Source organism: Curtobacterium sp. MMLR14_006 (genome assembly GCF_001864985.1).
Lineage (GTDB): Bacteria > Actinomycetota > Actinomycetes > Actinomycetales > Microbacteriaceae > Curtobacterium.
The window spans coordinates 55,928-113,598 of the sequence record NZ_MJGU01000021.1; the positions used below are offsets into that span (position 1 = coordinate 55,928).

Below are 57,671 nucleotides of genomic sequence, written 5' to 3' on the forward strand. Positions count from 1 at the left end.
GTCAGCGCCTGGTCCGGCTACCAGGGCACGAAGGCGAAGACCGACGAGGTCACCTTCCGGCCGTACTCGGACATGAACACCGCCTACACCGACGTCCTCGCCGGCAACGCGGACGTGCTGTTCCTGCCGACCGACAAGATGACGAGCGCCGACGCCGACTTCGGCGACCGGCTGCACTCGTTCGACGCCCCCGGCATCGACTACCTCGGCTTCCCGCTCTGGGACGACCGGTACGCCGACCCCGACGTCCGCCGCGCGATCTCGATGTCCATCGACCGCGACGAGGTGAACGACGCCATCTACGGCGGCCTGTACGAACCCGCCACCGCGCTCACCCCGCCGAACATGTCCGGCACGCAGGAGGGCATCTGCGGCGAGGCGTGCGAGTTCGACCCGGCGGCGGCCAAGCAGCTCCTGGCCGACGCCGGCGGGTTCGAGGGCTCGATCACGCTCGTGTACCCGGGCGGCAACGGCCTCGACTCGCTGTACGAGGCCTACGCGAACCAGATCCGGCAGAACCTCGGCGTCGACACCGAGGCGAAGGCCACCACCGACTGGGCGTCGTACTACTCGCAGCTCACCGACAAGGAGATCGAGGGCCCGCACTTCGGCCACTGGGGTGCCCTGTACGCCAGCCAGCAGAACACCCTCCGGGCGCTGTTCACCACCGCCGGCGGGTGCGCGCCCTGCACCGGGTACTACCAGTCCGACCAGGTCGACGAGCTCCTGGCGAAGGCGGACTCCGCCGGCTCCCAGGACGAGGCGAACGACTACTACGCCCAGACCCAGGAGGCCGTCCTGGCCGACTTCCCGGTCGTGCCGACCTTCTTCGACAAGTACTCGTACGTCGTCAGCGAGAAGATCGCGTCGCTGCCCGCCGTCGACGGCAGCCCGGTCGTCCCGCAGATCACCGTGCAGTAGGGACCGGCACCACCACATGGACCAGCGCACCGTCCTCCGCCTCGCGACCTCGGTCCCCGACCGCGACGGCTTCCCCCTCGTCGACGACCTGCACGCCCGGTTCGCCGCGCTCGCCGCGGCCCACCCGGACCGGGTCACGGTCACCCGCATCGGCACCAGCCGGCTCGGCGAACCGCTCCACAGCTACCGGATCGGGTCCGGGTCGCACGCCGCCGTCGTCGTCGGCGGCGTGCACCCGAACGAACCGATCGGCTCGTGGACAGCGCTGCACCTCGCCGAGACGATGGCCACCGACACCGCGACGGCCGACGCGCTCGACACCACCTGGCACGTCGTCCCGACCATCGACCCGGACGGCATGCGGCTCAACGAGGCGTGGTTCCACGACCCGCACGACCGGGTCCGGTACGCCCGGGGCTTCTACCGGCCCGCGCCCGACAGCCAGGTGGAGTGGACGTTCCCGAACAGCCACGGGTCGGTGTACTTCGACCAGGTGCTCCCAGAGACGCTCGCGTTCATGCGGCTCATCGACGACACCGAGCCCGAGCTGCTCGTGAGCCTGCACAACGGTGAGATGGGCGGCGTCTACTACTACCTGTCCGAGGACCTGCCCGACGTCATCGACACCCTGCACGCGGTCCCGGCCGCGCTCGGGCTGCCGCTCGACACCGGGGAGCCGGAGTCGCCGTACCTGCGCGCGTTCGCCCCCGCGGTGTTCGCGATGGAGGGCGTCGAGGCCGCGTACGACTACCTCGAGGGGCTCGGCATCGACCCCGGCGAGCACATCCACGGCGCCTCGAGCGCGGCGTGGGCGATGCGCCACGGGGCCCTGTGCCTGGTGGCGGAACTGCCGTACTGGAGCCACCCGGACGCCGACGACCAGACCCCGACGTCCGAGCCGTACGCCCACCTGCTCCGCCGGTGCGCCGACGCCCTCGGCGCCTCGGGCGCGGAGCTGCAGGAGGTCCTCGACGCCGCGACGCCGATGCTCACGATCGAGACGCCGTTCCTCGAGGGTTCCCGCGCGTTCATCCCGATGATCGGCGGGATGACCGACACCGACCGTGCCCGTGCCGACCGCGAGCCGGCGGAGCGGATGGCCACGGTCGCGGAGCGCTTCGGCTGCGAGGACCTGGTCCGCTGCTTCCGCCTGCGCTACGGCGGCATGCTGCTCCGCGCGCTCGAGGCCGAGACCGTCGCCGGCACCGCCCCTGCGCCGCTGCGGCGGCTCCGCGACCGCCTGGCGGAGCGCTACGCGGTCTGGCAGGCGGACGAGGCGACCGGCGCCGAACCGATCCCGATCAGCAAGCTGGTGGGGGTGCAGTACGGGGCGATCCTCGCCTGCGCGGCGCACGTGGCGGACCCGACCCGCGCCTCCCGACCGCAGCTGGTCACCACGGGACGGACGGGAGGCGCGTGATGCGCCCGGCGCTCGCCGTCGGCCGTCGGTTCGGCGGCCTGGTCGTGGTGTTCCTCGGGGTGACGTTCCTCATCTACGCGATGACCTTCGCGCTGCCGGGCGACCCGATCCGGGCGCTCGGCGGCGACCGACCGCTCAGCGACGCGGTCGTCCGCGCGCTCCGGGCCGAGTACCACCTCGACCAGCCGCTCTGGGAGCAGTACCTGCGGTACATCGGCGGGCTGTTCCGCGGCGACTTCGGCACCGACTTCAGCGGTGAGTCCGTCGGCGAGCAGATGGCCTCGCGGTGGCCGGTGACGGTCACGCTCGCGCTCACCGCGTGGGCGCTCGAGATCGTGCTCGGCATCGGACTCGGCGTGCTCTCCGCGCTGCGCCGCGGCACGGTCCTCGACAAGACCGTGCTCGTCGGCACGATCGTCGTCGGCGCGGTGCCGGTCTTCGTGCTCGGGGTCGCCCTGCAACTCGTGTTCTCGGTGCGGCTGCACTGGTTCCCGGTCGCCGGTGCGACCGCCGGGTGGCCCACCGCCTACGTGCTGCCGGCCCTCGTCATCGCCCTGTTCGGGCTGGCGGCGGTGTCGCGGCTGACCCGCACCTCGGTGATCGAGACGCTCGACGCCGACCACGTGCGCACCGTGCGGGCGAAGGGGCTGACCCCTGGTCGGATCGTCGGCGTGCACGTCATGCGGAACTCGCTCATCCCGACCGCCACCTACCTGGCGACCGACCTCGGCTACCTGATGGGCGGCACCGTCGTCATCGAGGGCATCTTCAACCTGCCCGGCGTCGGGAACCTGCTGTTCCAGGGCATCCGCTCGCACGAGGGCGCCGTCGTCGTCGGGATCTCGACCGCCCTCATCCTGGTGTTCCTCGTCACGAGCGTGCTCGTCGACCTACTGCACGCCGCCCTCGACCCCCGTGTCCGGACCGGAGCCGCCCGATGACCACCGCAGCCCTCAGCGCCACCGTCGAACCCGTCGTCGCCGGTCGCCGGCGCCCCCTGCTCGCCGTCGTCCGCACCCCCGGGTTCTGGCTGCCCGCCGGCGTCCTCGCGGTGGTGCTCCTCGTCGCCGCGTTCCCGCAGCTGCTCGCGGGGCTGTTCGGCCACGGCGACCCCCGCGCGTGCGACCTCGGCCGGAGCGGCGACGCCCCGACCGACGGCCACCCGTTCGGCTTCGACCTGCAGGGCTGCGACGTCTACGCCAACGTCGTGCACGGCACGCGGTCCTCGGTCGCCGTCGCCGTGCTCACCACGGTGCTCGCCGGAGTCGTCGCGGTCGTCGTCGGGACGGTCGCGGGCATGGTCGGCGGCTGGGTGGACGCCGCCCTCGCCCGGCTCACCGACGTGTTCCTCGGCTTCCCCTTCCTGCTCGGCGCCGTCGTGGTGCTCAACAGCGTGGGGGAGCGGTCGGTGCTGACGGTGTCGCTCGTGCTCGCCCTGTTCGGGTGGCCGACGATGGCCCGGCTCGTGCGGTCGAGCGTCCGCAGCGTCCGGAACGCCGAGTTCGTGCTCGCCGCCCGCACGATGGGGCTGTCCACCTGGCGGATCACGACCCGGTACGTGCTGCCCTCGTCGGTCTCGCCGCTCCTCGTGCTCGCGACCATCACCGTCGGCGGGGTCATCGTGTCCGAATCGACGCTCACCTACCTCGGCATCGGGCTCGAGCGGCCGGCGGTCTCCTGGGGGCTGCAGCTGTCCGCCGCCACCTCGCAGTTCCTCCGCGCCCCGCACATGCTCGTCGCGCCCGCGGCGTTCCTCGCCGTGACCGTGCTCGCCGTCATCGCCCTCGGCGACACCCTGCGCGCCGCGCTCGACCCACGCCGACGCTGACCCGCCGCGCGCGGCACCCGACCCGCGACGGTGTCGCGCGCGGCACTCGACCCGCATCGGTGTGGCGCGCAAGACTCGACGTACCGCTCTCGAAAGGACCACCGTGACCGACACCCTCGCCGCATACCGCACGACCCTGCCCTACGTCCACGACTGGGTGTCGTACAAGGTCTGGCAACTGCGCGTGCCCGGCGTGCAGGTCGCCGTCGGGTACGGCGGCGAGGTCCTGTTCGACGAGGCGTGGGGCCACGCCGACGTCGAGGCCGGGCGTCGCCTGACCACCACGGACCTGTTCCGCATCGCCTCGCACTCGAAGACCTTCACCGCGACGGCGCTGCTGCAGCTCGCCGAGCGCGGCGCCCTGCGCCTCGACGACACGGTCGGCACCCACCTGCCCGCACTCGTCGAGGGCGGTTCCCCGATCGCCGACGCGACCATCCGCGAGCTCATGGAGATGGGCGCCGGCGTCATCCGCGACGGCCACGACGGCGACTACTGGTCGCTCCTGCGGCCGTTCCCCGACGAGCAGGAGCTCCTCGCGCTCGTCCTCGACCGCGGCCAGAAGGTGCCGACGGGTTCGTCGTTCAACTACTCGAACCTCGGCTACTCGCTGCTCGGGCTCGTCATCGCGGCGGTCTCCGGCCGGTCGTACAACGACTTCGTCCGCGAGTCGATCACCGAGCCGCTCGGCCTGCGGAACACCGGTCCGGACTGGGACCCGACCCGTGCCGACGACTTCGTGGTCGGGTACACCGGCTTCCACACCGCGCGGCACCGGCAGCGCATCGACCACGTCGACACCCGGGCGATGGCTGCCGCGACCGGCTTCCACGGCACCGCGTCCGACCTGGTCCGGTACTTCTCCCAGCACGTCATCGGCCAGGGCACCCTGCTCGACGACCACTCGAAGCGCCTGGCGCAGCGCAAGGCCTGGAGCGCCACCGACGACCCGGCCGCCCGCGGCTACGGCGCCGGCTTCATCGTCGACCGCATCAACGGGCGTGAGGTCCGCGGCCACTCCGGCGGCTTCCCCGGCCACATCACGCAGTCGATGTTCGACCCCGCCTCCGGCCTCGTCGTGTCCGTGCTGACGAGCGCCGCCGCGGGGCCGGCGACGCTCATCGCGACCGCGATCATCGAGATGCTCGACGCCGCGGCCGACGCCGACGCACCCGGCACGCCCGTGCCCGACGACGTCGACACCGCTGCCTACACCGGACGCTTCGCGAACCCGTGGGGCGTCACCGACGTCGCCCGGATCGGCGACCGGCTCGTCCTGGTGGACCCGTCCGCACCGTCGCCGCTCGAGACCCCGACCCGGCTCGAGGTCGTCGACGCCGACACCCTCCGGATGACCCACGGCAACCGCTTCGGGTCGGTGGACGAGGACGTCACCTACGACCGTGCGGCCGACGGCACCGTCCGCTCGATCCGCGGCGGCGGCGGCATGTCCGAGGAACCGTGGACGATCCCGGTCGAGTCGCCCGAGGTGGCCGCAGGGCTCGCGTCGTGACCGGCCCGGGGGCGTCCACGGGGGAGACCGGCGGCGCCGACGACCGGCTGCTCGAGCCGGAACGGCAGGCCTTCGTCGAGGAGTTCGCCCTGATGCTCAACGACGCCGCGGGCATGCCCCTCACCGACGCCCGGGTGCTCGGCTACCTGCTGGTGACCCGCGCGCCGCACTCGTCCTCCGCCGACCTGCAGGCGGCCCTCGGCGCGAGCTCCGGGTCGATCTCGATGGCGACGCGACGGCTCGTCGAGACCGGGTTCGTGAAGCGCCACACCGTCCCCGGCGAGCGCAGCCACTACTTCCGCGCCGAGGCGGACGTCTGGGGCTCCTGGCTCGCGGGGGAGCGCAAGTACCTGGACCGGCAGCGCGACGTCATCGGCCGGGGGCTCGCGATCGTCGAGTCCGCCGGGCGCACCGCCGCGGGGGACGTGGACGCCGAGGTGCGCGAACGCCTGCTGAACGGCCGCGACTACATGCAGTGGCTGCAGGGCTACCACCACGAGATGCTCCAGGAGTGGGAGGCGTTCAAGGCCGCCCGCGACGACACCGACCGATCGGAGACCCCATGACCGACGTCCTGCACGTCGACCACCTCACCGTCACCTTCGACGTGGACGGCACCGAGGTGCGCGCGGTCGACGACGCCTCGTTCACGGTCGGTCGCGGCGAGGTCGTCGCCGTCGTCGGGGAGTCCGGGTCGGGCAAGAGCATGACGGCGATGACCGCGATGGGCATCGCCCCGGAGGGTGCCCGCGCCACCGGCAGCGTCCGCCTCGGCGACCTCGAGGTCGTCGGCGCCGACGAACGGGCCATGCGCGGGGTCCGCGGCCGCAGCGTCTCGATGGTCTTCCAGGACCCGTCGGCGGCGCTCGACCCGGTCTTCACCATCGGCTTCCAGATCGCCGAGTCCGTCCGCCGCGCCGACCCGGGTCTGGACCGTGCCGCCGTCCGCGCGCGCTCGGTCGAGCTGCTGCGCGCCGTCGAGGTGCCGGATCCGGAGCGTCGACTGCGGCAGTACCCGCACGAGCTCTCCGGCGGTCAGGCGCAGCGGGTGATGATCGCGATGGCGCTCGCCGCCGACCCGGACCTGCTCATCGCCGACGAGCCCACCACGGCGCTCGACGTCACGGTGCAGGCCGAGGTGCTCGACGTCATCCGCGCGCTCCGGGAGCGCACCGGCACCGCGGTCCTGCTCATCACCCACGACATGGGCGTCGTCGCCGACATCGCCGACCGGGTGGTCGTCATGCGCCGTGGTCGCGTCGTCGAGACGGGCACGGTGGGCGCCGTCTTCGCCGCGCCGACCGCCGAGTACACGCGCGACCTGCTCGCCGCGGTCCCGCGCATGGGCACCGGGTCCGGTGGGGAGGCCCGGCTCGGCCCCGCCGCGACGCCCCCGTCGCCCGTCCTCGACGTCCGACACCTCGTGGTCGAGTACGGCGGTGCCCTGAGCGGCCGCTTCCGCGCCGTCGACGACGTGTCGTTCTCGGTGGAGCGCGGCGAGATCGTCGGACTCGTGGGGGAGTCCGGCAGCGGGAAGACGACCATCGGCCGGGCCGCCGTCGGCCTCGCGCCGATCACGTCCGGCTCCGTCGTGGTCGACGGCACCGACGTGGCGGGAGCCGGCCGCGTCGGCCGACGCGCGATGCGACGGCACGTCGGTGTCGTGTTCCAGAACCCGCTCCGCTCGTTGAACCCCCGGTACACGGTCGGGCAGACCGTCGCCGAGCCGCTCCGGCAGATCCTGCGCCTGCCGACGCCGCAGGTCGACGAGCGGGTCGACCGGCTGCTCGCCGACGTCGGACTCGACGGCGGCTTCCGCGAGCGCTACCCGCACGAGCTCTCCGGCGGCCAGCGGCAACGTGTCGCGATCGCCCGCGCGGTGGCGCTCGACCCCGCCCTGCTCATCGCCGACGAGCCGACGAGCGCCCTCGACGTCTCCGTGCAGGCCCGGGTGCTCGACGTCTTCCGCGAGCTGCAGGAACGCCTGGGCTTCGCCTGCCTCTTCGTCACCCACGACCTGGCCGTCGTCGACACGCTGTGCGACCGGGTCGTCGTGCTGCACCACGGGACGATCGTCGAGCAGGGAACACGCGACGCCGTCCTGCGGTCGCCGAGCGACCCGTACACGCGGCGGCTCGTGCAGGCGGCTCCGGTGCCGGACCCCGACGAGCAGGCGGCGCGGCGTGCGGTCCGCCTCGCCGAGCGGGTCGGTTGAGCACTCGGCTGGACAACCGGTGCAACAACACGGCGGCTGACGGTCTCGGTTCGTGAACTCCGGGGTTCGTGAACCGAGAACGTCAGAGGCTGGGGGATGACCGCCACCGCGCGCTGGCCTGGCGCCGTCCGCACAGCCCGGATCCCGCTGGAGCCGAATCTGACCCGCCCCGCCCTGCCCCAACCCGCCCGGTGACTGTGACTGTGGTGGTGGCGGCTGCGGTTGCAGTGGCAGTGGCAGTGGCAGCGGCGCTGGCAGCGTCGGTGACGCCCGTTGCAGGCCCTCCACCCGGTGCACTCCGCCGCCCGATCGTCCTGGATGCGGGGGTCCTGCGCAACTGACGGTTCTGGTTGGTGAATCGTGGGATCCGTGTACCGCGACCGTCATCGGCGGCTGGTGATGATCGCTTCCCGTGTTGCTTCGTCTGCCGCGGGGGAGGACGTTTCCTTTCTGCGCGGCTGACGGTTCTGGTTGGTGAATCGTGGGATCCGTGCACCGCGACCGTCAGTCGCGGCGACCGAGACCGATCTCGGGTGCGCGGACGCGCCGCAGCGCCCGCCACATGGACGAGGTGGTGGCGAAGCCGAAGCGCATGGCGACCTCGACGGGCCGGTCGCCGCGAGCGAGGGCGTTCCGGACCTCCAGGCTCCGGAACCACCGCCCGAGCTGCGCCGGTGTGCAGCCCGTGGCCTCGGCGCACCGACGTTCGAGGGTGCGCTCCGACATGCGGACGCCCTCGAGCAACTCTGCGGTCGTGTACCGGTGCTCGGCGTCGAAGATGCGGTCGAGGACGCGCGCGAGGCTGTTGTCCTGCAGCAGCGGTGGCGCGTTGTCGTGGAGCACGGTGGTGACCACGAGCTGCGCGAGCGCGTCCTGCTGCACGCCGTGCCATCGACCACTGTCGAGTTCGCCCAGGTGCTGCAGCGCGAGTACGACGTCGGGTGCCGGATGTCCCGCCGGTCGGGTGGTGGCGACGGGCGGGAGTGCGAGGACTTCGGCGGCGAGGGGGCCGAACGTCGCCGATCCGACCACGATGCCGGTGTAGGCGGAGAGTGCCTCGTACGGGAACGTGGAGGAGGGTGCGGTCTGCGGCGGTCCGTGTTGCTGACGTGCGGTGCCGACCGTCATCGTCGTGTGTCGTTCGAGCAGCGCGGCGCCGCCGGCCGCGACGAGTTCGTCCGTGTCCCCGCGGCGGACCCACACCGGTCGGTACCGGGTCGCGACCCAGGCGTGCGTGCCGGTCGGCTCGAGGGCGAGTGTCCACTGGTCCTCGTCGGCGTGGATCACCGTGCCGGAACGGACCTCGACGCCCACCGCGTCCACCAGAGCCCGGAGTGCATCGCCCATGCACCCGAGCATGGACGATCAACAGCTGACGCCCGGCGGCCGGCCGCGACCTGTGGAGAAGTCGAGAGGGGGGATAACCCCACCTGCGTCCGGGAGGGGGCAGGATGGGGGAACAGCCGCGCGATCGCGAGGCTGGGACCATGACCGACACCGACCGCCTCGACCAGGCGCGAACCGTCCCGCTGGACGACGTCACCCCCTCGCCCGACCAGGCCCAGACCGTGCCGCTGGGCGACGCCGTCCCCCTCGGAGCCACGAAGCCCATGCCGCAGTACCCGCGCCCGCACGACCAGCAGCGCTCGTCGTCCTGGAGCGCGACCCCGCCCGTCGGCGGTGGCGGCGGCCCGGTCGGTCGCGGCACGGGTTCCGGGTCCGGGGTCACCGCCGGCGCGTTCTACCGCGAGGCGTGGAAGCGCCTGCCGCGGGACTTCGGGTACATGGCGCTCACCGCGGTGCTGCTGTGCACGCTGTACGCCGCGTTCCCGGCGGCCATCTTCGGCGGCGGCTTCCGCGACCTGTTCAACCCGTTCGTCCTGCTGATGTTCTTCGTCGCGCTGTTCGTCGCCCGCTGGCTCGGGCAGTTCGAGAAGCTCCGCATCGGCTGGGCCGACCCGCGCCCGATCCGCCCCGTCGACTGGACGCCGCGGTGGCAGCAGAACTGGTGGACGCGCACGGGCTCGGCGGTCGCGAACCCGCACTACTGGCTGTACCTGCTGCACGCGGCGGTCGTGTACCCGCTCGTCGCACTCGTCACGGTCGGCGCCGGCGCCCTGCTCGTCGTGGGCTTCACCTGGCCGATCGCCCTCGGCGTCCTGTACGTCGTGAACGGCAGGGGGTACTACCCCGGTGACGAGGTCCGACTGGTGCTGACCGTCGGCGTCCTCGGACTGCTCTCGATGGCCGCGGTGGTCGTGCTCTTCCCGCTGTGGGCCCGCGGCTCGGTGCTCGCGCACTACTGGGTCGACCTCGGCCTGCTCGGGGGCTTCCGCGCCGAGCAGCTCGAGCAGCGCGTCGCCGGGCTCCAGGCTTCCCGCGCCGGCGCCGTCACCGCCGAGGGCCAGGCCCTGCGGCAGATCGAGCGCGACCTGCACGACGGCCCGCAGCAGCGTCTGGTGCGACTGCAGATGGACCTGTCCGCGGCCGAGCGTGCGTTCGAGAAGGACCCGGCGAAGGCGAAGCAGCTCATCGGCGAGGCCTCCGAGCACGCCCGCGACGCGCTCGACGAGCTGCGCGCGCTGTCCCGGGGCTTCGCGCCGCCGATCCTGCTCGACCGGGGGCTCGTCGCCGCCCTCGAGGCCCTCGTCGCCCGCTCGCCGATCCCCGTCGGGCTCGACGTCCGGCTGCCCGAGGGGCTGGAGCTCGCGACCGAGATCCAGCGCAACGTCTACTTCACCGTGAGCGAGCTCCTGACGAACACCGCGAAGCACGCCGGGGCCGCGACCGCCGGGGTGTACCTCGGCCTCGTGGTGGACGCCTCCGGGCTCTGGTACCTGACGGTGAGCGTCACGGACGACGGCCGGGGCGGTGCGCGGACGCAGGAGGGCCACGGCATCGCGGGACTCATGGGCCGGATGCGCGCCCTCGACGGCGACCTCGTCGTCTCGAGCCCCGAGGGCGGCCCCACCGAGGCCACGGCCCGGATCCCGCTCGGCGCCCTGAACGGCGTGCCCACCACGCGGGTGTGACCCCGCGGACGTGACCCCACGGGGGCGCCCGCGCTCCCACTAGGCTGGTCGGCATGAGCGACGGCCCGGATGCAGCACGCATCCGGGCCGTCGTCGTCGACGACGCCGTCCTGCTGCGCGAGGGCCTGGCCCGCGTGCTCGACGAAGCCGGCATCGACGTCGTCGGGCAGTACGCCGACGCCCGTGCGTTCCTCGCGACGCTGCCGGACCGTGCCCCCGACGTCGTGGTCATGGACGTCCGGATGCCGCCGACCTTCACCGACGAGGGCGTCCGCGCCGCCGTCGAGACCCGCCGGGTCGCACCGAGCACCGGGGTCCTGCTGCTGTCGCAGTACGTCGAGGCGACCTACGCCGAGGACGTCCTCGCCGCGGGCGCGACCGGCATCGGCTACCTGCTGAAGGACCGCGTCACGCGCCTCGAGGAGATCGACGACGCCGTCCGCCGGATCGCGGCCGGCGGCACCGTGCTCGACCCCGAGGTCGTCACGCAGCTGATGAGCCGCCGGCGGGACCCGCTCGCGGCCCTGACGCCCCGGGAGCGCGACGTCCTCGGGCTCATGGCCGAGGGGCGCACGAACGCCGCCATCGCCCGCGCGCTCGTCATCGGCACCGGCGCCGTCGAGAAGCACGTGTCGAGCATCTTCGGCAAGCTCGCCCTCGAGGACACCGGAGAGGACCACCGTCGCGTCCTCGCCGTCCTCGCCTACCTCGGCTGACGGGGCGTCGCGTGCACCGGGTCCCCGCTCCGCTCCTCGCCCTCACCGCGATGGTGTCCGTGCAGCTCGGCGCGGCGATCGCGAAGACCCACTTCGACGAGGTCGGGGCCGTCGGCGCTGCCACCCTGCGACTCGTCATCGGCGCGGTCGTGCTCGCCCTCGTGGTCCGGCCGCGGGTGCGGCACTGGACCCGCGCGCAGTGGGCCGGCGCCGTCGGGCTCGGACTCGCGCTCGGCGGCATGAACGTGTTCATCTACCTGGCGTTCGCGTCGATCCCGATCGGCGTCGCCGTGACGATCGAGTTCCTCGGACCGCTGGCACTGTCCCTCGTGCACACCCGGCGGTGGCGCGACGCGCTCTGGGCCGCCCTGGCACTCGCCGGGGTCGTGCTGCTCGGTGTCGGCCCGAGCGCCGTCACCGCCGTCCGTGGGGTGGTGTGGGCCGTCCTGGCCGCGGCGTGCTGGGCCGGCTACATCGTCATGAACCGTCGCGTCGGCGCCGCGATCCCGGGGGTCGACGGCCTCGCCGTGTCGATGGTCGTGGCGATGCTCGTGTCCCTGCCCGCGGGCCTCGGCGCCGCGGTGGACGGGGTCGTGCGGCACCCGGTGCTGCTCGTCGTCTTCGGCGCGGTCGCCGTGCTGTCGAGCGTGCTGCCCTACGCCCTCGAGATGGCCGCGTTGCGGCGGATGCCCACCCGGGTGTTCGGGGTGCTGCAGAGCCTCGGGCCGGCGATCGCCGCCCTGGCCGGGCTCGTCGTCCTCGCCGAGGGGCTCACGGTCACCGAGACGGTCGCGCTGGCGTGCGTCACCGCCGCGAGCGTCGGCGTCACCGTGTCGGCACGTCGCCGCCGCGGGTGACGCATGGTCTGCGCGCGGAGGCGCGCAGGGGCACGAGAAGAGGAGGCCCCGATCACGCCCGTCACGCGGGCGACGTGATCAGGGCCTCCTGAGAAGTCCGTCTACTCGTCACGCAGGAAGTCTGCGTACGTGGGTTCTGCCTGCTCTCCCGAGAGCAGCGCGGGATCGTTGATCCGGCGCTCGACGTAGGCGCTGATGACCTCCGGCGGGGTGAGCACGTGGGCGACCCAGGACGGCACCGCTGTGTTCTTCATGGTGCCTCCTCTCCGTTGCGGCACTCGGATCGAATGTCTCGATCATTGAGTTGTTTGCCGAACCGGTGTTCCGTAAACGATCCTCGCGGTGTGGACGGAAGTCAATGCGGCGCGTTCTGCGGACTCCGGTTCGCGCGGTCCACCGGGTCGGTGCGGAGTCTCCGGTGCTTCACCGCCGACCGCCAGACCCACGCGTTCGCCTGCTGCCCGAACTGCGCCCACTCCACCATGACGGCGTCGCGGGTCCAGCTCTTCGCGAAGGCCTTCACACGGACCTGGAACGTCGGGAACTGGATCCACGCCCACACCGGCACGGGGGTGACGGCGTGGCAGACGTCCGGCCCGCGGGCGTCCTCGGACAGCGAGTAGGCGCGCGGACGTTCGACCTCCGGGTGTTCCGGGGGCTGCCACCGGTTCTCGCGACGCCGTCCCACGACGGTATTCGAACGTGTGTTCGAACGCGCGTCAAGTCGGCCGCGCGGGCTGGACCTCCGCGAGGAGCGGGGTCGGCGTGTCGGGCTCGCCGCAGTCGGGGTCAGGTGCGCGCGCGGCCGGTCGACTCGCGCACGCTCAGCGTCAGCGACGGACCCGGGCGCGAGGGGAGCGGTGCGCGCGCGTCGATCTGCTCGCGCAGCAGGGTGGCCGCGCGCTGCCCGAGCTCGACCGTGTCGCGCGTGAGCGAGGTGATCGACGGACGGACGAGCCGGATCATCGCGGAGTCGTCGAACGACACGATGGACACGTCCCCGGGGACGGCGACGCCCATCTCGCTCGCCACGCCGAGCCCGGCGACGGCGAGCACGTCGTTGTCGTAGACGATCGCGGTCGGGCGCTGGCTGCGCGAGAGCAGGGTGCGGGTCGCGCGCGCGCCGGCTTCGGCCGAGTAGTCGGTGGGGACGGAGACGGTGTCCTCGAGGCCCTCGTCGGCCGCGAAGGCCCGGAGCCGGTCCATCCGCATCGCGGTGTGCTCGAACTCGGGGCGACCGGCGACGTGCGCGATGCGGCGGTGGCCGAGGGCGTGCAGGTAGCGCAGCACCGTGTCGGTGGCGTCGGAGTCGTCGATCCAGACGGTGGGGGCGGCGCCCTCCGGGGACGGGTGCGAGCCGACGACGACGGTCGGCATGCCGAGGTCGGCGAGCAGTGCCAGCCGGGCGTCGTCCCGCCGGGGATCGATCACGATGACCCCGTCGACCCGGTGCCCGCGCCACCAGTCGCGGTAGGTCTCGAGTTCTTCCTCGGCGTCGCGGGCCACGAGCAGGTTCATGCCGACGTGGGTGCCGGCGAGCCCGAGCTGGATGCCCGAGATGAGGTCGCCGAAGAACGACTCCGTGCCCAGGGTCCGGGCCGGACGGTTCAGCACGAAGCCGATGGAGCCGGCCTTCGCGCCGCCGAGCGCCCGTGCCGCGGTGTGCGGCTGCCAGTCGAGTTCGCGGGCGACCTCGCGCACCCGGCGCCGGGTCTCGTCGGAGACGCCCGGCCGGTCGTTCAGGGCGAACGAGACCGCGCTGATGGACACGCCGGCCCGTGCGGCGATGTCGGCGATCGTCGTTCGACGTTTGGTGGCCACGGGGTTGACTATAGCGCTTTAGTCCTCCACAGTGGCTGCCACACACGGGTTCGGTGACAGTGACTGAACCGGTTCAGCGATGACGAGGGAGTCGGACGCCATGAGGACCAGCACACGCACGACGAGGGGCCGCGCCACCGCGCTGCTCGCGACGGCCGCCACGACGGCGCTCGTCCTGACCGGCTGCTCGAGCGGCGGGAACGCGGCCGACAACGGCGGCGGCGAGATCAGCGGCACGATCACCCTGCAGACCTGGGCGCTCACGCCGACCTACACGGACTACCTCAACGGGGTCATCGACGACTTCGAGCAGGCCCACCCGGACGCGAAGGTGAAGCTGCAGGACCAGCCCGGCGACGGCTACGCCGACAAGGTGCTCAGCCAGGCCTCGTCGAACAGCCTGCCCGACGTGATCAACCTGCCGCCGGACATCGCGTTGCCGCTCGCCAAGCGCGGGTTCCTGCAGGACGTCGGGAAGGACGACTCGAAGCTCGCCAGCACGTACGTGGCCGGCGCGGTGGACTCGTACAAGTACAAGGGAGTGGACGGCACGTTCGGGTACCCCTGGTACCTCAACACCGACGTGAACTACTGGAACGCGACGATGTTCGACAAGTGCGGCCTCGACGCGGACAACCCGCCGAAGACCACCGACGAGCTGTTCGAGCAGGCGAAGACCATGCACGAGAACTGCCCGACCGACTACCTGATGAGCCGGAAGCCCGGCCTCGGCGACTTCACGCTCGCCGGCGTCAAGGTCCTCAACGCCGACGGCACGAAGTTCACCTTCGCCGACTCGTCGGAGGCCGCCGACCTCATCGACCGCTACAAGGACGCGTACCAGGACGGCTACATGCCCTCCAACGTGCTGAACAGCGACTACCTCGGCAACTCCACCCTGTTCACACAGGCCAAGGTCGCCTGGACCACCGGTGGCGCCACCTCGCTCGCCGACTTCGAGAAGAACAACCCGTCGCTCAAGGGCAAGGTCACCGTCAGCCCCGCGCTCGACACCCCGCCGCTCTACGTGCAGGGCCTGTCGGTCTCGAGCAAGTCGAAGCACCTCGCCACCGCCGAGGCGTTCGCGAAGTTCATGACGAACGCGAAGAACCAGGAGGCGTTCGCCCACCAGGTGAACATCTTCCCGTCCACCACGTCGTCGCAGTCCGACCCGTACTTCTCGAAGGACGACGGCACCGTGAACGGCGAGGCCCGGGTCCTGGCGAACGAGGCCCTCAAGAGCGCGAAGGTCATCAACCCGGTCGAGGCGAACTCCGCGATGACGGACTTCCTCGACCAGCAGATCGCCCTCGCGATGAAGGGCCAGGTCTCGCCGGAGCAGGCACTCCAGACGGCGCAGACCAAGATGAACAGCCTGCTGGCCAACGGCTGATGCGCGCCAACCGCTGGTTCACGCCCTGGCTGCTCGTCCTGCCGGCCCTCGTCTGGCTCGTCGCGTTCAGCCTCTGGCCGTCGATCAACACCGTCCGGCTGTCGTTCACGAACGCCAGCCCGCTGGGGGGCGTGAGCCAGTGGGTGGGCGTCAGGAACTTCGAGACCCTGCTCGCCGACCCGCAGGTGTGGGAGGCGCTGCTCAACAGCGTCATCTACATGGCGGTCTGCCTGCCCCTGCTCACCGTGCTGCCGCTGCTCATCGCGGTGCTCGTGCAGCAGAAGCTGCCCGGGATCGCGTTCTTCCGCACGGCGTTCTACACGCCGGTCATCGCCTCGGCGGTCGTCGTCGGACTCATCTGGACGTGGATCCTCGACGACCGCGGTGTCATCAACGAGATGGCGCAGGCCCTCGGCGTCGTGCAGGGCAGCGTGCCGTTCCTGACCGACCGGTGGCTGCTGCTCCTCAGCGCGATCAGCCTGACGGTGTGGAAGGGCCTCGGCTACTACATGATCATCTTCCTCGCGGCCCTCGGGAACGTCGGCAAGGACCTGCACGAGGCCGCCGCGCTCGACGGCGCGGGCGCGGTCCGCCGGTTCTGGTCGGTCACGATGCCCGGGGTCCGCGGCACCATGACGCTCGTCGGGATCCTGGTGTGCGTCTCCGCCCTCCGGGTGTTCAGCGAGCTCTACATCCTCACCAACGGCACCGGTGGGCCCGGCGGGCAGGACAACTCGCTCGTCATGCTCATCCAGCAGTACGCCCGCGGCTTCACCGGCAACCTCGGCTACGCGTCCGCCCTGAGCCTCCTGCTCTTCGTCGTGACGCTCATCCCGATGCTCGCCCTCGCCCGGATGAACAGCAAGGCGGACAAGTGACGAACACGACCAGCACCGAACCCGCCCTGGGCGGTACCCGCGGTGCAGCCAGCCCGACGCCGGACGTGACCGGAGCGACCGACGCGGGACGGGCCTCCCGACCGAACGGACGAGACGGACGCAGGCGCCGCCGCGCGGCCTGGGGCGTCATGTCCACCCGCGAGAAGGTCCTGCGCTACGTCCTGCTCATCGTGGTGCTCTTCATCACGATCGGCCCGTTCCTGTGGCAGCTGTCCACCTCGCTCAAGGGCGCCGGCGAGGACATCTACACCGCGAACCCGTCGTTCATCCCGACCGAGCCGACCTTCGAGAACTACCTCAAGGTCGCCGCAGCGATCCCGGTCTGGCGGTACATCGGCAACTCGCTGCTCGTCGCCGCGATCGACGTCTTCGGCAACATCGTGTTCGCGACGCTCGCCGGCTTCGCGCTCGCGCGGCTGCAGTGGCGGCACCGCAAGCTCGTCCTCGGCCTGTTCCTCGCCACGCTCGTGCTGCCCGGCGAGGCGACGATCATCTCGCAGTTCGTCACCGTCAAGGACCTCGGCCTCGCCGACAACCTGGTCGGCGTCGCCCTGCCCGGCATGATCGCCGCGCTCAACGTGCTGCTCATGTTCAACGCGTTCCGGCAGATCCCCGAGGAGATCGACCAGGCCGCCGTCATGGACGGCGCCAACGCGATGCAACGCCTGCGGTACATCGCGCTGCCCGCCGTGCAGGGGACGATCGCGGTCATCGCGATCTTCTCGTTCATCGGCGCGTGGGACGACTTCCTGTGGCCGCTCATCGTGCTGCAGTCGCCGGAGAACCTCACCCTGACCGTCGGGTTGCAGTACCTGCAGGGCACCTTCGCCACCGACCAGCGCATGATCGCCGCCGGCACCATGATCGCGTTCATCCCGATCGCCGTGATCTTCGCCGTCCTGCAGCGCTTCTTCTTCAAGGGCGTCGAAGAGGGCGGTGTGAAGGGCTGATGCGCTTCGGGGTCAACTACACGCCCTCGGTCGGCTGGTTCCACTCGTGGCTCGACTTCTCGCCGGCGGACACCGCCCGGGACCTCGAGGCGATCGCGTCGCTCGGCGCCGACCACGTGCGGATCTTCCCGCTCTGGCCCGTCGTCCAGCCGAACCGGACGCTCATCCGGGACTCGGCACTGCAGGACGTCGCCACGGTGGTCGACATCGCCGGGTCGTTCGGGCTCGACGTCAACGTCGACGCCCTGCAGGGGCACCTGTCGAGCTTCGACTTCGTGCCCTCGTGGCTGGACAGCTGGCACCGCCGCAACATGTTCACCGATCCGGACGTCGTCGCGTCGACCGCGGCGTACGTCCGGGCGCTCGCCGCAGCGGTCGCCGACAAGCCGAACCTGCTCGGCATCAGCATCGGCAACGAGGTCAACCAGTTCGCACACGCGCCGCACCCCGCCCCGCACACGATCACGGCGGAGCAGGGGCACGCGTGGGCGGCGGCGATGGTCGCGGCGGCGCGGTCCGGGCTGTCGTCCGGTTCGTCCGGCACGTCCGGCCCGTCGTCCGGCCCGTCGTCCGGTCTGGAGGCGCGGCTCGGCGACGGCACGTCTGCCCGGCCCGGCACCGGGTCGCGTCCACGGCCGCTGGTCACCGTCGCGCAGTACGACGCGGCCTGGTACGACGACGCGCAGCCCTTCGGCCCGGAGCACGCGGCGGACCACGGCGACGCCACGGTCACGCACTCGTGGGTGTTCAACGGGTCGGCGGCGCTGCACGGGGCACTCGGGGCCGGGTCGGTGCGGCACGGGGAGTACCTGCTCCAGCTCGCCGCCGCCTGGAACCGCGACGCGGCGCGGCCGAACTGGCTGCAGGAGGTCGGCGCCCCCACCAACGTCGTCGACCCCTCCGACGCCGCGTCGTTCACCGAGCAGACCATCCGGCACGTGCTCGACGCGCAGCAGGTGCTCGGCGTCACGTGGTGGTGCTCGCACGACGTCTCGCGGTCGCTCGCCGACTTCCCCGAGCTCGAGTACGACCTCGGGCTGTTCACGAACGACGGTCGGCTGAAGCCAGCCGGCGAGGCGTTCGCCGCCCTCGCCCGCGCCGGCGACACCGGGACGGCAGCGCCACCGTCCACGGCACTCGTCCTCGACGACGTGCTGCCCGACGGCGCGGTCCGCCACGGCACCCGCGCGGACTGCGCACCCGGCGGCCGGTTCGCCGCCGCCTGGCTCGCCCTCGCCGAGACGGCAGCCGACGGCCGCGGCCCGCAGGTCGTGCTCCGTTCCCGACTCGCCGACCACGCACTCCGCTCGGCGCGGGGGATCACGACCATCGTGGAGGTGCCCGACCACCTCGACGGCGCCACGCTCACGGTCGCACACCCCGCGACCATGCCCTGACCCCACCCCACCCTGCTGCCGGCAGGGACGCCTGCCCCTTGCGTCCCGGAAGGACCTCATGCACGACGACATCCCCCTCACCACCGGACGCGCCCGACGGGTCCTCGACGAGCGGATCACGCCCGCGGTGCACGCGACCACGGCGGCGCTCCAGGCCGCCTGGCACGAGCTGCCGGGGGAGCCGATCCCGCCGACCGAGGGGTTCGCGCTCCCGTTCGAGCCCTACGAGGTCGGCACCCCGTGGGGCGCGGCCTGGGGCACGACGTGGTTCCGGCTGACCGGGACCGTGCCGACCGAGTGGGCCGGACGCCGGGTCGAGGCCGTCATCGACCTCGGCTTCGACAAGAACATGCCCGGGTTCCAGTGCGAGGGCCTCGTGTACCTGGCCGACGGTACCCCCGTGAAGTCGATCAACCCGCGCAACCAGTGGGTCCTGGTCACCGAGCGGGCCGAGGGCGGCGAGGCCGTCGAGCTCTTCGTCGAGGCGGCGTCGAACCCCGTCCTGCTCGACTACCACCCCTTCCTGCCGACGCAGGAGGGCGACGTGCAGACTTCGTCGTCGAAGCGCCTCTACGCCACCCGCCGGATGGAGCTCGCCGTCTTCGAGTCCGAGGTGCACGACCTCGCCCTCGACGTCGACGTCCTGCTCGAACTGCAGGCCGAGCTGCCCGCCGGGCCCCGGCGCATGCGGATCCTGCAGGCGCTCGACGACGCCCTCGACCGGCTCGACCTGCAGCACATCCCCGAGACCGCCGGCGACGCCCGCGCGGCACTCGCCGACGTGCTCGCCGCCCCGGCCGAGGCGTCCGCGCACACCATCTCGGCGATCGGGCACGCGCACATCGACTCCGCGTGGCTCTGGCCCGTGCGCGAGACGATCCGCAAGGTCGCCCGCACCACGTCGACGATGACCGAGCTCATCGACCAGACCGACGACTTCCTGTACGGCATGTCGAGCGCCCAGCAGTACGCGTGGATCAAGGAGCACCGCCCCGAGGTCTACGCCCGGGTCAGGGCAGCCGTCGAGGCCGGCCGGTTCCTGCCGATCGGCGGCATGTGGGTCGAATCCGACACCGTGATGCCCACCGGCGAGAGCATCGTCCGGCAGTTCTCGCAGGGGCAGCGGTTCTTCGAGCGCGAGTTCGGCATCCGGCCGAAGGGTGTCTGGCTGCCGGACAGCTTCGGGTACTCGCCGGCGCTGCCGCAGCTCATGCGCCGCGCGGGCTTCGAATGGTTCTTCACGCAGAAGATCTCCTGGAACCAGGTGAACAAGTTCCCGCACCACACGTTCCTGTGGGAGGGCATCGACGGGTCGCGGGTGTTCTCGCACTTCCCGTCGATGGACACCTACAACTCGCGGTTGTCGGGCAGCGAGGTCGCGAAGGCCTCCCGGCAGTTCCGCGAGAACCGGCTCGCCACGGGCTCGATCGCCCCGGTCGGTTGGGGCGACGGCGGGGGCGGCACCACCCGTGAGATGACCGGCACGGCCGCACGCCTCGCGGACCTCGAGGGCAGCGCGAAGGTCCGCTGGGAGCACCCGGACACGTTCTTCGACCGCGCGAAGGCCGAGCTGACCGACCCGCCCGTGTGGGTGGGGGAGCTGTACCTCGAGCTGCACCGGGCCACGCTCACGTCGCAGCACGGCACGAAGCAGGGCAACCGTCGGTGCGAGCAGCTGCTCGTCGAGGCCGAGCTCTGGGCCGCGACCGCCGCGGCCCGCACCGACTTCGCGTACCCGTACGACGAGCTCGACGCCCTGTGGCAGCAGGTCCTGCTCCAACAGTTCCACGACATCCTGCCCGGCACCTCGATCGCGTGGGTGCACCGCGAGGCGGTCGCGAAGTACGCCGAGACGGCCGCAGCGCTCACCGCGATCATCGAGCAGGCGCTCTCGGCGCTCGCCGGTGCCGGGGACGCGGCCGTCGTCGTGAACCCGGCCCCGTTCCTCCAGGCCGGCGCACCCGCGCAGGGCGCCGTCCTGGCGACCGACGTGCCGGAACCGACCGCCGCGTCCCTGACCGAGCAGGACGGCGGGTACGTGCTGGCGAACGACCTGGTGCGGGTCGTCGTCGACGCGCAGGGGCTCGTGACGAGCGCCGTCGACCTGGCCAGCGGGCGCGAGGCGATCGCTCCCGGCCAGGCCGCCAACCTGCTGCAGCTGCACCAGGACTTCCCGAACATGTGGGACGCGTGGGACGTCGACCGGTACTACCGCAACCGCGTCGAGGACCTCGTGTCGACCACCGGGCTGACCGCGTCGGTCGACGGCACCGGGGCTGCACGGGTCGTCGTGTCCCGCGCCTTCGGTGACTCGACCGTCACGCAGGAGATCGTCCTGGCACCCGGCTCGCGCACGCTGGAGTTCGACCAGACCACCGACTGGCACGAGACCGAGAAGTTCCTCAAGGTGGCGTTCCCGCTCGACGTCCGCGCCGAGCACACCGTCGCCGAGACCCAGTTCGGCGCGCAGAAGCGGGTGACGCACACGAACACCTCGTGGGAGACCGCGAAGTTCGAGACCTCAATGCACCGCTACGTGCTCGTGTCCGAGCCGGGCTTCGGCATCGCGCTCGTGAACGACTCGATCCACGGCTTCGACACCACCCGCGACGCCGTCGACGGACACGTCACCACCACCGTGCGGCTGTCGCTGCTGCGAGCCCCGCGGTTCCCGGACCCCGAGACCGACCAGGGCGTGCAGACGCACCGGTACGGCATCGTCGTCGGCACCGACCAGCTCGGTGCCACGTCGGCCGGCGTGGTGATGAACGCGGGCGCTCGGACGATCACCGGAGCGCACGGCTTCGACCCGCTGGTGCAGGTCTCCGGCGACGTCGTGTTGTCGAGCGTCAAGCTCGCCGACGACCGCTCCGGTGACCTGGTCGTGCGCGTGTACGAGCCGGTGGGGCAGCGGGGGACCGGCGGCATCGCGGTGTCCGAGGCCGGGGGCGCCGCGTCCGGTCCCGCCGCGTTCGGTCCCGCTGCCGAGGTCACCCTGCTCGAGGAGCCGCTGCCCGCCGGTTCCGTCGTCGACGCCTCGTCGTTCGCCGTCGACGCCTACGAGGTCCGCACCTTCCGCTTCCCACGCAAGTGATCGATCCATCCACACGAGGAGGAACGCCATGAAGAAGTCCACGAAGTTCGGCATCGCGACCGCACTGGTCGCCATGCTCGCGGCACCACTGGTGCCCGCCGCGGCATCCGCGGCGCCGTCCGCGTCCGGGGCGGCCCACGGCCACGGGCACGGAGCGTCGCACGGTGGTCGACCCGGCCACGGGCACGGTCACCACGCCGTCCCCACGAAGTCGGGGCCGACGAGCATCGCCTACGTCGAGGTGAACAACGACGAGCTCGCCAACGTCGGCCGGTACACGCTGGCGAACGGTGCGAACGCGTTCGACGTGGCGATCATCTTCGCCGCGAACATCAACCGGGACGAGAACGGCAAGGCCGTCCTGTACGCCAACGAGAACGTGCAGCGCACCCTCGACCAGGCCGCGACGCAGATCCGCCCGCTGCAGGCCAAGGGCATCAAGGTGACGCTCTCGGTGCTCGGCAACCACCAGGGCACCGGGTTGGCGAACTTCACGTCGAAGGCAGCCGCCCGGGACTTCGCGGCGCAGGTGTCGGCGACCGTCGAGAAGTACGGCCTCGACGGGGTCGACCTCGACGACGAGTACTCCGACTACGGCGTCGACGGCACCCCGCAGCCGAACGAACAGTCGATCGGCTGGCTCATCAGCGCGCTGCGCGCAGACATGCCGGGCAAGATCATCTCGTTCTACGACATCGGCCCGTCGTCCGACGCCCTGAAGACCGCGAGCCCGTCGATCGGGAAGAAGCTCGACTACGCCTGGAACCCGTACTACGGCACCTACACGGCGCCGACGATCCCGGGCCTGCCGAAGTCGAAGCTCTCGGCCGCCGCGGTGGACATCCAGAACACCCCGGAGGCCACCGCCGTCTCGCTCGCGCAGCGCACGAAGGCCGACGGCTACGGCGTCTTCATGACGTACAACCTGCCGGACGGTGACGAGTCGGCCTACGTGTCGTCCTTCACGAACGTGCTGTACGGCCAGGCCGCGTCGTACCGCTGACGCGCAGGTCCTGACGGCGGCTCGCGCCCCGTGCTCCCCGGCTCCGGCCTGGAGGCGCGGGGCGCGTCCGTCGTCGTGGTCCCGTTGGCTCCGGGGAGGCAACGGTTCCTCCTCGCCCCTGACGGTTCCGGTTCGCGGACCCCGGCGATCGTGAACCGGAACCGTCATCCACCGAGAACGAGTCGCGGCCCGGCGTGCTCGATGCCGCGGCCGTACGATCGCCGCATGCAGCTCGAGATCCGCGGCGAGGTGATCGAGTGGCGCGGACCGTCGCCGTTCTTCTTCGCCGTCGTGCCATCGGACACAGCCGAGGTCATCGCTGACCTCGCGCCGGTGCTCACCTACGGGTGGGGTGTGATCCCGGCGCGCGTGACGATCGGCTCGGTGACGTGGACGACGTCGCTGTTCCCGAAGGACGGCGGCTACCTCGTGCCGTTGCGTGCTGCGGAGCGGAAGCGCGCCCGGGTGGAACTCGGCGACTCCCCGGAGATCACCTTGGAGTTCGCCGACCCCTGACGGAAAGCCACCGAGCGTCAGTCCTCCACAGTTCCGTCGATCGCGAGACCTTCGCACAGCCATCGACGGCAGACCCCGGTGTCGCGGTCCTGCTCCCTACCGTCGAAGGTGTGGAGGGGAGGTGGCGATGGTCGAACGACCTCGACATCCGAAGAAGGACATCGAACACGTCATGCGTGCTGCCGAAGCGCGAGGCTGGCGTTTCGCGAAGGGGAGGAAGTACTACAAGGCGTACTGCCCGTGCGGCGAACACCTGCACACGGTCCACCTGACGCCGTCGAACCCCTGGTACGTTGTGCATCTGAAGTATCGGCTCGCGCGAACGGGCTGCGAGGACAGGAGAACGTGATGACGAACTACCTCGTGCGGTTCGAGTGCGTGGCGGAACTCGGGGCAGCGGACGATCCGCGCGAAGCCCTCGCGGTGGACTTCGACGCCATCGCGGAAGCACTCTTCGACCTCGACGACGTCCACGACCAGGACCTGACCGCTGACCTGTCGACCGGCACGCTCACCTTCTCGATCGGTGTCGACGCAGACGACGAGTTCGGTGCGCTCGATCGTGCGCTCGGCGCGGTCCGGACCGCACTGCACGTTGCTGGACGCGGCACTCCCGGCTGGGAGCAGCACTACCGGATGCTGCGGCAGGAAGTCGGAGAAGCGCCGCTCGGAGCGCTCTAGGGGCGGCTCGGGCGTGCGCGGCCGTTCGTCGTCTCAGCTGCTGTGGGTCACAACCAGGTGGCGACGCCGCCGTGCCCGGAGCAGGTACCCCGCCGCGACTGGCTGTAGCTGTAGGCACCGTCGACACACTGTGCAGTCGCTCCGGCGGGTGCGCTCGAAGCTGCTTCGGGTCGACAGGCCGTTGCGCCCGCGGAATTGACGTACGTGCCGGCGGAGCACGTCGGAGCTGCGGGAGCGACGTAGGTGCCGACCGTCGTGACCTGCGTCACCGGCGGGGTCGTCACTCGTTCGCTCGTCAGGACCCGACCGGACTCCACGCCATCGGTGTAGGTGACCGTGTAGGTCTTCGTGGTGACGCCCCGCACCCCGGGCGTCGTGACCGTCGTCGTCCCCTGCGCCAGCGTCGAGCTCTGCACCGTCGTGGCGCTGAACGGGATCCGTGAGGTCTCCGTCACTGCCTTGGTCGTGACCACCGGCGTGGGTGTCGGCGACGGTGTGGGCGTCACCGTCACCGTCACCGTCGGTGTCGGTGTCGGTGACGTCTTCGGCTTCGCGACCGTCGTCGCGCTCGGGGTCGTCGCGGCGGCGACCTGTGTCGGCACGTCCGGCAACGGATGGGTCGCACCGTAGGCCGAGGTGGAGCCGATCAGAGCGGCGAGAGCGATGCCCGCACCGATCGCGGCAGTAGCTCGCTTCCTCGGGATCCGGAGCCACGTCGAGCGCCGGAAGGCGACGGCGTAGAGCGTCGTGGGCAGGATGACGAGCGCGATCATCATCAGCATCCCCCAGACCCCGGTCGATGCGAAACCGGCGAGTGCGAGGACGGCGGTTCCGACGATGCCGACCCACGTGATGATCGGTACCCGACGACGGGTACGTGGCGAACGCGGGCTTGTGGTCTGGCGGGGGTTCGGCACTGAGCTCCTATGCATGGCGAGGACCGCTCAAGTGTCCTGGCGACAGCTCTGCCGTCCCATCCCCAGTTCGGGGTGATGTCGATCGCACGCTGCGGCGGTTCATCCGTGGTGCGAGGTTGATCACTCGGTGCGCCGGAACGAACTCGCACCGGGCGTGCAACCGTGCATCGAGCGACGAAGCATGGGGCAGAAGGAAGAAGAGAGGGGATGACGGGAATCGAACCCGCGTAGCCAGTTTGGAAGACTGGGGCTCTACCATTGAGCTACATCCCCGCGCCTGCGCACCAGGCGCAGCCCGATCATCGTAGCGGACGAACGGGCACCGAACGAACGAGCACGACATGCCAGGGCGCGTCATCCCCACGCCGGACCACGGCGCCGAGCGTGCGATCCGCTGGTCGCGCATCGTCTCGTACGTCCTGGTGGTCCTCGCCGCGGTCGTGCTGTCGTTGCGGCCCGAGGTGTTCGGCGATCCGTCGTCGCAGCCCGCGCACGCACTGCTGCACGTCTGGCGGATCGTCGCCGGGATCGCCCTGGCCGTGGCGGCGCTCGGGGTCCAGGTCGTCGTCGGACTGCGGTGGCGGAACGGCCTGCGACGCGCCGCGGTCGAGGACTGACACGACTGCCGGGAACCGCGCACCGGGGGACCGCTAGACTCATCGGCGTTGCACGCGCCGTTCGGCGTGCGCGGACACCCTGGCCCAGTCAAACGGGGCGTAGCTCAGCTTGGTAGAGCGCCCGCTTTGGGAGCGGGAGGTCGCAGGTTCAAATCCTGTCGCCCCGACCAGGTCCTCGAGAAACACCGACCACACGAACGTCAACCAACAGGAGAACATCCCTTGGCCACCAGCACCGTCGACAAGGTGAGCGACACCCGCGTCAAGCTCACCGTGAACGTGACGCCGGACGATCTCAAGCCGAGCATCGACCACGCGTACAAGCACATCGCCGAGCAGATCAACATCCCCGGCTTCCGCAAGGGCAAGGTCCCGCCGGCGATCGTCGACCAGCGCGTCGGCCGCGGCGAGGTCCTGAACCACGCCGTCGGTGACGCCATCGACACCTTCTACCGCCAGGCGGTCGAAGAGCAGGAGCTGCGCATCCTCGGCCGTGCCGAGGCCGACGTCGCCGAGCTGCCGAACCTCGCGGACTTCACGGGCGACCTCGTCCTGACCTTCGAGGTCGACGTCCGCCCCGAGTTCGACCTGCCGGACTACGCCTCGTACGAGCTCACCGTCGACGCGGTCGAGGTCTCCGACGACGAGATCGAGGAGGAGCTGCAGAACCTGCGCACCCGCTTCGGCACGCTCGTCACGGTCGACCGTCCCGCGACGACCGGCGACTTCGCCCAGATCGACCTGACCGCCACCATCGGCGACGACGAGGTCGACTCGGCCACCGGCGTCTCCTACGAGATCGGCTCCGGCGACCTGCTCGAGGGCATCGACGAGGCGCTCGAGTCCCTGACCGCCGGTGAGTCGACGACCTTCGAGTCGAAGCTCGTCGGTGGCGACCGTGAGGGCGAGATCGCCCAGATCGCCGTCACCGTCACCGCCGTCAAGGAGCGCGAGCTCCCCGAGGCCGACGACGAGTTCGCCCAGATCGCCAGCCAGTTCGACACGATCGACGAGCTCAAGGTCGACCTCAAGGACCAGATCGCCAAGTCGAAGACCTTCGGCCAGGGTGCCGCGGCGCGCGACAAGCTCGTCGAGAAGCTCACCGAGGACGTCGAGATCCCGATCTCCGAGAAGCTCATCGAGGACGAGGTGCACCGTCACCTCGAGCAGGAGAACCGCCTCGAGGACGACGAGCACCGCAAGGAGGTCTCCGAGTCCAGCGAGAAGGCCTTCCGCTCGCAGATCCTCCTCGACGCGATCGCCGAGAAGGAGGAGATCCAGGTCTCCCAGGAGGAACTGACCCAGTACCTCATCCAGGCCGCCGCGCAGTACGGCATGGAGCCGGCCGAGTTCATCAAGGTCATCGACCAGAACGGCCAGATCCCCGGCATGGTCGGCGAGGTCGCCCGCTCGAAGGCGGTCGCGACCGTCCTCGCCAAGGTGACCGTCAAGGACACCAACGGTGACGACGTCGACCTGTCCGCCTTCACGGCGGGCGTCGCGCAGGAGCCGGCAGGGGCCGCCGAGTAACGATCTCGACGCCACCAGCACGACGGACGGGAGGCACGGTGCCAGCTGGCACCGCGCCTCCCGTCCGGCGTTTTCGGCACCACCGCATTGCCGACAGCGAACAGGCGGGAATCGGTGCGTTGCACCCGATAAGTTCGACAACAAGCGACAACTGAACGGGAGCTTTTCCATGGCCGAAGCAACACTGAACCCCAGTGTTTTTGACCGCCTTCTGAGAGACCGGATCGTGTGGCTCGGCTCCGAGGTCCGCGACGACAACTCGAACGAGATCGCAGCCAAGCTGCTGCTGCTCGCCGCCGAGGACCCTGAGAAGGACATCTACCTCTACATCAACTCACCCGGTGGTTCGATCACCGCCGGCATGGCGATCTACGACACGATGCAGTTCGTGCCGAACGACATCGTCACCGTGGGCATCGGCCTCGCCGCGTCGATGGGACAGTTCCTGCTGTCCTCCGGCACGCCGGGCAAGCGCTACATCACGCCGAACGCCCGCGTGCTGCTGCACCAGCCGTCCGGTGGCTTCGGCGGCACCGCTGCCGACATCCAGACGCAGGCCAAGGTCATCCTCGACATGAAGCAGCGCATGGCTGAGCTCACCGCTGAGCAGACCGGCAAGTCCATCGAGCAGATCCTCAAGGACAACGACCGCGACAACTGGTTCACGGCGCAGGAAGCGCTCGAGTACGGCTTCGTCGACCACCTCCGCGCCTCGAGCGCCGAGGTCATCGGCGGCGGTGGCACCGTCGGCGACGGCGAAGCACCGACCAGCGCGGCCGAGCCCGACGCCCAGTCCTGACCCCCACCGAAGAAAAGGAAACGAGAATGCATCTCCCAATGCTCGGTGGCGCGCAGAACGTCCCGGCTCCGACCGATCGGTACATCCTGCCGAGCTTCGAGGAGCGCACGGCCTACGGCTACAAGCGGCAGGACCCGTACGCGAAGCTCTTCGAGGACCGCATCGTGTTCCTCGGCGTCCAGGTCGACGACGCGTCGGCTGACGACGTCATGGCCCAGCTGCTCGTGCTCGAGTCGATGGACCCCGACCGCGACATCGTCATGTACATCAACTCGCCCGGTGGCTCGTTCACCGCGATGACGGCGATCTACGACACGATGCAGTACATCCGTCCGCAGATCCAGACGGTCTGCCTCGGCCAGGCCGCCTCGGCCGCGTCGGTGCTCCTCGCCGGTGGTACCCCCGGCAAGCGCCTCGCCCTGCCGAACGCCCGTGTGCTCATCCACCAGCCCGCGACCCAGCAGGGTGGCGGCCAGGCGTCCGACATCGAGATCCAGGCGGCGGAGATCCTCCGCATGCGTACCTGGCTCGAGGAGACGCTGTCGAAGCACTCCAACAAGACGCCGGAGGAGATCAACCACGACATCGAGCGCGACAAGATCATGTCCGCGCAGGAAGCCGTGGAGTACGGCCTGATCGACCAGGTCCTCACCAGCCGCAAGAACCTGCCGGCGCTCGTCAAGTAGCACCAGCAGGAACGACGAGAGGCCCCGCACCGAACGGTGCGGGGCCTCTCGTCGTGCGGCCGGGTCGTCGTGTTCGGCCTGCGGTCTGTTCAGTCCTCGGTGTCGTCGGACTCCGGGGCCGGCTTCCGGCGCAGGAGCAGCAGCACCGCGACGACGACGCCGACCAGCACGACGCCGCCGGCGCCGATCCAGAGCGCGTCCGAGGCGGTCGAGTCGGACCCGCCCGCGGCGGTGCCCGTCGTCGTGCCGCTCGTGGCGTCGTCACCGGCGGTGGCGCACGTCGGCGGTGCGGCGGCGCCGGCGGCAGGGGAGAAGCCCGCCGGGGCCTTCCACGTGAAGGCGTACTCGTCGGAGACGGTGTGGCCGTCCGCGGAGACGATCTGCCACTCGACGGTGTACTTCCCCGAGTCGCCGAGCGCGGCGGGAGTGGTCATCGAGGGGCCGTCGACGTCGACGCAGCCGTCCTCGTAGTACTTGCCGTCCGGGCCGACGACGCGGAAGGCGAAGCCGGAGTCGGAGCCGCCGATGTCGAGCAGGCGGTCGTTCGTGGTGATCTCGAACGCCTCCGGCAGCGACGTGAGCGTGCCGTCGACCGCGGGCGTCGACCCGACCAGGTAGTTGTGCGCGCTGGCCGGACCGGCGAGCCCGAGGACCGCGCCGCCCGCGATCGCGAGCACGGCGGCGGACCCGGCCACGAGCCTCCTGGCAGAGGACCGCAGCCGGGACCGACGTGCGCCGCGCTCGGTCACTTGGTGGTGGTCCGACGGCGCGTGCCGGCGACGGCGACGACCAGGGCGACCGCGCCGAGCACGAGACCGCCGAGGCCGAGGAAGCGCCCGACGAGGTCGGGGTCGGCCGGGGTCGTCGAGGCGGCAGCGGCCTCGGCCGTCGGGGTCGCGGCGATCGGGTCACCGTCGTCGTCGGTCGCCTCGGCGGCGGTCAGCGTGATCGAGGGCGCCGGGTGCTCGGGCTCGGCCTCGCCGGGCTGCTGCTCCTGGTCCCACTCGACCGAGCCCTTCTCGCAGGTCTGCAGCACGGGGAACGCCACGACGTCGCCGGCCTTGCCGTCGGGCAGGGCGAAGGAGAACGCGAAGGTGTCGCGCTCGTCGGCGGGCAGCGGGGTCTTCGCCGTGTACGTGATGCTCGTGACGCGCTCGGGGGTGTCCTCGGCGTGCGCGGAGCCCTCGGCGTCGGCCGACGCGGACGGGTCCGTGTACGGCTCGGTCGTCTTCGAGATCTTCCAGTTCGGGTTGACGGTCGGGGTGACCTCGATGACCGACTCCGGCACCTGGAACTCGAGCTTCGTGGTCGGCGACCCGTCGCAGCCGTGCGGGACCGAGAAGGTCGTCGTCGTGTACGAGTTCGCGGCGGTCGAGGTCGCGGTCGCCGACACGTGCGCGCTGGCTGCGCCGGCGGTGCCGAGGACGATGACTGCCACGGCGCCGAGGGTGACGGCGCCGCCGGCGGCGAGACGCTTCTGCATGGGGATCCTTCGCTGGTCGGGCGGGTGTTTCTACAAGTTGTAGAGAAGACTGGATCACGGTAGCAGGCCGGAACGCCCTGGGCGAACGCTCCGACGAAATTCCGCGGCGGCGAACGGTCGGTGTCGCCGGTTGCGATTAGGCTCGTGTCCACGACGAGGTGCCCACCAGCAGCGGTGCACCGGCGGCCGGTGCGAGTGCGCGGGCCGACACGTCCGACCAGGGAGGCACGGCAATGGCACGCATCGGAGAGAGCGGGGACCTCCTCAAGTGCTCCTTCTGCGGCAAGAGCCAGAAGCAGGTCCAGCAGTTGATCGCCGGTCCCGGCGTCTACATCTGCGACGAGTGCGTCGAGCTGTGCAACGAGATCATCGAGGAGCGCCTGGCCGAAGCCGGCGAGGACACCTCCAGTGGTGACTTCGAGCTGCCGAAGCCGCGCGAGATCTTCGACTTCCTGCAGGAGTACGTCATCGGGCAGGACCCGGCGAAGCGCGCCCTCGCCGTGGCCGTCTACAACCACTACAAGCGCGTGCGTGCGCAGGGGCAGATCACCGCTGCCGAGGACCGCGACGACATCGAGATCGCGAAGTCGAACATCCTGCTCATCGGCCCGACCGGCTGCGGCAAGACCTACCTGGCGCAGACCCTGGCGAAGCGCCTCAACGTGCCCTTCGCCGTCGCCGACGCCACCGCCCTGACCGAGGCCGGCTACGTGGGCGAGGACGTCGAGAACATCCTGCTCAAGCTCATCCAGGCCGCCGACTACGACGTCAAGCGTGCCGAGACCGGCATCATCTACATCGACGAGGTCGACAAGATCGCCCGCAAGGCCGAGAACCCGTCGATCACCCGCGACGTCTCCGGCGAGGGCGTGCAGCAGGCGCTGCTCAAGATCCTCGAAGGCACGGTCGCCTCGGTCCCGCCGCAGGGCGGCCGCAAGCACCCGCACCAGGAGTTCATCCAGATCGACACGACGAACGTGCTGTTCATCGTCGCGGGTGCGTTCGCCGGGCTCGAGGACATCGTGTCCTCCCGGGTCGGCAAGCGGGGGATCGGCTTCGGGGCGCCGCTGCACAGCGCGACCGACCACCAGGACCTGTACGCCGAGGTCCTGCCGGAGGACCTGCACAAGTTCGGCCTCATCCCCGAGTTCATCGGCCGTCTGCCCGTCGTCACGACCGTGTCGCAGCTCGACCAGGCTGCGCTCATGCAGATCCTCACCGAGCCGAAGAACGCCCTGGTCAAGCAGTACCAGCGGATGTTCCAGATCGACGGCGTCGAGCTCGAGTTCGACCGCGGCGCGCTCGAGGCCATCGCCGACCTGGCGGTGCTCCGACAGACGGGTGCACGCGGTCTCCGGGCGATCCTCGAAGAGGTCCTCGGCCCGGTGATGTTCGACGTGCCGTCGGACGACGACGTCGCCCGCGTGGTGATCACCCGCGAGTCCGTGCTCGAGAACGCAGCACCGACGATCGTGCCGCGCCCCCGGGCGAAGCGCGTCGAGAAGTCGGCGTAGCGCGCCCGCCCGTCAGTCAGCGGCAGACACCAGCAGAACGACAGAACACCTCGAGATCTCGAGGTGTTCTGTCGTTTCCGTGGTGTTCGCCGGTCGAGCCGCCGCCTACTCGAGCCCGCGGCGCCGCAGCAGCGGACCGACCTCGGCATCGCGGCCGCGGAAGTCCCGGTAGGCCTCGAGCGGGTCCTTCGCCCCACCGACACCGAGCAGGCGTTCCGCGAAGCGACGTCCGGCCCCACGGTCGAGCCCACCGTTGTCGCGGAACCACTCGACCGTGTCGGCGTCGAGGACCTCGGACCAGATGTACCCGTAGTACCCGGCGTCGTACCCGCCGGAGAACGTGTGCGCGAAGTAGGTCGACGAGTACCGCGGCGGGACGGCGGCGACGGCGATGCCGGCGTCGGCGAGTGCCTGGCGCTCGAACGCCTCGACGTCCGTCACCGCGGCGGCCTCGGCCGCGGACAACCGGTGCCACGCCTGGTCGAGCAGCGCCGCCGCGAGGTACTCGGTCGTGCCGAAGCCCTCGTTGAAGCCCTCGGACTCACTGAGGCCCAGGACGAGCTCGGGCGGCAGCGGCGCTCCGGTCTCGTGGTGCTTGGCGTAGTTCGCCAGGACCGACGGCCACGACACCCACATCTCGTTCACCTGGCTCGGGAACTCGACGAAGTCACGCTCGACGTTCGTGCCCGAGAAGCGCGGGTAGGTCGTGCGGGCGAGGAGTCCGTGCAGCGCGTGGCCGAACTCGTGGAACAGCGTCTCGACCTCGTCCTGGATGAGCAGCGTCGGCGACCCGGCGGCCGGCTTCGCGACGTTGAGGTTGTTCACCACGACCGGCAGGGTACCGAGGAGCTCGGACTGCTCGACGACGGGGTTCATCCACGCGCCGCCCCGCTTGCCGTCCCGCGTGTACAGGTCGAGCAGGTACAGGCCGACGGGCTCGCCGCCGTCGCCGGTCACCTCGAACACCCGGACCTCGTCGTTGTACCCGCGCAGGTCGTGGCGCTCGGCGAACGAGAGCCCGTACAGGGCGCCGGCGGCGTGGAAGACGCCGTCGTGCAGGACCCGGTCCGCCTCGAAGTACGGTCGCAGCGCCGAGCTGTCCGCCGCGAACTGCTCGCCGCGCAGGATCTCGGTCGCGTACGCCCAGTCCCACGACTCGATGTCGAAGCCGACCGTCTTGGACCGGACGGCGCGCTCGTCGTCGGCGTTCCGGGCTGCGGCGTCGACGAGCGAGGACAGCAGGCCGTCGACCGCCTCCGGGGTCCCCGCGGTCTCGTCCGCGGTCACGACGGCGGCGTGGTTCGGGAAGCCGAGCAGTTCGGCACGTTCGGCCCGGAGCCGGACGATGCGGAGCAGGACCTCGCGGTTGTCGTGCGCGTTGCCACGACGGCCACGGGCGAGCGAGGCGCGCATGATCCGCTCGCGCAGGCCGCGGTCCGCCAGCGACGCGAGCCACGGGTGCCCGGTGTACAGCGGGAGCGTGATGAGCCAGCCGTCGAGGCCCCGGTCGGCAGCGGCGCCGGCGGCGGCCGACTTCGCGCCGTCGTCGAGACCGTCGAGCTCCTGCTCGTCGGTGACGTGCACGGCGGAGTCGTTCGTGTCCTCGAGCAGGTTGCGCTCGAACGTCGTGGTGAGGGTGGAGAGCTCCTGGTTGATCGCCGTCAGCCGCTCCTTGCCGACCTCGTCGAGCCCGGCACCGGCCAGGGTCATCTCGGCGTGGGTGCGCTGCACGAGGCGCAGGGCCTCACCGGTCAGCCCGGCGGCCTCGGCGCCGTCGAGGACCTCCGCCACGCGGGCGTAGAGCCGGGAGTCGAGCGTGATCGCATCGCGGTGTGCGGCGAGCAGCGGCGAGACCTCGGCCTCGAGGTCGTGCAGCTCCGGCGTGGAGTCGGCGGACGACAGCGTGAAGAACACGTGGCTGACGCGGGCGAGCAGCTGGCCGGACCGCTCGAGTGCGACGAGCGTGTTCTCGATCGTCGGCGGGTGTGGGTCGGTGGCGATGGCCTCGACCTCGGCGCGCTGCTCGGCCATGCCGGCGTCGAAGGCCGGCTGGAAGTGCTCGAGTCGGACGTCGCCGAAGGGCGGGAGGGCGTAGGGGAGGGTGCTCGGTTCATCGAACGGGGTTGCCATCGCTCCACCCTACGGACTGCCGGCTCGTGGAGGCATCGGGAGCGCGGCGAGCTCGGCGGTCCTTCCCATAACGCCCGCGGTGGGAAGCAGTTCCGCGCGTTGGGGGCCAGAACTTCCGGCTCACCATGCGCAGAACGACCTTCCACGCGCGGAACAGCCCCCTGGCCCAACCGCCGCATCCGCACCCGCGCCGGGGAAGCCGCGTCAGCGCGTGGCGGCGTCGATCAGGGTCTCGGCGGCCCGGCGTGCGTGGGCGGCGGGCTCGGTGGTGCCGGCGATGGCCGCGGTGGTCTGGGCGCCCTCGGCGAGCAGTGCGAGCTGCGCGGCGAGCTCCGACGCGCGGTCGGTGTCGGGGACCACGTCGGCGGTCAGCCCGGCGACGAACTGCTGGAACGAGTCCTTGTGCTCGCGGGCGATCTCGGCGATGGCGGGCGAGGTCGCCCCGAGCTCACCGAACGCGTTGATGAAGCCGCAGCCGCGGAACGTGTCGTCACCGAACCACGACTCGAGGAAGTCGTACATCGCGAGGAGCTTGTCCCGAGGGCCCGTCGCGGTGTCCACGGCTCCGTGCACGCCGCGCTCCCAGAGCTCGTGGCGGCCGGAGAGCACCGCGGTGATGAGCTGCTCCTTGCCGGGGAACGCCGCGTAGAGCTTCTTCAGCGAGACGCCGGCGTTCGTGCGGATCTCGTCCATGCCGACGGCCTGGATCCCGCGCGCGTAGAAGAGTCGGTCGGCGACGTCGACGATGTGCGCACGGACGTCCGATCCGATGGTGGTGGCCACGTGGGTACCCCGTTCCTGCGAGTTCACCGGTTCCGAGTTGCGCTGGGAACCAACGTTCTCTAGTGTAGTCCTCGTCGGTGGAGAACGCTCGTTCTCTGCCGTGGACGTCGGGCCCTGATTCCTCGGCGTCCGTTCGTGGCCCGGGTGGGCAGAGCATGCTCGGCCTGCCCGGTCCCGGCATCCCGCCGGCGCGGGCGCCGCCCGAGCCCGGCGTCCGACGGCCGCCGTCGCTGCGCCAGACCCGACGGCAGCCACGAACGCCGTCCCCGGGTGCGGGGCCCGCGCCGCGGCGTCAGTCCTCTTCGGCCGCGTCGTCCGGGTTCGTCACCTGGGCGTGCCCGGCGTCGTCGAGGTGGATCGAGGTGCCGTCGTCGAGCTCGACGATCGGCTTGCCCTCGAGGAACGTCAGGGTCCAGCCCCATGCTCCCGTGTCGACCGACTCCGCGGCGAGCTCGTCCTCGACCCCGCGCACGGCGACGACCATCGCCTCGGGGAGTCGCGACGGTGGCATCCCGCCGACGTTCCATCGTGTGCCCAACTGCATCCGTGCCTCCAGTCCGTCGTCCTGTGAGCAGGAACGGTCGGGTCCGCATGACGGACCCGACCATTCCTGCTCACCGAGCGTGGGTCGCGAACACGCAAGCGCGCGTCCGCAGGCGGAACGCGCGAGCGCGCGTCCGCCCCGCCGACGTTACGCCTGCTGCTCCGCGAGCTCGATCTCGGTGACCGCGAGCTCGGGGCCGTCGACGAACGACAGGTTCTCGATGCGCCCGACCGCCGCCAGGTCGACCGCCGCGCGCTCGATGAGCGCCCGCTCCTCGGCCGGTGCCGCGACCACAGCGCGCGTCACGGGCGTCTTCTGGGACGCCTTCGCCGCCGTCTTCGCGCCGCGGATCCCGATGAGCGCCTGCCCGACGGCGGCGAGCAGCCCCGTCGGCTCGGCCTGCGTGGGCAGCTCGGCCGTGGTCGGCCAGGAGGCCCGGTGCACGCTGGTGTCGTGGGTCCAGGCCCACACCTCCTCGGTCGCGTACGGCAGGAACGGCGCGAGCAGGCGGAGCAGCACGTCGATCGCACCGCGCAGGGCGAGCACGGCGCTCGCCTGCGTCTCGTGCGTCGCGTCGGCGGCGGTGCCGTAGGCGCGCTCCTTCACGAGCTCGAGGTAGTCGTCGCAGAACGTCCAGAAGAAGCGCTCGGTCACCTCGAGGGCGCGGGCGTGGTCGAAGCCCTCGAACGCCGCGGTGGCCTGCTCGACGACCGTGCCGAGCTCGGCGAGCATGTCGACGTCGAGCGCCTCGGTGACGCTGGTCGCGCCGGAGGCCAGCTCGAAGCCGTAGACGAACTTCGCGGCGTTGAGCACCTTGATCGCCAGGCGGCGGCCGACCTTGATCTGCTTCGGGTTCTGCGGGTCGAACGCTGCGTCGGTGCCGAGCTTCGACGAGGCGGCCCAGTAGCGGACCGCGTCGGCGCCGTGCTGCTCGAGGATGGACAGCGGCGTGACGACGTTGCCCTTCGACTTCGACATCTTCTTGCGGTCGGGGTCGACGATGAAGCCGGAGATGCTCGCGTGCTTCCACGGCACGACGTCCGCTTCCAGCTGGCTGCGGAGCACGGTGGTGAACAGCCAGGTGCGGATGATGTCCTGCGCCTGCGGGCGGACGTCGTACGGGTACACCATGTCGTACAGGGCCGGGTCGGTCTCCCACTTGCCCGCGAGCTGCGGGGTGAGCGACGACGTCGCCCAGGTGTCCATCACGTCGAGCTCGCCCTGGAACCCGCCGGCGACGCCGCGCTGGTCCTCGGAGTAGCCGGGCGCCGGCTCGGAGGCCGGGTCGACGGGCAGCTGCGCCTCGGTCGGCACGATCGGCTGGTCGAAGACCGGGTTGCCGTCGGCGTCGAGCGGGTACCAGACGGGCAGCGGCACACCGAAGAAGCGCTGGCGCGAGATGAGCCAGTCGCCGGACAGGCCGCCGACCCAGTTGTCGTACCGGACGCGCATGAAGTCCGGGTGGAACGCGATCTCCTCGCCGCGCTGGCGGAGCGTGCTCTTCAGCTGCTCGTCGCGGGCGCCGTTGACGATGTACCACTGACGGGTCGAGACGATCTCGAGGGGCTTGTCGCCCTTCTCGAAGAACTTCACCGGGTGGTTGATCGTCCTGACGTCGCCGATCAGCTCGCCGGACTCGGTCAGGGCGTCGACGACGACCTTCTTCGCCGAGAACACGGTCTTGCCGGCCATCTCGGCGTAGAGCGCCTTGCCCTGCTCGCTCTCGATCCACGTCGGCTCGTCGGAGCGCACGCGGCCGTCGAAGCCGATGATCGCGCGGTTCGGCAGCTGGAGCTCGCGCCACCACACCACGTCGGTGGTGTCACCGAAGGTGCAGACCATCGCGATGCCGGCGCCCTTGTCCTGCTGCGCCAGGTGGTGCGCGAGCACCGGGACCTCGACGTCGAACAGGGGGGAGCGCACGGTGGTGCCGAAGAGGTCCTGGAACCGCTCGTCGTCCGGGTGCGCGACGAGGGCGACGCAGGCGGCCAGCAGCTCGGGGCGGGTGGTCTGGATGACGACGTCGTCGCCGCCGTCGGTGCGGTGGAAGGCGATGCCGTGGTACGCGCCGGGCATCTCCTTGTCCTCGAGCTCGGCCTGCGCGACCGCGGTGCGGAACGTGACGTCCCACAGGGTCGGGGCGTCGGCCTGGTAGGCCTCGCCGCGCTCGAGGTTGCGCAGGAACGCGCGCTGGGCGCTCGCCCGCGAGGTGTCGTCGATCGTGCGGTAGGACTGCGTCCAGTCGACGGACAGGCCGAGCGTGCGGAACAGGTCCTCGAACTGCTGCTCGTCCTGCACGGTCAGGCGCTCGCACAGCTCGATGAAGTTGCGGCGCGAGATCGGCACCTGGTCGGCGGCCTTGGCGGACTTGCCCTCGCCGCCCTCGAACGGCGGCACGAAGGCGGCGTCGTACGGCAGCTGCGGGTCGCAGCGGACACCGTAGTAGTTCTGCACGCGGCGCTCGGTCGGCAGGCCGTTGTCGTCCCAGCCCATCGGGTAGAAGACGTGCTTGCCGCGCATGCGCTCGAACCGGGCCTTGAGGTCGGTGTGCGTGTACGAGAACACGTGCCCGATGTGCAGCGAACCGGAGGCGGTGGGCGGGGGTGTGTCGATCGACCAGACGTTGCTGCGGTCGCCGGCGGCGGAACGGTCGAAGCGGTACGTGCCGTCCTGCTCCCAGGTCGGTCCCCAGACCTGCTCCAGTCCGTCGACGCTCGGCTTCTCGGGCATGGGCTTGGTCATGGCTGCGCCTTCCGTTCGTGTGTGCGGCACCGAGTCCGTGATGAGGTGCCTGAGTGTCCGCGCGCGGTGCGCGGTGCCCCCAGGCTACCCGGTGCTGCGGGACCGGAAGCGGCACCCCGGATGCAGCATGGGGAATTCCCCCGGAAAGAATACGCAAATGCCGCAAGAATGCAATTGTTTGCACTCTTCGGGAATGCTCGTAACGTGCATTCCGTGAATGCATCCAGAAGGTTCTCGGCCGCCGTCGGCGCCGCGGCCGTCCTGCTCGCCGTGTCGGTCGTCGCGGGACCGGTGGGACCAGCGCAGGCCGCCGCGGCGCCACCCGGCTCGACCCGGTTCGGCATCGGCTCCGGCATCGACACGACGGCGGACGGCGCGCAGGTGCGCCTCGCAGCAGGCCTCGGCGTCGGGACCGCGCGGATCGACCTCTGGTGGACCGGGATCGAGAAGACCCCGGGCGACCTCGTGATGCCCGCTTCCTACCGGACGGCCGTGGACCGGCTCCGCTCGGCGGGGATCCGGCCGCTCATCGTGCTCGACTACGGCAACCCCCACCACGACGGCGGTGGTGGCCCGACCTCGTCCGCCGGCATCGCCGCGTTCGCCCGGTACGCGGGCTTCGTCGCCGCGACGTTCGGCCCGGACGTCGCCGGGTACGAGGTCTGGAACGAGTGGCCGAACACCGTCGCGCCGGGACTCCGCAGCGCGTCCCGCTACGTCGCCCTGACCCGGGCGGCGTCGGCGGCCGTGCACGCCGCGGCACCGGGGGCCGTGGTGGCGGGTCCGGCCATGAGCCTGCTCGGGGCCGACGGGCTGCACCCGTGGCTCCGGCAGTGGCTCGCCGCCGGTGGCCCGGCGACGGTGGACGCGGTCTCGGTCCACGCGTACAGCGGGACGCGACCGCCCGAGACGACCCTCGGGCCGGCGATGCGGGAGCTCCGGGCGGCCCTCGCGGCGCAGCACAGTCCCGTCCCCGTGTGGTGGACCGAGGGCGGATGGCAGGCCGGACCGCCGGGACGGGCGGGCACCGTCTCGACCGCCGTGCAGTCCGCCTGGCTGGTGCGCTGGGGAGCGATCGCCGCGCACCTCGGTGCCGTGCTCGTCGTGCCGTTCACCCTGGTCGACACCGTGTCGACCCCGACCGGGTACGGCCTGTACGGCTCGGCGGGTGGCGGCTGGACGGCGCGGCGCGCGGCCACCGCCTACGCGGTCCTCGTGCGCACCGTCGGTGACCGTCCGTTCGCGGCGGTCGAGCGGTCCGGGGCCGGCGGTGTCTGGGTCGTCCGCTACGGCTCCGGCCGGGACGTCGTCCGGGTGGCCTGGTCGACGTCGGGCGTCCGCACGGCGAGGGTCGGGGTGTCGAGCGGGACCTCGCTGGTCTCCGCGACCGGGGCGACGAGTCGCACGGTCGTGGTCCGCGGCGAGGCGGCCGTGCGGGTGCGGGCGGCGCCGGTGTTCCTGCGGTCCACTCGGTGAGACGTCGTCGCTGCCGACCGGTCGGCTACCACACCGACCTGACGGACACGCCGAGAGCCTGGTAGTCTGTCGGAGTTTGTCCGGTGGGCGCGGGTCCGCAGGTACTGCACCGTCGCCGTCCCACCGGACGCCCGAAGGACGCACCACACACCGGAGGAACCACTTGGCACCGAACGACGCACCCCACGCGCACGGCGATCGACCGCTGCGGACGAAGGGCGCTGCGAAGCGCGCTCGGCGCAAGCTGACCACGGACGACGTCACCGTCGTCGAGGAGTCCCTGCTCAAGCGTGCCGTGGCGGCAGCCGCCCTCGGCAACGCGATGGAGTGGTTCGACTTCGGCATCTTCGCCTACCTGACCGTCACCATCTCGCAGGTCTTCCTGCCGCAGGGCGACCCGGCGGCGAACATCGTCGCGACGTTCGGCTTCTTCGCCGCCGCGTTCATCGTCCGTCCGATCGGCGGTGCCGTGTTCGGCCCGATCGGCGACAAGATCGGCCGGCAGAAGGTCCTCGCGCTGACGATGATCCTGATGGCCGCCGGCACGCTCATGATCGGCCTCATCCCGTCGTACGACACGATCGGCTTCTGGGCCCCGGTCCTGCTGCTCGTCGCCCGCTTCGTGCAGGGCTTCTCGACCGGTGGTGAGTACGGCGGGGCGGCGACGTTCATCGCCGAGTACTCGCCGGACAAGCGCCGCGGCTTCATGGGCTCGTGGCTCGAGTTCGGCACCCTCGCCGGCTACGTGCTCGGCGCCTCGATCGTCACCGGCCTGCAGTTCGGCCTGTCCGAGGACGCCCTGCTCAGCTGGGGGTGGCGCATCCCGTTCATCATCGCCGGCCCGCTCGGCCTCATCGGGCTCTACCTGCGCCTCAAGCTCGAGGAGACCCCGGCCTTCCAGAAGCAGCAGGAGCAGGCCGCCGAGCGCGAGGGCCAGAAGACGCCGTTCCTCAAGCTGTTCGCCGAGAACTGGCGCTCGCTCCTCATCTGCATCGGGCTGGTCCTGGTCTTCAACGTGACCGACTACATGCTCCTGTCGTACATGCCGACCTACCTCGAGCAGAACCTCGGCCAGAACGCGACGTTCGGCCTCATCCTCATCGTCGTCGTGATGCTGCTCATGATGGTCGTCATCACCTTCGGCGGCCGGCTGTCCGACCGGTTCGGCCGCCGCCCGGTGCTCGCCGCCGGCTGCATCGGCTTCATCCTGCTGTCCTGGCCGGCGCTCAAGCTCGTCCAGACCGGGACGGGTGTCGGGGTCTTCTCCGGCCTGCTCATCCTCGGTGTCGTGCTCGTGACGTTCACCTCGACGATGCCCTCGACGCTGCCCGCGCTGTTCCCGACGATCATCCGCTACGGCGCACTGGCGATCGCGTTCAACGTCTCGGTCTCGCTCTTCGGTGGCACGACCCCGCTCGCCACCGCCGCGCTCATCAACGGCGCGAAGGACGCCGGCTTCGGCTGGGCCGAGGACATCCCGGCCTTCTACCTCATGCTCGCCGCCGTCATCGGCCTGGTCGCGGTGTACTTCACCAAGGAGACCGCGGCCACGCCGCTCATGGGCTCCGGCCCGACGGTCGGTTCCGAGGACGAGGTCGCCGGCGTGATCGAGGACTACAACGACCCGACCTCGGAGCTCGCGCAGTCCGACTGGGCGAAGGACTTCTCGACGAGCGAGATCCCGATCATCTCGGGTGACGCCGCGACGGGTGACGAGAAGGCACCCGCCGGCTCGTAGCCGCTGCCGCCCCGCCGGCCTGGAGGCACGGTGCGCGTCCGTCACGGACGTCGCGCCGTGCCTCCGGTCGTCTCCGGGCGGGTCGCCCCTGCCGGGGCGACGATCAGGCCGCCGGGCCGCTCGCGAGCCGGTCGGCGGCGCGGAGCAGGCCGGCGGTCACCGGGTGGCCCGGGTACTCGAGCACCGAGGCGGCCGGGCCGTGCTCGACGACCGCGCCCTCGTGCACGACGAGCACGTCGTCGGCGATCCGTCGGACCGCGCGCAGGTCGTGCGACACGAAGACCATCGCCACGCCGGTCTCGTCGCGGACCCGCTCCAACAGGGTGAGCACGGCGTCCTGCACGGTGGCGTCGAGCGCGGTCACCGGCTCGTCGAGCACGACCACCTCGGGGTCGGTCGCGAGCGCCCGGGCGATCGCGAGCCGCTGCCGCTGCCCGCCCGAGAGCGTCAGCGGTGACCGTGGGCGCAGCGCCGGGTCGAGGTCGACCTGCCGCAGGGCGTCGTCCACCCGCGCCGCGAGCGGACCGGTGGCGCGTCGGGCGGTGCCGCGCGAGAGCGCGTCGGCGAGCACGCGCTCCACCGACCAGCGCTCGTCGAACGTCGCTCCGGGGTCCTGCACGACGGCGGCGACCCGGTGGCGCCGTGGGCGGCGGTCTCGCTCGGCCAGGGGCACCCAGGCGCCCCCGTCGAGCTCGACGGTGCCGGCGTCCGGCGTCTCGAGGCCGAGCAGGACGCGCGCCAGGGTGGTCTTGCCCGAACCCGACGCCCCGATCACCCCGAGCACCCGCCCGCGGTCGAGGGCGAACGACACGTCGTCGAGCGCGCGGACACCGCCGAAGTCCCGCCGGAGCCCCCGCGCCGCGACGACCGCGGGCGCGTCCGCGTCCGCCGGGGACGCTCCGGCACGAGCGGCCGGGGCGAGGCCACGGCCGGCGGCACGCACCAACGCCCGCGTCGCCTCGTGTCGCGGCGCGTCGAACACCGCGGCGACGGGTCCCTGTTCGACGACCCGCCCCTCGTGCACGACGACGACGCGGTCCGCCCAGCCGGCGACGAGTCCGAGGTCGTGCGTGATGACGAGGAGGCCGGCGCCGCGCCGTTGGGCCGCGCGGAGCTGCTCCATGACGGTGACGGCCACGCCCGCGTCGAGGGCCGTCGTCGGCTCGTCGGCGACGACGAGCGACGGCGAGCCAACGGTCGCCGCGGCGATGAGCGCCCGCTGGCGCATCCCGCCGGACAGGGTCCCGGCGAGCCGGCCGTCGGTTGCGGTGTCCGGGTCGAGGCCCACCGCCGCCAGCGCGTCGCGCACCGCGTCCACGCGTTCGGCCGCACGCATCCCGGTGTGCAGCCGCAGGGTGTCGGCGACCTCGCGCCCGACGGGACGCAGCGGGTCCAACGCGCCCAGGGCCTCCTGGCCGACGTAGCCGACGCGTGCGCCGCGCACCTGTCGCCACCGCCGTTCGGAGAACGCACGCACGTCGAGCCCGGCCACGGTGAACGTGTCGGCCCGCACGGCGGAGCCCGCGGCCGACAGGCCGAGCGCCGCGCGTGCGGTCACGGTCTTGCCGGAACCCGATGCACCGACCAGCGCGACGCACTCGCCGGCGTCGACCCGCAGGTCCACGTCGGTGACGATCGGGGTGCCGGCGATCCGCACGCTCAGGCCGCTGATGTCCAGGACGGTCGTCATCGGGAGGCTCCTGTTCGTCGGATCGCCCGACCGAGGACCGTGACGGCGGTGGCGAGCACCACGATGGCGAGCCCGGGGAAGGTGCTCATCCACGGCGCGGTCTGCAGGTACGTGCGACCGTCGGCCAGCATCGCGCCCCACTCCGGCGCGGGGGGCGGCGTGCCGACGCCGAGGTAGCTGAGCGCCGACGCCCAGACCACCGCCTGGCCGACACCGAGCGTGCCGACGGCGACGACGGGCCAGAGCGCGGCGGGCAGGACGTGCCGGACGACGATCGCGGCGGGGGAGCGGCCGAGCAGCACGGCCGTCTCCACCACCTGCGAGGTGCGGGCGGTGCGGACCAGGCCGCGCACGATGCGGGCGTAGCCGGGCGCCGTGGCGGAGCCCACCGCCAGCACGGCGGGGACCGGACCGGGGCCGGTGACGGCGATGACCACCAGGGCGACGAGGAGCAGCGGCAGCGCGAAGGCGACCTCGGTCACCCGTCCGATCACGGCGTCGAGCAGGCGCCCGACCCGTCCGGCCCCCGCGCCGAGCCCCGCGACCACGCCGAGCACGAGTCCGACGCCGCCGCCGAGCAGCGTCGCGGCGACGCCGACCAGCAGGGACGCGCGGGTCCCCGCGACGACGCGCGCCAGCACGTCACGCCCGGACTCGTCGGTGCCGAAGGGGTGGGCGCCGCTCGGTGGCCGGAGCGCCTCGGCCGGGTGGACGGCCAGCGGGTCGCCCCCGCCGAGCAGCGCCGGCCACACGGCCGCGACGACCGCCACGAGCACGACGAGGGCCGCCGCGGTGCCCGACGGGTCGAGCGCCCGACGACGCCGGGAGCGCGCGGCGGTCGGCGTGCCCGGGTCGACGATGCCGCTCACCGGGCGCCCCTCGGGTCGACGGCCCGTTCGACCAGGTCCGCCACCGCGAGCACCACGACGTAGGCCGCTGCGGACACCATCGCGATGCCCGCGACGAGGGGCATGTCCCGCTGGGTCACGGCGGTGACGAGCGCACGGCCGATCCCGGGCAGGGCGAAGACCGACTCCACGACGACGGCGCCGGAGACGAGCGACCCGAAGGCCCACGCCGACAGGGCGATGCCGGGCAGGGCGGCGTGCCGGAGCAGGTGGCGCGCGAACAACCCGGTCCGGGTCTCGCCGCGGCTCCGGGCCGCGAGCGCGAAGGCGGACCGCTGCGCGTCCACGACGCCGTCACGGACCGTCTCGGCCAGGTACCCGGCCACCGGCACCGCGACGGTGACGACCGGCAGCACCCACCCGCGCACGCTGCCGTCGCTGACCGCCGGGACCCAGCCGAGCGTGCTCGCGAACACGACGATGAGCACGCTGCCGAGCCAGAAGTGCGGGACGACGCTCGCCGTGACGCTGATCGCCCCGGTCAGCGCCGCCGCGACCCGCCCGCGTTGCGTCGACCACCACGCGGCGGCGATCGCCAGCGCCCACGCGACGACGAGACCGGCGACGGCCAGGGTGAGGGTGACCGGCAGTTGCTGGCCGAGGAGCGTCGCGACCGGCGTCCGGAACGCGTACGAGTCGCCGAGCTGCAGGGTCGCCAGGCGGCCGAGGAACACCGTGTACTGCACCAGGACCGGCTGGTCGAGGCCGTACTCGCGGCGCACCCCGGCGACGGCCTCGGCCGAGGCCCGCGACCCGGGACCGCCCAGGATCGCGAGGGCGGGGTCTCCCGGGATGAGCCGGATCGCCACGAAGACGATCGTCGCGACGGCCCACAGCACACCGACGCCGCCGGCGAGCCGCCGGACGGCCCACCAGACCCACGGCATCCGCGTCAGCGGTCGATCCAGGCGGTGCCGAACCAGGGCGTGGACACCGGGGTGGTGGTGATGCCGTGCACGGCGGAGCGCACCAGGAAGTGGTTCTGCTGGTCGTACAGGGGCAGCACGGTGTCGCTGGCCAGGATCGCCTGCTGCGCCTGCTCGTACAGGTCCGCGCGCTCGTCGGCGTCCGACGTGCGGGCCGCCTGCTCGAGCAGCCGGTCGAGCGCCGGGTCGTCGAGCTGGGCGAGGTTCGCGAAGTAGCCGGACGGTGCGGGCTCGATGCTCGCGCTGTCGTACAGGATCCGCAGGACGTCGGGCCCGACCTTCGTGTACGGGGCGCTGACGACGTCGTACTCGTTCGCGGCCAGGGCGGCGTACCAGCTGGACAGGTCGAGCTCGTCGAGCACCACCTGGAAGCCGACGGCCTTCTCGGACGCCTGGATCTGCTGGAACAGGCTGCGCTCGGCCGGCACCGACTGGTTCGTCGAGACGGGGAAGGTCACGGTGAGCCGCTGACCGTCCTTCTCGCGGATGCCGTCCGGTCCGACCTTCCAGCCGGCGTCGTCGAGGAGCTGCTTCGCCGTCGACGGCGAGTACGCGAACCGGCTCTGCTCCGAGTACGCGAGCGGTTCGGCGCTCGACAGCACCGAGTACGAGCGCTTCGCGGTGCCGAGGAACAGCGACTGCAGACCGGGGTCGATCTCGGCGCCGGCGATGAACGCCCGCCGGACCGCGTCGTCCTGGAACACGCCGTGGCCGGAGTTCAGCTCGAGGCGGTTCGAGGCGCCGGGGCGCGGGGCGTCGAGGTCGCGGATCGCGCCCTTCGCCGACGCGGCCCTGAGCTGGTCGGGCTGGGCGTTGTCGATGACGTCGACCTGGCCGGACTGCAGTGCGGCGTAGCGCGACGTCGAATCCGGCAGGAACCGCCACGTGATGCCGGACAGGCGCGGCTTCGTCGCGCCCCAGTACTCGGTGTTCTTCGTCAGGGTGACGCGGTCGCCGTGCTTCCAGCCGGTGACCGCGAACGGGCCGGTGCCGACGGGGGACTCGCAGTTCGTCGCCTGCGCCCGTTCGAGCGCCTTCGGGGACTCCATGCCGACCCAGGGCTGCGAGAAGGACTCGAGCAGTGCGCTGTCCGGGCGGCTCAGCGTCAGCGTGACGGTGTGCTCGTCGGTCGCGGTGGCCTTCGTGATCGACTGCAGCGCCAGGTAGCCGGTGCTCGACGCGGTGTCCGGGTCCTGCACGTGCTCGATGTTCGCCACGACCGCCGCGGCGTCGAACGGGGTGCCGTCCGTGAAGGTGACGTCGTCGCGCAGGGTGAACGTCAGCGTCTTGCCGTCGTCGCTCGTCGTCCACTTCGTCGCGAGCTCCGGGGTGGGTTCGCCGTCCTCGAGGCCGACGAGCTCCTCGATGTACTGCGTCGCCAGGAGTGCCTGCGGGTAGTTGCCGCCGACGTGCGGGTCGAGGCAGGTCGGCTCGGCGTCGCCGGACGCGTACGTCAGCGTGCCGCCGTTCACCGGCGTGCTGCTCGTCGTGCTCGTGCCCGGACCGCTGCAGGCGGCGAGGGCGAGGACGACGACGGTGGCGCTCGCGACCGCGGCGAGGGTTTTCTGTACTGGGTCCAAGATCATGGCTGACCGAGTCTAGCGGTTTACTGGGGCCCATGGACGAACCGATCCGCCGCGGTGGGCGGCCCCGCCGGTCGAGCGCCGAGGTGCTCGCGGACGCCGCCGCCGAGCTGTTCCTCGAGCAGGGCTACGGACGCACCACGGTCGACCAGATCGCCGCCCGCGCCGGGGTCAGCCGCGCGACGTTCTTCAACTACTTCCCGGCGAAGGCCGACGTCATGTGGCTCGAGCTCGACGCCGCCGTCGCCGCCCTGCCGGGGTACCTGGCGGCCGCCACCGAGCCGAGCGCCGTCCGGGCCGTCGAGCAGGCGCTGCTCGCGGCCGCACGCGCCCACGACCCCGAGCGCGTGCCGTGGGCCGTCGCGCAGGCCGAGGTGATGGGGATCGGCTCCGAGCTCGTCGCCGGGGTCGCCGTCCGGGTGACCGCGCAGCACGCGGCCGTCGCCGCCTTCGTCGCCGGGCGCACGGGGGAGCGGCCGCGGTCGGCCTGGCCGCAGACCGTCTCCGGGGCGATGCTCGGGGCCGCAGCCGCGGCGTTCGGCGTCTGGGTCACGGACGGCGTGGCCCGACGACCGCTCGTCGAGTACGTCGGCGCTGCGCTCGCCCCCGTCGCCGACGGCCTCGACCGGGCCTGAGGACACGCGAGGGCAGTGCCGCGCGGGCGCCGTGCCGCTCGCCGCGCGGCCGTCCGGTCACTCGGGGCGGAGGGTCCCCGCTCCGCCCGCGGCGACGTCCTCGACGGTGCCGTCGCGCACGACCTCGGGCACCTCGTCGCTGGTCGGCACCAGGGACGCGTCGTCCGGCAGGCTCAGGGTGAGCACTGCCTCTTCCACGTACTGGCTGCCCTCGAGCGAGGCCTCGACCTCGCGCAGGCGCACCGCGACGCGGGACTCGTCCTCGTTGCCGGTCAGGTCGACGGCCGCGACGAGGTACACGCGGGACGGCCCGACGAACTCCAGGTGCAGGTAGGTCACCCGCTCGACCTGCTCCCGCGAGAGCAGTTCGACGAGCACCGCGTTCTCGAGCTCCGGCGACGTGCTCTCCCCGAGCAGGAAGCGGCGGTTGCGCTCGATGAGGACGATCGCCACGACGCCGAGGAGCAGGCCGATCGCGATCGAGCCGATCGCGTCGAAGACCGCGAGCCCGGTGACCTGGTGCAGGAACACCCCGAGGAAGGCCACGACGAGGCCGACGAGCGCCGCGGCGTCCTCGGCGAAGACCGCTCGGAGCGTGGGGTTCGAGGACTGCAGGACGTGCCGCAGCACCGGCACGCGGCGCTTCGTCGCCGCGCCCCGCGCCTGCCGGTACGCCTGCAGGAAGCTCGTCCCCTCGAGGCAGAACGCCAGGGCGAGCACGACGTAGTTGAGCAGGACGTCCTCGGCCGGGCCGGTCTCCCCGAACTCCGAGATGCCGTGGGAGATCGAGACGATCGCGCCGGCGGTGAACAGACCGAAGGCGGCGAACATCGACCAGATGTAGGTCTCGCGCCCGTACCCGAGCGGATGCGCGGTGTCCCGCTTCTTCCCGCCTCGTCGTTCGGCCACGAGCAGGAAGATCTCGTTCCCGGTGTCCGCCCACGAGTGCGCGGCCTCGGCGACCATCGAGGCCGATCCGGACAGGAGTGAGGCGATCGTCTTCGCGATCGCGACGAGCAGGTTCGCGCCGAACGCGATGAGGACGGTGAGCAAGGAGCCGGAGCTCTTCTGCTCCGAGGGATCGGGCATCGCTCCAGCATGCTCCCGTCCGCTAAACTCGTCCGCACAGGCGTCGATCCGGCCATCACCGGGGAGCCTCCGGCAGAACGCGGACCAGCAACGGGCCGTCAGTAGAGCCGGGCGGACCGGGCCGCACCAGCCCCGGCGACGAGCGGTCGACCGCAGCGCGAGCAGCGGTCGGCAAGCGAGGTGGTACCGCGGAGCACGCTCCGTCCTCGTGGAGAGCAACCGAACCCACAGGAGCTGCGCGTGGCCTACCCCCAGAACTCGTCCGCCGACGGCGTGACCCCGTCGCCGTCCTTCCCCGCCGTCGAGCGCGGGATCCTCGCCTTCTGGAAGGGCGACGACACCTTCCAGGCGTCGATCGACCAGCGCGAGGGCTGCCCGGAGTGGACCTTCTACGACGGCCCGCCCTTCGCCAACGGCCTGCCGCACTACGGGCACCTGCTGACCGGGTACGCGAAGGACGTCTTCCCGCGCTACCAGACGATGCGCGGCAAGCAGGTGCACCGCCGCTTCGGCTGGGACACCCACGGCCTGCCCGCCGAGCTCGAGGCGATGCGCCAGCTCGGCATCACCGAGAAGCACGAGATCGACGCCATGGGCATCGACGTCTTCAACGCCGCCGCCAAGAAGTCCGTGCTGCAGTACACCGACGAGTGGCAGGAGTACGTCACCCGTCAGGCGCGCTGGGTCGACTTCGAGGACGACTACAAGACCCTCGACGTCACCTTCATGGAGAGCGTGCTCTGGGCGTGGAAGCAGCTCTGGGACAAGGGCCTGGCGTACGAGGGCTTCCGCGTCCTGCCGTACTGCTGGAACGACCAGACGCCGCTGTCCAACCACGAGCTGCGCATGGACGACGACGTCTACACGATGCGCCAGGACCAGTCCGTCACCGTCTCGTTCCCGCTGCACGGCGACCGCGCTTCCGCGCTCGACCTGACCGGTGTGCGGGCGCTCGCCTGGACGACGACCCCCTGGACGCTGCCGACGAACGCCGCCCTCGCGGTCGGTCCGGACATCGCGTACGCGGTCCTGCCGGCCGGGCCGGGAGGCGCGGCTGACGGTGGCGAGACCGGTTCCGCCCAGACTGTGTCCACCAAGTACCTGCTCGCGTCCGACACCGTGGCCGCGCACGCGAAGGAGCTCGGCTACGCCTCGGGCGACGAGGCGCTCGCCGCCGTCGTGCGCACGCTGACGGGCGCCGAGCTCGACGGCGTCGAGTACGAGCGCCTCTTCGACTTCCTCGACGGCACCGAGGGGTACGAGAACGCGTGGAAGATCCTCGTCGCCGAGTACGTCGAGACCGGTGAGGGCACCGGCATCGTGCACCAGGCCCCTGCCTACGGTGCCGACGACCAGGAGGTCTGCGCCGCGGCCGGCATCCCCGTCGTGCTGTCCCTCGACGAGGGCGGTGTCTTCACCTCGCAGTTCGGCGAGGTGGCCGGCATGCTCTGGTCGGACGCGAACAAGCCGCTGACCAAGGCCGTCCGCGACGCCGGGCGACTGCTCCGCCAGGCGTCGTACGAGCACAGCTACCCGCACTGCTGGCGGTGCCGGAAGCCCCTCATCTACAAGGCCGTCTCGTCGTGGTTCGTCCGCGTCACCGAGCTCCGCGACCGCATGGGCCAGCTCAACCAGGACATCAACTGGGTGCCGGACAACGTCAAGGACGGCCAGTTCGGCAAGTGGGTCGGCAACGCCATCGACTGGTCGGTCTCGCGCAACCGCTACTTCGGCACGCCGATCCCGGTGTGGCAGTCCGACGACCCCGAGTACCCGCGCACCGACGTGTACGGCTCGCTCGAGGACATCGAGCGCGACTTCGGCCGCCTGCCGGTGAACGCCGAGGGCGAGGTCGACCTGCACCGCCCGTTCATCGACGACCTGACGCGGCCGAACCCCGACGACCCCACGGGGAACTCGACGATGCGACGGATCACCGACGTGTTCGACGTGTGGTTCGACTCCGGCTCGATGCCGTACGCGCAGGTGCACTACCCGTTCGAGAACCGCGAGTGGTTCGAGTCGCACAGCCCGGCCGACTTCATCGTCGAGTACATCGGGCAGACGCGCGGCTGGTTCTACGTCATGCACGTGCTCTCCACCGCGCTGTTCGACCGGCCTGCCTTCCGGAACGTCATCAGCCACGGCATCGTCCTCGGCTCCGACGGCCAGAAGATGTCGAAGAGCTTGCGGAACTACCCGGACGTGTCCGAGGTCTTCGACCGCGACGGCGCCGACGCCATGCGGTGGTTCCTGATGTCCTCGTCGGTGATCCGCGGCGGCAACCTCGTCGTCACCGAGGAAGGGATCCGCCAGGGCGTCCGCGAGTTCATGCTGCCGCTGTGGTCGACGTACTACTTCTTCACCCTGTACGCGAACGCCTCCGGGCCGGACGGATACCAGGCCACCCGCAGCACCGCGAGCACCGACGTGCTCGACCGGTACCTGCTCGCGAAGACCCGGGTGCTCGTCACCGACGTCCGGACGCACCTCGACGCGCTCGACACCCCGCTCGCGGCCCAGGCCGTCCGCGACTTCGCCGACGTGCTCACGAACTGGTACGTCCGCCGCTCGCGTGACAAGTTCTGGACCGGTGCCGACGCGGACGCCGGCGCCGAGACCCGTGCGGCGTTCGACACGCTGTACACCGTGCTCGAGACCCTGACCCGTGTCGCCGCGCCGCTCGCGCCGCTCGTCACCGAGGAGATCTGGAAGGGCCTGACCGGCGGGCGCAGTGTCCACCTGACGGACTTCCCGGACCCCGACGAGTTCCCGGCCGACGAGGCCCTCGTCGACGCGATGGACCGCGTGCGCGACGTCGCCTCGAAGGGGCTGGCGCTCCGCAAGGCCACCGGCAAGCGCGTCCGCCTGCCCCTCGCCACGCTCACCCTGGTGGTGCCGGACCCGGCGGCGGTCGAACCGTTCGCCGACATCCTGCGCGACGAGCTCAACGTCAAGCGCGTGGTGCTCGAGGCCCAGGCCGAGGAATCGCTGGCGCAGTACGGCATCGAGCGGAAGCTCACCGTGAACGCCCGTGTCGCCGGCCCCCGCATCGGCAAGCAGGTGCAGCAGGTGATCCCGGCCGCCAAGCAGGGCGACTGGACCGCGACCGACACCGGTGTGACCGTCGGTGGCGTCGACCTGGTCGAGGGCGAGTACTCGCTCGACCTCACCGTGGCCGACGCCTCGGTGGCCGTGGCGTTCCTCGACGAGGGCGGTTTCGTGGTGCTCGACACCGTGACGACGTCCGAGCTCGAGGCCGAGGGGCTCGCCCGTGACGTCGTCCGCGCCGTCCAGCAGGCCCGCCGCGACGCCGACCTCGACGTCAGCGACCGCATCGCCCTGACCCTGCGCGTGGACGAGGCCGCCGGTGGCCCGGTGCGCACCCACCAGGAGCTCATCGCCGGCGAGACCCTGGCGACGAGCGTCGAGATCGTGCCCCTCGGGGCGGACGACACCACCACCGACGTCGGTGACGGTGCGAAGGTGACCGTGGAGGTGTCACGCGCATGAGTGACGACGACCAGTACGACCAGCACGACCAGCACGACCGGTACGACGAGGACGGCATCCGGATCCCGGTCGGGCCGTCCGGTGACGCCCCGGTCGACGCACTGCCCTACGGCGGCGACGACGACGAGGTCCGCCGGGTCGAGGCCGCCCTGTACGCCCGGATCGGCGAGCAGTCGCCCGAGCACCGGCTCACCGCGACCCGTCGCGCCGTCGAGCTGCTCGGCGACCCGCACCTGGCGTACCCGGTGATCCACCTCACCGGGACGAACGGCAAGACGTCGACCGCGCGGATGACCGAGAGCATCATCCGGGCCCACGGCCTGCGCACCGGCCTCATGACGAGCCCGCACCTGGTGTCCATCCGGGAGCGCATCGTCATCGACGGCCAGCCGATCGCGGCCGACCGCTTCGTCGAGAACTGGGACGACATCGCCCCCGTCCTCGAGATGACCGACCAGGAGCTCACCGACAAGGGCGAGCTCCCGCTGACCTTCTTCGAGGCGCTCACGGTGCTCGCCCTGGCGTGCTTCGCCGAGGCGCCGGTCGACGTCGCCGTGGTCGAGGTCGGCATGGGCGGCGAGTGGGACTCCACGAACGTCGTGCAGAGCCAGGTGTCGGTGTTCACACCGATCGCCATCGACCACGCGAAGCAGCTCGGCGCCACCGTCGCCGAGATCGCCCGCACGAAGTCGGGCATCGTCAAGCCGTCGTCCGCCGTCGTCTCGAGTCGGCAGGTCCCCGAGGCCCTCGCCGAACTCGAGCGCGCCGCAGAGCTCACCGAGTCCACCCTGGCCGTCGAGGGCACGGGCTTCAGCGTCGTCGACGTCACCCCGGCCGTGGGCGGACAGCTCATCACCGTGCAGGGCACCGCCGGCCGCTACGACGACCTGTTCCTGCCGCTGTTCGGCCGGCACCAGGCCGAGAACGCCGCCGTGGCGATCGCGGCGGTCGAGTCGTTCCTCGGCCGCGGCGCGCAGGCCCTCGACGAGGACGTCCTGTCCGAGGGCCTCGCCGGCGCCACCAGCCCCGGCCGCCTGCAGCCGATCGCGACGGAGCCGACCGTGGTCGTCGACGCCGCACACAACCCGCACGGCGCGAAGGCCCTCGCCGAGGCGCTGCCGGTCGCGTTCCCGTCGGAGCACGTCGTCGGCGTCGTCGGGATCCTCGCCGACAAGGACGCCCGCGGGTTCGTCCGCGCGCTCAAGGACACCGTCGCGACCTTCGTCGTCACACAGCCGCCGGGGGAGCGTGCCCTCGACGCGGACGCCTTCGCCCGGGTGGTCGTCGACGAGGTCGGCGGCGACCGCGTGGTCGTCGAACCGACGCTCGCCGCGGCGCTGCAGGAAGCACGCGACCTGGCGGACGAGGCCGACGCCGACGACGCCCTCGTGCTCGTCGCGGGCTCCATCGTGATGGTGGGCGCGGTCATGGACCTCGTGCACCGGGAAGGCGGGACGAAGTGACGGACGCACCGCGGGCCTCCCGGCCGGGTCGGGCACCCCGGACCCGCAGGCCGCGTCGCGAACGCGGGGCGCGGGAGAGCCTGCTGTCGATCACGCTCGTGCTCGAGGCGATCATGTTCTTCTTCCCGACACTCGTCGTCTTCGGCAAGGGCACGCTGCCCCCGGCCGTGGCCTTCGGCGGCGGGGTCGCGGCGATCATCGTCCTCGCAGCTGCCTCACGCCTGACGGGCAACCGGGCCGGTGTAGTGTTCGGGTGGCTGCTGCAGGCGGCCATCCTCGCCACCGGGTTCATCGAGCCCTTCATGTTCGCGGTGGCCGTGGTGTTCCTGGCGCTGTGGGTGTTCTGCTTCGTCAAGGGCGGTCAGCTCGACCGGATGAACGCCGCGCGCCGGGCCGCTCTGGGCGAGGACTGACGACCACGTCGACCACGACCCCAGGAGTACTGCGTGACCGATCTCGAACAGACCCTCGTCCTCGTCAAGCCCGACGGCGTCGCCCGCCAGCTCACCGGTGAGATCCTCCGCCGGATCGAGGCCAAGGGCTACGAGATCGTCGACCTGAAGATGCTCGGCGCACCGCGCGACCTGCTCGACGCGCACTACGAGGAGCACCAGGGCAAGCCGTTCTTCGAACCGCTCGTCGAGTTCATGCAGTCCGGTCCCGTGGTCGCGGTGCGGCTCGCGGGCAACGGCGTCATCGCCGGGTTCCGCTCGCTCGCCGGCACGACCGACCCGACCTCGGCCGCGCCCGGCACCATCCGTGGTGACCTCGGCCGCGACTGGGGCCTCAAGGTGCAGCAGAACCTGGTGCACGGGTCCGACAGCCCCGAGTCCGCCCAGCGCGAGCTCGCGCTCTGGTTCGCCTGAGCGCTCGGGAGGACGAGATGACGAACAACGACCGACCCACCAAGAACGAGCGTCGCCAGCACGCCCGTGAGGTCGCACGGCAGCGTGCCGACGCCGAGAAGCGCCGCAAGCGCCGCAACAAGTGGTTCCTGCAGGGCGGCATCGGCCTGGGGATCGTGGCGATCGCCGCGATCATCGGCATCGTCGTCGTGAACGTGAACAACGCGCCCGCCGTCTCCGCGGCCGGGCCGGCGAACATGGCCACCGGCGCGATCCAGTTCACCGGGAAGGGCGGCGACGTCACCCCGGTGACCACGAAGGCCGTCCCCGCGAAGGGCAGCCCCTCGGCCGTGCCGACGTCGAACGCCGACGGCGCGGTCGCCGTGACCGAGTACGTCGACTGGGCCTGCCCGGTCTGCAAGCAGTTCGAGGCGACCTACGCCGACCAGATCCTCGACAAGGTGAAGTCCGGCGACGCGACCCTGGCCATCCGGCCGGTGTCGATCCTCGACCGCAGCTACAACGGCTCGCGCTACGCCAGCCGTGCCGCGAACGCGGCGATGTGCGTCGCGAACTACGCGCCGGACAAGTTCCTCGACGTGCAGACCCAGTTCTTCGAGAACCAGCCGCAGGAGGGCACCAAGGGCCTGACGAACGCCGAGATCGCCGACCTGGTGAAGGCGGGCGGTGCGACCGGCTCCGACGTCTCCGAGTGCCTGTCGAACGAGCAGTTCAAGGGCTGGGTGACGAAGTCGACGAACCAGGTGCTCGCGGACGACTCGCTCAAGGGCGCCCAGGGCTTCGGCACCCCGACGATCGTCGTGAACGGCAAGCGCCTGGACAGCCTGGGCGACGTCATCACGCAGATCGACGCCGCTGCGAAGTGACCCGACCGCGGACGACCCCGGTCGGCCCGCGTGACGACGGCCCCCGCTCCCGACCAGGAAGCGGGGGCCGTCGCGTTCGCTGACCGGACCGGCACCGTGCCGACCGGGTCGGCAGCGGGGTCAGAGGGTGGTGAGGACCGTCGGGAACACGATGAGGATCGACACGATCACCACGAGGTAGTTCGCCAGCGGGAACGTCCAGCAGAAGGGCAGCAGGACCCGGCCGACGCGTTCGAGGCGGGCGCCGAAGGTGCCGCGTGCGGCGTTCCAGATCGTCAGCACCCAGAACATCGGGATCGTCATCGACCAGACGAGCATGCACCACGGGCACAGGTAGCCGATGACCCAGACGGTCTGCGTGAACAGCCAGGTGACGAACACCCAGGCCAGGAACACCCCGGCGTTGAACGCGATCCAGAACCACCGTGAGCCGCGGAACCCGGCGAGCAGCACGACCCCGACCGCGATCGGGGCGACGAAGCCCATCACGCCGATGAGCGGGTTCGGGAACCCGAGCAGGTGGCCCTGCCAGCTCGTCATGACCTGCGAGCAGTTCACGAACGGGCTGACGTCGCAGCTCAGCACGGCCTTCGGGTTCTCGTACTTCGCGAACTCGTCGAGCACGAGCCGGAAGGCCGCGTACAGCGACACCGCTCCGGTGACGACGAGGAAGACCGCCATCGCGATCGGACGACGAGTGGTGCGTACAGACGTGGTCACGCCGTCATCATCGCATGCGGCTTCCGGTCCTTTCCTGGCGGGGCGTGCGATACTTCCTGGAGGTCGTGCGGGCAACCGCACACCGATGAGAGCTTTCCGGGCGGCGCCCCTCAAAGGCGGTGCCCGGACGACCGGGTGCGGTGAGAGCGCACTGTGGTCGGGCCAGCGTCACTCCGACGCCGAGCCGGTCCGGGCCGGGTGCCCGGGGCGGAACGCGCGCGGACGCACCAGAAGTTGACGCGACCGACCACGAGACAGCGAGCGCGGGGGCGTCGACGCCGCCCGCCACAACGACAGAATTCCCGCCACCCGACAGGGTGCGAGTGGGGCCGAGGAGTGCGCCAGTTCATGGTGGAGCAGAACAACGACAACACGACCAACGACGAGAACGCGCCGAAGCGCCGGAGCCGCCTGTTCGGCGGACGCCGCGCCCGGTCGTCCGGGCAGGAGGCGCCCGGGAGCGCCGTCCCGTCGACCTCCGTCGACGAGACGCCGGCGCTGACCGACGGTGCGGACGCCGGGACGACGACGCGCGACACCACGGCGCCCGACACCACGGCGGCGTCCGCCGACGCGGCCGCACCGACGGTGCTGTCGACGGACACCGGGACGGTCACCGTCGCGGTCGAGCCGGTCGCCGCCCAGAGCGGCGAGCCCGACGACGTGAGCACCCTGACGGGCGACCTGCCGGTGGTCGAGGCCGAGCCGGCGGCGACCGCAGCGGACGCCGACGAGGCGAGTGGTGCCTCCCGTCCGGACGGTGCCGAGCCGACGGCCGAGGCGAGCGCACCCGCCGCCCCCGCCGACGAGCCCTACGTGCCGAAGGCCACGAGCACGCTCAGCCTGATCTTCCACGCCCCGGTCCTGCCGGAGCTGCCCCAGCGCGCGCCGCGGCACGAGCGTGACGACCGTGACGACCGCTGGGACGACCGCGACGAGCGGGACGACCGCGACGACCGTGACGAGCAGGGCGGACCGCGCCGTCGCTCGCGGCGTCGGGGGAGCAGCGCGGACCGCGAGGTCCGCGAACCCCGCGACCACCAGGAGCCGCGCCGACGCGAGCCGGAGCTCATCACCGAGCCGCAGCGCATCAAGGGCTCGACGCGCCTCGAGGCGAAGAAGCAGCGCCGTCGCGACGGCCGTGACGCCGGCCGCCGCCGCCAGGTCGTCAGCGAGGACGAGTTCCTCGCCCGTCGCGAGAGCGTCGACCGCCAGATGATCGTGCGGTCGAGCTCGTCGACCATCGAGATCGGCGTGCTCGAGGACGGCATCCTCGCCGAGCACTACATCACCAAGTCCGAGAACGTGTCGCTCATCGGCAACGTGTACCTCGGCAAGGTGCAGAACGTGCTGCCCTCGATGGAGGCGGCGTTCGTCGACATCGGCCGCGGCCGCAACGCGGTGCTCTACGCCGGCGAGGTCGACTGGAACTCGGTCGACACCAGCCACGGCCGTCGGATCGAAGCGGCGCTCAAGCCGGGCGACAAGGTGCTCGTGCAGGTCACGAAGGACCCGGTCGGCCACAAGGGTGCCCGCCTCACCAGCCAGGTCTCGCTGCCCGGCCGTTACCTGGTCTACGTGCCGAACGGCTCGATGAACGGGATCTCGCGCAAGCTGCCGGACACCGAGCGTGCCCGCCTCAAGAAGATCCTCAAGGAGGTCCTGCCGGAGCACGCGGGCGTCATCGTGCGCACCGCTGCGGAGGGCGCGACCGAGGAACAGCTGACCCGCGACGTGCAGCGGCTGACCAGCCAGTGGGAGGCCATCCAGAAGAAGGTCGCCGGCGGCCAGGCCCCGGTCATGCTGCACTCCGAGCCGGACCTGCTCGTGAAGATCGTCCGCGACGTCTTCAACGAGGACTTCACGAAGCTCATCATCGACGGCGAGGCCGCCGGTGGCACCATCGACGAGTACCTGTCGGCGGTCGCGCCGGACCTCAAGGACCGCGTGGTCCGCTACGAGGGCCCGGACTCCTTCGAGGAGTTCCGCCTCAACGAGCAGATCGACAAGGCGCTCGACCGCAAGGTGTGGCTGCCCTCGGGTGGCTCGCTCGTCATCGACCGCACCGAGGCCATGACGGTCGTCGACGTCAACACCGGGAAGTTCGTCGGCTCCGGCGGCAACCTGGAGGAGACGGTCACGAAGAACAACCTCGAGGCCGCCGAGGAGATCGTCCGCCAGCTCCGCCTGCGCGACA

General features: G+C 71.4%; 50 protein-coding genes and 2 tRNA genes (2 of these 52 running past the window's edge). 34 read left to right on the forward strand and 18 right to left on the reverse strand.

Annotation, left to right across the window (positions count from 1 at the left end; all coding sequences use genetic code 11):
* The 7 genes from BIU94_RS08305 to BIU94_RS08335 all read left to right on the forward strand — a co-directional run.
* Positions 1-921, forward strand: partial view of an ABC transporter substrate-binding protein gene (locus tag BIU94_RS08305; protein WP_071257169.1) — the 3' portion only. 669 nt of this gene lie to the left of the window's left edge; the window shows 921 of its 1,590 coding nt (coding positions 670-1,590); its start codon lies beyond the left edge, outside the window; its stop codon occupies positions 919-921.
* Between the two features lie 16 nt (positions 922-937).
* Complete coding sequence (locus BIU94_RS08310; protein ID WP_071257171.1) at positions 938-2,341, forward strand: M14 family zinc carboxypeptidase; 1,404 nt, start codon at positions 938-940, stop codon at positions 2,339-2,341.
* A complete protein-coding gene (locus BIU94_RS08315; RefSeq protein WP_071257744.1) occupies positions 2,341-3,282 on the forward strand; it encodes an ABC transporter permease in 942 nt (313 codons plus the stop codon). Before BIU94_RS08310 ends, BIU94_RS08315 begins: the two co-directional genes overlap by 1 nt.
* A complete protein-coding gene (locus BIU94_RS08320; protein WP_071257173.1) occupies positions 3,279-4,169 on the forward strand; it encodes an ABC transporter permease in 891 nt (296 codons plus the stop codon). Before BIU94_RS08315 ends, BIU94_RS08320 begins: the two co-directional genes overlap by 4 nt.
* A 103-nt stretch (positions 4,170-4,272) precedes the next feature.
* Positions 4,273-5,682: a serine hydrolase gene (locus tag BIU94_RS08325; RefSeq protein ID WP_071257176.1), complete on the forward strand. Its 1,410-nt coding sequence runs from the start codon at positions 4,273-4,275 to the stop codon at positions 5,680-5,682.
* Positions 5,679-6,248, forward strand: coding sequence for a GbsR/MarR family transcriptional regulator (locus BIU94_RS08330; protein WP_071257178.1), 570 nt, complete (start codon positions 5,679-5,681; stop codon positions 6,246-6,248). The genes BIU94_RS08325 and BIU94_RS08330 overlap by 4 nt, the downstream gene beginning before the upstream one ends.
* The gene (locus BIU94_RS08335; RefSeq protein ID WP_071257180.1) at positions 6,245-7,897 is read left to right on the forward strand and encodes an ABC transporter ATP-binding protein; all 1,653 of its coding nucleotides are present in this window, start codon (positions 6,245-6,247) and stop codon (positions 7,895-7,897) included. Before BIU94_RS08330 ends, BIU94_RS08335 begins: the two co-directional genes overlap by 4 nt.
* Before the next feature lie 504 nt (positions 7,898-8,401).
* On the opposite strand, the gene BIU94_RS08340 is transcribed toward BIU94_RS08335, so the two are convergent.
* Positions 8,402-9,244 (reverse strand): AraC family transcriptional regulator, encoded by an 843-nt coding sequence (locus BIU94_RS08340; protein ID WP_071298179.1) that lies wholly within the window; start codon positions 9,242-9,244, stop codon positions 8,402-8,404.
* A 140-nt stretch (positions 9,245-9,384) separates the two neighbouring features.
* Here BIU94_RS08340 and BIU94_RS08345 point away from each other — a divergent pair, with 140 nt between their 5' ends.
* From BIU94_RS08345 to BIU94_RS08355, 3 genes are read left to right on the forward strand one after another with little or no spacing between them, the layout of a single operon-like run.
* Positions 9,385-10,929, forward strand: a complete 1,545-nt coding sequence (locus tag BIU94_RS08345) for a sensor histidine kinase (RefSeq protein WP_071257186.1) — start codon at positions 9,385-9,387, stop codon at positions 10,927-10,929.
* A gap of 53 nt (positions 10,930-10,982) precedes the next feature.
* Positions 10,983-11,645 (forward strand): response regulator transcription factor, encoded by a 663-nt coding sequence (locus BIU94_RS08350; RefSeq protein ID WP_071257188.1) that lies wholly within the window; start codon positions 10,983-10,985, stop codon positions 11,643-11,645.
* An 11-nt stretch (positions 11,646-11,656) separates the two neighbouring features.
* Entirely contained in the window at positions 11,657-12,502 is an 846-nt protein-coding gene (locus tag BIU94_RS08355; protein ID WP_083404690.1) for a DMT family transporter, read from the forward strand.
* 101 nt (positions 12,503-12,603) lie between these two features.
* Here the strand turns inward: BIU94_RS08355 and BIU94_RS17790 are convergent, their stop codons facing one another.
* The 3 genes from BIU94_RS17790 to BIU94_RS08365 form a co-directional block, all read right to left on the reverse strand.
* The gene (locus BIU94_RS17790; protein ID WP_175472103.1) at positions 12,604-12,756 is read right to left on the reverse strand and encodes a hypothetical protein; all 153 of its coding nucleotides are present in this window, start codon (positions 12,754-12,756) and stop codon (positions 12,604-12,606) included.
* Positions 12,757-12,857: 101 nt separating this feature from the next.
* Positions 12,858-13,190, reverse strand: a complete 333-nt coding sequence (locus tag BIU94_RS08360) for a hypothetical protein (RefSeq protein WP_071257194.1) — start codon at positions 13,188-13,190, stop codon at positions 12,858-12,860.
* Between the two features lie 101 nt (positions 13,191-13,291).
* On the reverse strand, positions 13,292-14,323 hold the full coding sequence (locus BIU94_RS08365; protein WP_071257197.1) for a LacI family DNA-binding transcriptional regulator: 1,032 nt from the start codon (positions 14,321-14,323) through the stop codon (positions 13,292-13,294).
* 100 nt (positions 14,324-14,423) lie between these two features.
* Here BIU94_RS08365 and BIU94_RS08370 point away from each other — a divergent pair, with 100 nt between their 5' ends.
* The 8 genes from BIU94_RS08370 (at position 14,424) to BIU94_RS08405 (ending at position 24,256) form a co-directional block, all read left to right on the forward strand.
* Positions 14,424-15,716, forward strand: a complete 1,293-nt coding sequence (locus BIU94_RS08370) for a sugar ABC transporter substrate-binding protein (protein ID WP_071257206.1) — start codon at positions 14,424-14,426, stop codon at positions 15,714-15,716.
* Positions 15,716-16,594 carry a carbohydrate ABC transporter permease gene (locus BIU94_RS08375; protein ID WP_071257209.1) on the forward strand — a complete coding sequence of 293 codons (879 nt, stop codon included), beginning with the start codon at positions 15,716-15,718 and terminating at the stop codon, positions 16,592-16,594. Before BIU94_RS08370 ends, BIU94_RS08375 begins: the two co-directional genes overlap by 1 nt.
* 149 nt (positions 16,595-16,743) lie before the next feature.
* Entirely contained in the window at positions 16,744-17,565 is an 822-nt protein-coding gene (locus tag BIU94_RS08380; protein ID WP_071257751.1) for a carbohydrate ABC transporter permease, read from the forward strand.
* Positions 17,565-18,962 carry a cellulase family glycosylhydrolase gene (locus BIU94_RS08385; protein WP_071257221.1) on the forward strand — a complete coding sequence of 466 codons (1,398 nt, stop codon included), beginning with the start codon at positions 17,565-17,567 and terminating at the stop codon, positions 18,960-18,962. The genes BIU94_RS08380 and BIU94_RS08385 overlap by 1 nt, the downstream gene beginning before the upstream one ends.
* Before the next feature lie 58 nt (positions 18,963-19,020).
* Complete coding sequence (locus tag BIU94_RS08390) at positions 19,021-22,056, forward strand: glycoside hydrolase family 38 C-terminal domain-containing protein (protein WP_071257225.1); 3,036 nt, start codon at positions 19,021-19,023, stop codon at positions 22,054-22,056.
* Between the two features lie 28 nt (positions 22,057-22,084).
* The gene (locus BIU94_RS08395; protein WP_071257229.1) at positions 22,085-23,059 is read left to right on the forward strand and encodes an endo-beta-N-acetylglucosaminidase H; all 975 of its coding nucleotides are present in this window, start codon (positions 22,085-22,087) and stop codon (positions 23,057-23,059) included.
* Between the two features lie 225 nt (positions 23,060-23,284).
* Positions 23,285-23,575: a DUF1905 domain-containing protein gene (locus BIU94_RS08400; protein WP_071257232.1), complete on the forward strand. Its 291-nt coding sequence runs from the start codon at positions 23,285-23,287 to the stop codon at positions 23,573-23,575.
* A 348-nt stretch (positions 23,576-23,923) separates the two neighbouring features.
* Positions 23,924-24,256 carry a hypothetical protein gene (locus tag BIU94_RS08405; RefSeq protein ID WP_071257235.1) on the forward strand — a complete coding sequence of 111 codons (333 nt, stop codon included), beginning with the start codon at positions 23,924-23,926 and terminating at the stop codon, positions 24,254-24,256.
* A gap of 47 nt (positions 24,257-24,303) precedes the next feature.
* On the opposite strand, the gene BIU94_RS18090 is transcribed toward BIU94_RS08405, so the two are convergent.
* Positions 24,304-24,711 (reverse strand): DUF3761 domain-containing protein, encoded by a 408-nt coding sequence (locus BIU94_RS18090; RefSeq protein WP_254783027.1) that lies wholly within the window; start codon positions 24,709-24,711, stop codon positions 24,304-24,306.
* Between BIU94_RS18090 and BIU94_RS18095 the strand changes: the two genes are divergently transcribed.
* On the forward strand, positions 24,608-24,886 hold the full coding sequence (locus tag BIU94_RS18095; RefSeq protein ID WP_071257238.1) for a hypothetical protein: 279 nt from the start codon (positions 24,608-24,610) through the stop codon (positions 24,884-24,886). The genes BIU94_RS18090 and BIU94_RS18095 overlap by 104 nt on opposite strands.
* Before the next feature lie 489 nt (positions 24,887-25,375).
* Here BIU94_RS18095 and BIU94_RS08415 read toward each other — a convergent pair.
* Positions 25,376-25,446, reverse strand: a tRNA-Gly gene (locus BIU94_RS08415).
* Positions 25,447-25,514: 68 nt separating this feature from the next.
* On the opposite strand from BIU94_RS08415, the gene BIU94_RS08420 reads away from it, so the two are divergent.
* The 5 genes from BIU94_RS08420 to BIU94_RS08440 all read left to right on the forward strand — a co-directional run bounded on the left by BIU94_RS08420 (position 25,515) and on the right by BIU94_RS08440 (position 28,805).
* Positions 25,515-25,790, forward strand: coding sequence for a hypothetical protein (locus BIU94_RS08420; protein WP_071257241.1), 276 nt, complete (start codon positions 25,515-25,517; stop codon positions 25,788-25,790).
* 93 nt (positions 25,791-25,883) lie between these two features.
* Positions 25,884-25,960 (forward strand) — tRNA-Pro (locus BIU94_RS08425).
* Between the two features lie 52 nt (positions 25,961-26,012).
* A complete protein-coding gene (tig, locus tag BIU94_RS08430) occupies positions 26,013-27,320 on the forward strand; it encodes a trigger factor (RefSeq protein ID WP_071257259.1) in 1,308 nt (435 codons plus the stop codon).
* A gap of 169 nt (positions 27,321-27,489) precedes the next feature.
* Positions 27,490-28,119, forward strand: a complete 630-nt coding sequence (locus tag BIU94_RS08435; RefSeq protein WP_071257262.1) for an ATP-dependent Clp protease proteolytic subunit — start codon at positions 27,490-27,492, stop codon at positions 28,117-28,119.
* A 26-nt stretch (positions 28,120-28,145) separates the two neighbouring features.
* On the forward strand, positions 28,146-28,805 hold the full coding sequence (locus BIU94_RS08440) for an ATP-dependent Clp protease proteolytic subunit (protein ID WP_071257265.1): 660 nt from the start codon (positions 28,146-28,148) through the stop codon (positions 28,803-28,805).
* An 89-nt stretch (positions 28,806-28,894) separates the two neighbouring features.
* Here BIU94_RS08440 and BIU94_RS08445 read toward each other — a convergent pair whose 3' ends face one another.
* Both BIU94_RS08445 and BIU94_RS08450 read right to left on the reverse strand, forming a co-directional pair.
* Entirely contained in the window at positions 28,895-29,500 is a 606-nt protein-coding gene (locus BIU94_RS08445) for a copper resistance CopC family protein (protein WP_175472102.1), read from the reverse strand.
* 50 nt (positions 29,501-29,550) lie between these two features.
* Positions 29,551-30,288 (reverse strand): YcnI family protein, encoded by a 738-nt coding sequence (locus BIU94_RS08450; protein WP_071257271.1) that lies wholly within the window; start codon positions 30,286-30,288, stop codon positions 29,551-29,553.
* Positions 30,289-30,521: 233 nt separating this feature from the next.
* Here BIU94_RS08450 and clpX point away from each other — a divergent pair, with 233 nt between their 5' ends.
* Positions 30,522-31,802: an ATP-dependent Clp protease ATP-binding subunit ClpX gene (clpX, locus tag BIU94_RS08455; RefSeq protein WP_071257273.1), complete on the forward strand. Its 1,281-nt coding sequence runs from the start codon at positions 30,522-30,524 to the stop codon at positions 31,800-31,802.
* Positions 31,803-31,907: 105 nt separating this feature from the next.
* Here clpX and BIU94_RS08460 read toward each other — a convergent pair whose 3' ends face one another.
* From BIU94_RS08460 to valS, 4 genes are all read right to left on the reverse strand, one after another.
* On the reverse strand, positions 31,908-33,932 hold the full coding sequence (locus BIU94_RS08460; protein ID WP_071257275.1) for a M3 family metallopeptidase: 2,025 nt from the start codon (positions 33,930-33,932) through the stop codon (positions 31,908-31,910).
* A gap of 204 nt (positions 33,933-34,136) precedes the next feature.
* Positions 34,137-34,715, reverse strand: a complete 579-nt coding sequence (locus tag BIU94_RS08465; RefSeq protein ID WP_217639492.1) for a TetR/AcrR family transcriptional regulator — start codon at positions 34,713-34,715, stop codon at positions 34,137-34,139.
* 292 nt (positions 34,716-35,007) lie between these two features.
* Positions 35,008-35,226 carry a hypothetical protein gene (locus BIU94_RS08470; RefSeq protein WP_254783028.1) on the reverse strand — a complete coding sequence of 73 codons (219 nt, stop codon included), beginning with the start codon at positions 35,224-35,226 and terminating at the stop codon, positions 35,008-35,010.
* 180 nt (positions 35,227-35,406) lie between these two features.
* Positions 35,407-38,001 (reverse strand): valine--tRNA ligase, encoded by a 2,595-nt coding sequence (gene valS / locus BIU94_RS08475; RefSeq protein WP_071257281.1) that lies wholly within the window; start codon positions 37,999-38,001, stop codon positions 35,407-35,409.
* A gap of 213 nt (positions 38,002-38,214) precedes the next feature.
* Between valS and BIU94_RS08480 the strand changes: the two genes are divergently transcribed.
* Together BIU94_RS08480 and proP are read left to right on the forward strand one after the other, a co-directional pair.
* On the forward strand, positions 38,215-39,477 hold the full coding sequence (locus BIU94_RS08480; protein ID WP_139196358.1) for a glycosyl hydrolase: 1,263 nt from the start codon (positions 38,215-38,217) through the stop codon (positions 39,475-39,477).
* Between the two features lie 163 nt (positions 39,478-39,640).
* A complete protein-coding gene (proP, locus tag BIU94_RS08485) occupies positions 39,641-41,215 on the forward strand; it encodes a glycine betaine/L-proline transporter ProP (protein WP_254784791.1) in 1,575 nt (524 codons plus the stop codon).
* Positions 41,216-41,318: 103 nt separating this feature from the next.
* On the opposite strand, the gene BIU94_RS08490 is transcribed toward proP, so the two are convergent.
* From BIU94_RS08490 to BIU94_RS08505, 4 genes are read right to left on the reverse strand one after another with little or no spacing between them, the layout of a single operon-like run.
* Positions 41,319-42,905 carry an ABC transporter ATP-binding protein gene (locus BIU94_RS08490; protein WP_071257287.1) on the reverse strand — a complete coding sequence of 529 codons (1,587 nt, stop codon included), beginning with the start codon at positions 42,903-42,905 and terminating at the stop codon, positions 41,319-41,321.
* Complete coding sequence (locus BIU94_RS08495; RefSeq protein WP_071257290.1) at positions 42,902-43,774, reverse strand: ABC transporter permease; 873 nt, start codon at positions 43,772-43,774, stop codon at positions 42,902-42,904. Before BIU94_RS08495 ends, BIU94_RS08490 begins: the two co-directional genes overlap by 4 nt.
* On the reverse strand, positions 43,771-44,700 hold the full coding sequence (locus BIU94_RS08500; protein ID WP_071257293.1) for an ABC transporter permease: 930 nt from the start codon (positions 44,698-44,700) through the stop codon (positions 43,771-43,773). The genes BIU94_RS08495 and BIU94_RS08500 overlap by 4 nt, the downstream gene beginning before the upstream one ends.
* Before the next feature lie 5 nt (positions 44,701-44,705).
* Positions 44,706-46,325, reverse strand: coding sequence for an ABC transporter substrate-binding protein (locus tag BIU94_RS08505; protein WP_071257296.1), 1,620 nt, complete (start codon positions 46,323-46,325; stop codon positions 44,706-44,708).
* Between the two features lie 32 nt (positions 46,326-46,357).
* Between BIU94_RS08505 and BIU94_RS17805 the strand changes: the two genes are divergently transcribed.
* The gene (locus tag BIU94_RS17805) at positions 46,358-46,957 is read left to right on the forward strand and encodes a TetR family transcriptional regulator (RefSeq protein ID WP_071257299.1); all 600 of its coding nucleotides are present in this window, start codon (positions 46,358-46,360) and stop codon (positions 46,955-46,957) included.
* A gap of 57 nt (positions 46,958-47,014) precedes the next feature.
* Here BIU94_RS17805 and BIU94_RS08515 read toward each other — a convergent pair whose 3' ends face one another.
* The gene (locus BIU94_RS08515; RefSeq protein ID WP_071257303.1) at positions 47,015-48,046 is read right to left on the reverse strand and encodes a cation diffusion facilitator family transporter; all 1,032 of its coding nucleotides are present in this window, start codon (positions 48,044-48,046) and stop codon (positions 47,015-47,017) included.
* A gap of 240 nt (positions 48,047-48,286) precedes the next feature.
* Between BIU94_RS08515 and ileS the strand changes: the two genes are divergently transcribed.
* The 5 genes from ileS to BIU94_RS08540 are packed head-to-tail and all read left to right on the forward strand — an operon-like array spanning position 48,287 to position 54,754.
* Positions 48,287-51,559, forward strand: coding sequence for an isoleucine--tRNA ligase (gene ileS, locus BIU94_RS08520; protein WP_071257306.1), 3,273 nt, complete (start codon positions 48,287-48,289; stop codon positions 51,557-51,559).
* Positions 51,556-53,022 carry a folylpolyglutamate synthase/dihydrofolate synthase family protein gene (locus BIU94_RS08525; RefSeq protein ID WP_254784792.1) on the forward strand — a complete coding sequence of 489 codons (1,467 nt, stop codon included), beginning with the start codon at positions 51,556-51,558 and terminating at the stop codon, positions 53,020-53,022. Before ileS ends, BIU94_RS08525 begins: the two co-directional genes overlap by 4 nt.
* Complete coding sequence (locus BIU94_RS08530) at positions 53,019-53,435, forward strand: DUF4233 domain-containing protein (protein WP_071257309.1); 417 nt, start codon at positions 53,019-53,021, stop codon at positions 53,433-53,435. The genes BIU94_RS08525 and BIU94_RS08530 overlap by 4 nt, the downstream gene beginning before the upstream one ends.
* A gap of 33 nt (positions 53,436-53,468) precedes the next feature.
* Positions 53,469-53,888: a nucleoside-diphosphate kinase gene (ndk, locus tag BIU94_RS08535; protein ID WP_071257312.1), complete on the forward strand. Its 420-nt coding sequence runs from the start codon at positions 53,469-53,471 to the stop codon at positions 53,886-53,888.
* Positions 53,889-53,905: 17 nt separating this feature from the next.
* The gene (locus BIU94_RS08540; RefSeq protein ID WP_071257315.1) at positions 53,906-54,754 is read left to right on the forward strand and encodes a thioredoxin domain-containing protein; all 849 of its coding nucleotides are present in this window, start codon (positions 53,906-53,908) and stop codon (positions 54,752-54,754) included.
* Positions 54,755-54,874: 120 nt separating this feature from the next.
* Here BIU94_RS08540 and BIU94_RS08545 read toward each other — a convergent pair whose 3' ends face one another.
* Positions 54,875-55,474, reverse strand: a complete 600-nt coding sequence (locus BIU94_RS08545; RefSeq protein ID WP_254783031.1) for a vitamin K epoxide reductase family protein — start codon at positions 55,472-55,474, stop codon at positions 54,875-54,877.
* A gap of 348 nt (positions 55,475-55,822) precedes the next feature.
* Here BIU94_RS08545 and BIU94_RS08550 point away from each other — a divergent pair, with 348 nt between their 5' ends.
* Positions 55,823-57,671, forward strand: partial view of an Rne/Rng family ribonuclease gene (locus tag BIU94_RS08550; RefSeq protein ID WP_071257785.1) — the 5' portion only. 1,079 nt of this gene lie beyond the right edge of the window; 1,849 of the gene's 2,928 nt are visible here — the first part of the coding sequence; the start codon lies at positions 55,823-55,825; its stop codon lies beyond the right edge, outside the window.

Excerpts from the sequence above, each read along its gene's own strand:
- BIU94_RS08310 (WP_071257171.1), top strand. The coding sequence starts at position 938 with ATGGACCAGCGCACCGTCCTCCGCCTCGCGACCTCGGTCCCCGACCGC.
- BIU94_RS08315 (WP_071257744.1), top strand. The coding sequence starts at position 2,341 with ATGCGCCCGGCGCTCGCCGTCGGCCGTCGGTTCGGCGGCCTGGTCGTG.
- BIU94_RS08320 (WP_071257173.1), top strand. The coding sequence starts at position 3,279 with ATGACCACCGCAGCCCTCAGCGCCACCGTCGAACCCGTCGTCGCCGGT.
- BIU94_RS08335 (WP_071257180.1), top strand. The coding sequence starts at position 6,245 with ATGACCGACGTCCTGCACGTCGACCACCTCACCGTCACCTTCGACGTG.
- BIU94_RS08340 (WP_071298179.1), bottom strand. The coding sequence starts at position 9,244 with ATGGGCGATGCACTCCGGGCTCTGGTGGACGCGGTGGGCGTCGAGGTC.
- BIU94_RS08345 (WP_071257186.1), top strand. The coding sequence starts at position 9,385 with ATGACCGACACCGACCGCCTCGACCAGGCGCGAACCGTCCCGCTGGAC.
- BIU94_RS08350 (WP_071257188.1), top strand. The coding sequence starts at position 10,983 with ATGAGCGACGGCCCGGATGCAGCACGCATCCGGGCCGTCGTCGTCGAC.
- BIU94_RS17790 (WP_175472103.1), bottom strand. The coding sequence starts at position 12,756 with ATGAAGAACACAGCGGTGCCGTCCTGGGTCGCCCACGTGCTCACCCCG.
- BIU94_RS08370 (WP_071257206.1), top strand. The coding sequence starts at position 14,424 with ATGAGGACCAGCACACGCACGACGAGGGGCCGCGCCACCGCGCTGCTC.
- BIU94_RS08375 (WP_071257209.1), top strand. The coding sequence starts at position 15,716 with ATGCGCGCCAACCGCTGGTTCACGCCCTGGCTGCTCGTCCTGCCGGCC.
- BIU94_RS08380 (WP_071257751.1), top strand. The coding sequence starts at position 16,744 with ATGTCCACCCGCGAGAAGGTCCTGCGCTACGTCCTGCTCATCGTGGTG.
- BIU94_RS08385 (WP_071257221.1), top strand. The coding sequence starts at position 17,565 with ATGCGCTTCGGGGTCAACTACACGCCCTCGGTCGGCTGGTTCCACTCG.
- BIU94_RS08390 (WP_071257225.1), top strand. The coding sequence starts at position 19,021 with ATGCACGACGACATCCCCCTCACCACCGGACGCGCCCGACGGGTCCTC.
- BIU94_RS08395 (WP_071257229.1), top strand. The coding sequence starts at position 22,085 with ATGAAGAAGTCCACGAAGTTCGGCATCGCGACCGCACTGGTCGCCATG.
- BIU94_RS08400 (WP_071257232.1), top strand. The coding sequence starts at position 23,285 with ATGCAGCTCGAGATCCGCGGCGAGGTGATCGAGTGGCGCGGACCGTCG.
- BIU94_RS08405 (WP_071257235.1), top strand. The coding sequence starts at position 23,924 with ATGACGAACTACCTCGTGCGGTTCGAGTGCGTGGCGGAACTCGGGGCA.
- BIU94_RS08420 (WP_071257241.1), top strand. The coding sequence starts at position 25,515 with ATGCCAGGGCGCGTCATCCCCACGCCGGACCACGGCGCCGAGCGTGCG.
- BIU94_RS08435 (WP_071257262.1), top strand. The coding sequence starts at position 27,490 with ATGGCCGAAGCAACACTGAACCCCAGTGTTTTTGACCGCCTTCTGAGA.
- BIU94_RS08440 (WP_071257265.1), top strand. The coding sequence starts at position 28,146 with ATGCATCTCCCAATGCTCGGTGGCGCGCAGAACGTCCCGGCTCCGACC.
- BIU94_RS08450 (WP_071257271.1), bottom strand. The coding sequence starts at position 30,288 with ATGCAGAAGCGTCTCGCCGCCGGCGGCGCCGTCACCCTCGGCGCCGTG.
- clpX (WP_071257273.1), top strand. The coding sequence starts at position 30,522 with ATGGCACGCATCGGAGAGAGCGGGGACCTCCTCAAGTGCTCCTTCTGC.
- BIU94_RS08460 (WP_071257275.1), bottom strand. The coding sequence starts at position 33,932 with ATGGCAACCCCGTTCGATGAACCGAGCACCCTCCCCTACGCCCTCCCG.
- BIU94_RS08470 (WP_254783028.1), bottom strand. The coding sequence starts at position 35,226 with ATGCCACCGTCGCGACTCCCCGAGGCGATGGTCGTCGCCGTGCGCGGG.
- valS (WP_071257281.1), bottom strand. The coding sequence starts at position 38,001 with ATGACCAAGCCCATGCCCGAGAAGCCGAGCGTCGACGGACTGGAGCAG.
- BIU94_RS08490 (WP_071257287.1), bottom strand. The coding sequence starts at position 42,905 with ATGACGACCGTCCTGGACATCAGCGGCCTGAGCGTGCGGATCGCCGGC.
- BIU94_RS08500 (WP_071257293.1), bottom strand. The coding sequence starts at position 44,700 with ATGCCGTGGGTCTGGTGGGCCGTCCGGCGGCTCGCCGGCGGCGTCGGT.
- BIU94_RS08505 (WP_071257296.1), bottom strand. The coding sequence starts at position 46,325 with ATGATCTTGGACCCAGTACAGAAAACCCTCGCCGCGGTCGCGAGCGCC.
- BIU94_RS17805 (WP_071257299.1), top strand. The coding sequence starts at position 46,358 with ATGGACGAACCGATCCGCCGCGGTGGGCGGCCCCGCCGGTCGAGCGCC.
- BIU94_RS08515 (WP_071257303.1), bottom strand. The coding sequence starts at position 48,046 with ATGCCCGATCCCTCGGAGCAGAAGAGCTCCGGCTCCTTGCTCACCGTC.
- BIU94_RS08525 (WP_254784792.1), top strand. The coding sequence starts at position 51,556 with ATGAGTGACGACGACCAGTACGACCAGCACGACCAGCACGACCGGTAC.
- BIU94_RS08540 (WP_071257315.1), top strand. The coding sequence starts at position 53,906 with ATGACGAACAACGACCGACCCACCAAGAACGAGCGTCGCCAGCACGCC.